The following is a 57,671-nucleotide window of genomic DNA, read 5'->3' as shown; positions in this document are numbered from 1 at the left end:
GCTTCCCTCCTCGATCCGGTGGCGCTGCCCGGCCAGCCCCTCGCCGAAGACCGGCCGGTCGAGCATCGTGCCCTCGCCGTCCGGCACCTGCCGCGCCGGGCCCTGCACCATCGCATCCGCCGTGGCGGCCAGAACCTGGGCCCAGCTTGCCTCGGGGGCGCGGGCCAGGGTCTCGCTCAGCCGCAGGGTGAATTCGCCATGCCAGATCCCGGTGTCGCCCAGGGGATATTCGAACGAGCGTTCCTCGGCCTGCGAGGAATAGAGGAAGACGAAATCGCCCGAGAGCCCGGCCTGCTCCACCGGCACCTCGGGAATGTAGGAGACCGCATCGGCGGGGATGCCCAGTTGACCCTCATCCAGCGCGCGCGCCACGCCCGTCCCTTCGGTCGAGCGAAAGCCCGTGGCGGAATGGCAGGCGTCGATGAAGCCGACCAGCGCCACATCCCTGGCCAGCACCGATTGCGCCCAGACCTGAAGCTCGTCGTCGAGGATGGCGTTTTCCACCGCGCCGACCTCGCCCACCCAGTTGCGCGCATCCATCGGCAGGAAGATCTCGTCATAGCCGCCGCCTTCGTCGCCCGACAGGTCCGGCGCCTGGCTGCCATGGCCGGAAAAGTAGAAGACCACGGTATCGCCGGGCGCGGCCCGTTCGGCCACCTGTTCCAGCGCCGTCATGATGCCCGCGCGGGTGGGCAGCGCGGTCGCGGCGCCCGCGGGCAGGTCGGTGGGATCGGTGGTCAGGATCGTCATCGACATGGGCGAGACGCCCCGGATCTCCAGCGTCTCGGCCATCAGGCGCACGTCATGGGGCGGGCCTTGCAGGTCGGCGTCGAGATACAGGTATTCGCCCACCCCGATCAGCACCGCATGCACCTCGGCCCGCGCCGGAAGCGTCCAGGCCAGCGGCAGGGCCAGAAGAGCATATGCGAGGCTGCGTTTCATGGCCGCCAAGATGCCGGGCGGATCGCCGTCGCACAAGCCTGCCGCGCGGGGGTGACGGCATTTGTCATCGTCGGAACCGGCGGCCGGGGCTAGGGGCGCGGCCCGGCGCTCATTCGGGGACGACGGGCCAGAGGATCTCGACCGTGAGCCCCCTGTCGACCCGGGGCAGCAAAAGTCGCGCGCCATGGCGCAGGGCGATCGCGCGCACCAGCGCCAGCCCCAGCCCGTGGCCCTTGATCCCCCGGCTGCGGTCGCGCTCGGCCCGGGTGAAACGCTCGAACACCTCTTCGCCCAGCCCCTCGGGCAGGCCGGGCCCGCTGTCGGCAATGCGCAGGACATGCCCGCCCCCGCCCTCGGCCCCGCCTTCGGTCAGGTCGAGCGAGAGCAGGTCCCCCGGCCCGCAATATTTGATGGCATTGTCCAGAAGATTGGCCAGCATCTGCGCGATCAGGTTGCGGTCGCCCAGAACGGTCAGATCCGGCGCGATCCCGGCCCGGGGCAACAGGCCCTTGTCCTCGGCCACCGGCTCGTAAAGCTCCCAGACCTCGGCGGCGATGCCCGACAGGTCGACCGGCACCAACCCGCCGCCCGAGCCCTGGTCGGCCTCGGCCCGGCTGATGTCCAGCAGCGAATCGAAGACCCGGATCGCCTGGCGCATCTCGGCGCGCACCCCGGCGGTGACGGCCTCCTGCCCCTCGATCCGGTCCAGCCGCGCCAGCATCCGGTTCAGGGGGGTGCGCATCTCATGCGCGATGGTGTCGGACAGGCGGTGGGTGGCGCGGTTGAGATTGGCGATCCGGTCCAGCATGGCATGGACATGGGTTTCCAGCAGCCCGAATTCGTCCTTCGAACGCGGCCCGGGCAGCCGCGCCTCCAGATCGCCCAGGGCCACCCGGTCGGCCAGATCGTTGAGCCGCCCGATCCGCGCCATGACCTGCCGCGCCGCAAGCCAGCCCACCCCCGCCGCCGCAAGCACGATCCCGGCCAGAAGCGCCGCCATCCCGCCCCGCATCGCCGAAAGCGTCGCCTCCACCGGGGCAAGCGGGCGCCCCGCCAGAAGCCCGAAGCCCCCCGGCAGATCGCGCGCGGCGACCAGCCAGCGCGCGCCGTCGATCCAGACCTCGCGCGCGGGTTCGAGCGTGAAGCCCTCGCCCTCGGCATGCAGTCCCTCGGGCCAGCGGTCCAGCGTGCCGACCATGGCGCGGCCCGCGCGGTCGGTCAGCAGGACGATCTCCTCTCCGCCCAGATCGGCGCGATAGCCGATGGCCTCGCGCAGGGCGATGATGCGGCGCTGGTCGTAAAGCGCGGACAGGCCGTTCAGATCGGCCTCAAGCAGCGCCGCCTGCGCCGCCATGAGACGGTCGGCCACCAGCCGGTATTGCAGCCCCATGGCAATCAGCGACAAAAGCGTGACCGCCGCCGCCATCAGCGCCGCCAGCCGCAGCGTGGCGCGGGCCTGAAAGGGGCGGGGGGGCAGCGTCACGCCGGATCGGGCGCGGGCGCCGACGGCAGCGGCGCGAAGACATAACCCTCGCCGCGCGCGGTCTGGATCGCGCTGGATCCGGCCTCTTCCAGCTTGCGGCGCAACCGGCCGACATGGACATCGACGACATTGGTGCCCGGGTCGAAATGCAGCTTCCAGACATTCTCCAGAAGCTGCATCCGCGTCACCACCTGCCCCGCGTTGCGGGCGAAATAGCTGATCAGCTCGAACTCCCGGGGCGAGAGCGCGACATGGCTGCGCCGGACATGGACGGTCCTGGCCTTCAGGCGGATCTCAAGCTCGCCGAAGGCCAGAAGGTCGTTGTCGAGCACCTGGATGGCGCCCCGCCGCAAGAGCGCGCGCAGCCGGGCGCGCAGTTCCTCGGCCTCGAAGGGCTTGGGCAGGTAGTCGTCGGCCCCCTTCTCCAGCCCCTCGACCCGGTTCGCCGCCCGGCCAAGCGCCGACAGGATCAGGATCAGCCCCCGCGCCCCGCCCGCGCGGATCCGCGCGATGGCATCGACCCCGTCGCCGCCGGGCAACATGCGGTCCAGCACGATCACGCCGTAATCCCCCGCCAGCGCCTCGGCGATGCCGCTGTCCAGCCGGTCGCGCATCACCGCCGCGCAGCCAAGCGCCTCAACCTCCGCCGCGATGGCGGCGGCGATTTCGGGATCGTCCTCGATGATCAGGATGCGGTCGGTCATGGCGCGCGGGATCCGGGATTCTGGCGACAAGGGATGGTCACGAGATCAGAATACCACGACCGCCGGGTCAAGCACATTCGACCCGCCCGCAGGCCGCAACTGCCCGGCCTTGCCCCAGGGATCAAGCAGCACATGCCTTGTCTGCCCGCCCGGAGACTGCACCAGCAGCAGCGCGGCGCCCGCGATCTCGACCATTTCGAGCATTTCCCGATCCATCGCGACGCTGTCCACCGCGACGATCCGCTCGCCCTTGACGAGGCCCGCGATCAGCGCCGGCGAATTCTCGGTCACGGCAAGGATCGCGCCATCCTCGCCCAGGACGACGCCAAGCGCGCCCAGGCGGTAGCTTGCGACCTTCTCGGCCTCGGCCGCCAGGCCCGACAGGTCACGCACCCGGATGCCCTGGCCGGTCTCCCCGGCCTCGGGCGGATCGAAGCGCAGGGTCAGATCAAGGCTTTCGCCAGCCCGCGCCACGGTCAGAGCCAGCTCTCCCGCGGGCAGCGCCGCCTCGATGGCGAAGACGAAGGCGCCCGGCTGCGCTAGCGCCACGCCATCGGCGGCAAGGATGATGTCGCCCGGCGCCAGCCCGGCCCGCGCGGCGAGACTGCCCGGATCGACGGCATCGACCAGCAGCCCTTGAACCGCCACGTCGAGGATGGTGGCAAGCTTGCGGTCCACTGGCCGCGCCTTCAGGCCAAGCGCGGGGAAGGGCTCCACCGTCTCGTCGATCAGCCCCTCGACAAGGCGGGTCACGTCGGCTGCGGCGATCGCATAGGCGATGCCCACGAACATGCGGCTGCCATCCGCGATCTGGCTGTTCATCCCGACGAGACGCCCCTCGGCATCCACCAGCGGCCCGCCGGACGAGCCGGGATTGACCGCCGCGTCATGCTGGACCATCAGGATCGGCACCGAGATGTCGACCTGCCGCTCGGTCGCCGAGACGAGGCCCAGGGTAAGGGTGAATTCGATCCCCAGGGGCGCGCCAAGGGCATAGACCTCAAGCCCCAGCTCCACCGGCTCGGCGCGCGGCACGAGGCCACGGCGGCTCTCGCCCTCGACCGGGGCGGGCAGCGAGATCACCGCGACATCGCGCAATTTGTCCAGCCCGATGACATGGCCCAGCATTTCGCGGCCATTGCGGTCGACCAGGCGGACCGAATCGCGGTCGCCGACCACATGGGCATTGGTGACGACGACCGATGCCTCCTCGCCCCAGTAGAAGCCCGAGCCCAGGAAGTCGTCGGCGGAATCGCCAGAGCGGATCACCAGGACCGAATCCATCGCCGCCTCGATCCCCGGGGCCGCGCGCGCGGGCCGCAGCGCCGCAAACATCAGGCAGGAGGCCATCAGCAGCATGAAGCCCAGGTGAGAGAGCATTTTCAACGCCGTGGCGGAGGTGGCGGAGGCTGACCCGGAAACGGGACAGGGTGCTGCGCGAAGGCCGGGTGCTGCGCGAAGGCGGGGCGACAGGATCCGATTGGAAAACATCTTGGTTCTGACCTTTGGGTTCTTTGCCATGGCCACAGCTATGCGCCCAGCCCGCGCCGGGGTCACATGACAAATCCGGTCATGAATGAATTGTGCATTTACATGCGGATAGCGGAACAGCATCCTTGCCTTCACCGGATCGGGCGGGGGCCTGCCACAGCCGAGCCGCCGCCCGCGCCCATGCCGTCCGCCCCCATCTGGCCGGGCCCTTCCGGCCGCCCGCCCCTCGACCCGCCTTTCGCCCGAAACCCTTTCCCGGACCCTGCCAGATCCATGCGCAAGCCCTTCCTTCTGACCGCCGCCCTCTGCCTTGGCCTTTCCCCGGGCCCGGCCGTCGTGGCGCAAGAAAGCCAGGCGCCCGGCCTTCTGCGGCAGGCCGCGCTCTCGGCCGATCTCTATCGGCTGGGTCTTGCGCAAGAGGATGCGCTGCTGGTCCTCGCGGCGGCGAAGATGCGGCGCGCGCTGGATTTCCTGCCGCCGCCGGAGGCGGCCCCGACCCTGACCGGCTGGGAGGCAATGGCCGAAGCGGCGCGCGAACTCGCGGCCGGGGATCCCCTTCTCCTCGACCTGATCGAGGACAGCCTGGCCGAAAGCCTGAAGGGCGTGGCCACCGGGCCGACCTTCCTGATCCGCTCGCTCGCCGATCCCGAAGGCGCCTCGGTCGAGCTGGAATTCTCGGGCGGCACCCTGGCCGAGGTCTATGTCGAGGGCGCCATCGGCAACCGCGTCAGCCTGGCCGTCAGCGATGCCGCCGGAAACCCGATCTGCCGCGACAGCCCCGAATCCCATATTGCCTATTGCGACTGGACGCCGGCCGAGGACGGCGCTTTCCTGATCACCGTCTCCAGTCTCGACCATTCCGTCACCGATTACATTCTTGTCACCAATTGAGGCCCAAGATGATCCGCAAACTCATGCTCGGCACCATCCTGTCGCTCGTCGCCATGCCCGGTCTCGCGCGCGAGAATTACGCCCTTCTGGTGGGCGCGAACGAATATGTGAACCTTGCCGAAAGATGGTGGCTGAAAGGCCCCGCCAACGATGTCGAACTGGTCGAGGAATATCTGCGCAGCAATGCGCCGGTGCCCTTCGCCGACGACAATATCATCGTGCTGACGGACGGGAGCGAGGGCCGCGACACCGCGACACTTGCCAATATCCGCGCCGCCTTCGCCAGGCTGACCGAGGCGGTGGAGCCCGGGGATTTCGTCTATATCCACCTTTCCGGCCACGGCACCCAGGCCCCCGCGCTGTTCCCCGAACTTGAGCCCGACGGGCTGGACGAGCTGTTCCTGCCAGTTGACATCGGCAAATGGAACAACACCGTCGGCGTGGTCGAGAACGCGCTTGTCGATGACGAGATCGGCGAATTGCTCGACGCGATCCTGCGCAAGGGCGCCGATGTCTGGATCGTCTTCGACAGTTGCTTTTCCGGCACCGCGACCCGGGCGGCGGGCGGCGATGAATATGTCGGCATGCGCCAGTTGGACGACGAGGCCATCGCCTTTCTGGAAATCCCCCAGCTCGAACCCGAGACCAGCCGCGGCCTTGGCGGGGCCGAGCCCGATGCGGGATCGGACTCGCTGGTCGGGCGCGTCGCGACCGACAGTTCCGAAAGCGACGGCGAACATGCGCGCGGCGCGCTCGTCGCATTTGCCGCCGCCCAGTCGAACGAGATGACCCCCGAGAAGAACCTGCCGCGCGGCCAGCCCGACCGCAAGCCGCGCGGGGTCTTCACCTATACCCTGTTCGAGACGCTGGCAGAATATCCCCAGGCCACCTACGGCCAGATCGCGCAAGAGGTCTTGCGGAAATATTCCACCGGCAACCTGGCGAAATCGACGCCCCTGTTCGAAGGGGATCTGGACCGGATCGTCTTCGCGGGCGAAAAGGGCGATCGCGTCGCGCAATGGGAGCTTGCCTCGGTCGAGGGGCAGTTGACCATCCCGGCAGGCACGCTGCACGGCCTGACAGAGGGGGCCGAGCTGGCCGTTCTGGCCAGCGCCGCCGATGCGACCCCGGATGCCATCGGCCATGTCCGCATCGTCTCGCTCGACACTTTCACCGCCGTTGTCGAGCCGATCGCGAAGGATGGCCTGGCGCTGCCGGACGAATTGCCGCGCGGCCTCTATATCCGCAAGGCCGATCCGGCGCTGGATTTCACCCTGTCGGTGGCGCTGCCCGAAGCAGGCAGCCTGCCCGCCGATGCGCTGCTGGAGGCGCTGGAGGATCTTGAGAAGATCGCCGGGCCGCGGCTGAACTTCGTCGCGGCCGGAGAGGATGCCGACCTCATCCTCGCCGTGCTGCCCGAGGATCTCGAAGACCGCAACGGCCAGAGGAACCCCGCCCCGGACGCGCTGTGGATCCTGCCCGCGACCGGGCTGATCGAGGATTTCGGCCAGACCCAGCATGTGACGACGGCGGGACGCACGCCCGGGCTTCTGGTGACCACGCTGGCCGACAAGCTGACCACGATGTCGAAGGCGCTGAACCTGATGAAGGTGGGCGCGGCGGTGGGCGCCGGCGCGCTTGACGTCGATGTCCAGGTCCAGACCCGCAGTGCCGACGACCCGGTCCTGCGCACCCTGTCCTCGGTGCCGGTTCCGACGCTTGCGGTCGCGGACCAGGTCCATGTTCTGGCCTCGAACAACATGGATGTGCCGGTGGATGTGAACGTGCTTTATATCGGCGCGGATTATTCGATCACCCATTGGTATTCGGGCCGCCTGCATCCGGGCGACGAATTGAAGAAGGGCCTGTTCAAGATCGGCGACGAGACCCTGGGGCAGGAGCGGATGATCGTCGTCGTCACCCCGGCGGGCAGGCATACCAAGGTCGAGGATCTGAGCTTTCTGGCGCAAGACGGGCTGACCCGGTCGACCGCGGAGATGATCGGCCTCGAATCGGCGCTGACCGAGGCCGGGTTCGGCCACAACACCCGCGGCGCCGAGCCGCTGGACGAGGCGCTGGACGATGCCGGAAACGGGCCGATGATCCTTCAGATCGAGTTGCGCACCACCGCGCGCGAGGCGCTCTGAAACGCCGCGCGGGAGATGGGGCAGCCGGGGAAGGGGGCGCTGCCCCCGTCTCCTGCCGGAGACTCCCCCGGGATATTTCGGCCAAGATGAAGGGGCGAGGACCGTTCCGGTCGTATCCGGCGTTTTCGGGGTCAGGGGAGGGGTGCTGCGCCCGCGCGTTCGGCCAGCCGCTCGACCTCGGGGCCGAGCGCCTCGACGATCAGCCGCACGCCCTCGGCATTGGGATGAATGCCGTCGCCCTGCATCCAGGCGGTCATCGAGGCCGGATCCGAGGGATCGCCCCCCGCCGCGATCAGCCCCGCGAAGAAATCGGGGACGAGGATGGCGCCATGGGCCTGGGCCAGGTCGGGATAGACCGCGTCGAATGCCGCCTTGTAATCCGGCCCCCAGTTCGAGGGCGACCGCATGCCCACCAGCAGGACCGGCAGGTCGCGGGCCCGGGCGGCATCGAGGATCGCTGCGAGATTCGCGCGCAGATCCTCGGGCGGCAGGCCGCGCAACATGTCGTTGCCGCCCAGCGTCACGATCAGCGCGCCCGCCTCGGGCCCGAGCGCCCAATCCACCCGCGCCCGCCCACCCGCGCTGGTATCGCCCGAGACGCCCGCGTTCTGCAGCGCGATCCGCCCCGGTCCCCGGGCGTCGAGCCAGGTCTGAAGCTGTGCCACCAGCCCGTCTTCGGCCGGAAGCCCGTAGCCCGCCGTCAGGCTGTCGCCAAGCGCGACCACCGTCACCGGCTGCGCCGATGCCGCAGTTGCGGCGCCAAGGCAAAGACCCAACGCAAACGTGAGGTTGCGCAGCGCGCCAGATAGGTCATACCCCTTCTGAACCGCCCGTCTCAGGAATGCACGCATGACAGATCCCGTCCTTTCGCTTTCCGATATCCGGCTGACCCTTGCCGGGAACGCCGGGCCGGTCGAGATCCTGAAAGGCATATCGCTTGAGGTCAACCGGGGCGAGACGCTGGGGCTGATCGGGCCTTCGGGTTCCGGCAAGTCTTCGCTGCTGATGCTGATGGGGGGGCTGGAGCGGGCGAGTTCGGGCACGATCCGCGCCCTTGGCCAGGACCTGACCGCGCTGGACGAGGACGGGCTGGCGCTGTTTCGGCGCGGGCGGATGGGAGTGGTGTTCCAGTCCTTCCACCTGATCCCGACCATGACCGCGCTTGAAAACGTCGCGCTGCCGCTGGAGCTTTCCGGCGCGCCGGAGGCCTTCGGGCGGGCCCGGGCCGAGCTGGATGCGGTGGGGCTTGGCCATCGCCACGACCATTATCCGGCGCAATTGTCCGGTGGCGAGCAGCAAAGGGTGGCGCTCGCGCGCGCCATCGCCCCCCGCCCCGCGATCCTTCTGGCCGACGAGCCGACCGGCAATCTCGACAGCGCCACCGGTGCCGCGATCATGGATCTGCTGTTCGACCTGCGCGACCGCCATGGCGCGACGCTGGTGCTTGTGACCCATGCGCCCGAACTGGCGGCGCGCTGCGACCGCATCACCCGGCTGGCCGATGGCCGCATCCCGGATCTTGCGGCATGAGCGCGGCGCTCGCCCTGCGCATCGCCGGACGCGAGTTGCGCGCCGGGATGCGCGACCGCCTGCGCGGCTTTCGCGTCTTCCTGATCTGCCTCGCGCTCGGCGTGGCGGCGATCGCGGCCGTGGGGGCCTTGCGCGCCGCGATCCAGAACGGGCTTTCGGATCAGGGCAGCACGCTTCTGGGCGGCGATGCCGAGATGGAATTCACCTATCGCTTCGCCTCGGACGAGGAGCGCGCCTTCATGGCGCAGAAGGCGGCGGCGGTGTCGGAAATCGTCGATTTCCGCTCGATGGCGGTGATCGAGGGCGACCAGGCGCTGACCCAGGTCAAGGCGGTGGACAGCCTCTGGCCGCTTTACGGCGCGCCCGGGCTGTCGCCCGATATGCCCCTGGCCGAGGCGCTGGCGGGTGGGGAGGGCCTGCCGGGCGCGATCATGGATCCGGTGCTGATCGACCGGCTGGGGCTGGAGATCGGCGGCACATTCCGGCTGGGCAGCCAGGATTTCCGCCTGACCGCCGCCCTGCTCCACGAGCCCGACAGCGCCGCCAACGGCTTTCTGCTGGGCCCGCGCACATTGGTCGCGACCGAGGCGCTGGCGCATTCGGGGCTGATCGTGCCCGGCTCCTTGTTCGAGACCAAATACCGCCTTCGCCTGCCCCCCGGCGCCGATCTGGCCGCGCTTGAGGCCGAGGCGGAAAGCCTGTTCCGCGACAAGGGCCTGCGCTGGACCGACAGCCGCAACGCCTCGCCCGGGATCGAGAGATTCGTGCGCAATATCGGCGCCTTCCTGGTGCTGGTCGGGCTGGCGGGGCTAGCCGTGGGGGGCGTCGGGATCTCGGCCGCCGTGCGCGCCTGGCTTGAGGGCAAGACCGCGACCATCGCCACGCTGAAGACGCTGGGGGCTTCCTCCGGGCTGATCTTTTCCACCTTCCTGATCCAGATCGCGGCGCTGTCGGTGATCGGGATCCTGGCGGGGCTGGCGGTCGGGACCGGGGTGCCGCTGGCGCTGGCGCCGCTGATCGAGGCCTCGCTGCCCTTTCCGGCGCATGTCGGCATTTCCGGCCGCGCGCTGGCCGAGGCCGCCTTCTACGGCGCGATGACGGTGCTGATCTTCACGCTGATGCCGCTGGCACGGGCGGAACGGATCCGGGCGGCGGGGCTTTATCGCGGCACCGGGGGGGCGCCCTGGCCGCGCGCGCGCTGGATGGCGATCCTGGCGGGGCTGATCGGCGTATTGCTCGCGGTCGTGGTCTGTGCCTCGGGCCTGCCGGGGCTGGCGCTTGGCACCGCCTTCGGCGTGGTCGCCGCCCTTGGCGTGCTGGCGCTGGCCGCGCTCGGCCTGCGCCGTGCCACGCGGGCCATGGCGCGGGCAGGGCTTGCCCGGGGCCGCCCGGCCCTGCGCGCGGGCCTGGCCGCCATCGGCGGGCCGCGGTCCGAGGCGGTGCCGGTGGTGCTGTCGCTGGGCCTGGGCCTGTCGGTTCTGGCCGCGGTGGGGCAGATCGATTCCAACCTGCGCCGCGCCATCGACAGCGACCTGCCGACCCGGGCGCCAGCCTTCTTCTTCGTCGACATCCAGCCCGACCAGATCGGCCCCTTCCTGGAGCGGATCGGCACCGACCCGGCCGTGACCGGGCATGAGACCGCCCCCATGCTGCGCGGCATCCTGACCCGGATCAACGACCGCCCCGCGCGCGAGGTGGCGGGCGACCACTGGGTCGTGCGCGGGGATCGCGGCATCTCCTACGCCCGGGCCATCCCCGAGGGCACGAGGATCACCCAGGGCGAATGGTGGGCCGAGGACCACTCCGGCCCGCCCGAGGTCAGCTTCGGCCAGACCGAGGCCGCCGAGATCGGGCTGAAGCTGGGCGATACGATCACGGTCAACGTGCTTGGCCGCGACATCACCGCCACCCTCACCTCGTTGCGCGAGGTGGATTTCTCGTCCGGCGGGATGGGCTTCGTGATGATCATGAACGAGGCCGCCCTGCGCGGCGCCCCCCACAGCCATATCGCCACCGTCTATGCCCCGCCCGAGGCCGAGGCCGCGCTCTTGCGCGAGGTGACGCGCACCTGGCCCAATATCACCGCGATCCGCATCCGCGAGACCATCGACCGGGTGACCGAGGCGCTTTCGGCCATCGCCACCGCCACCGCCTGGGCGGCGGCGGGCACGCTGATCACCGGCTTTGCGGTGCTGATCGGCGCGGCGGCAGCGGGCGAGCGGGCAAGGTCCTACGAATCGGCGATCCTCAAGACCCTGGGCGCCACCCGGCGGCGGATCCTGACGAGCTTCGCGCTGCGCTCGGCCCTTCTGGGGGCGGCGGCGGGGCTGGTCGCGGTGGCGGCGGGCGCCATCGCCGGATGGGCGGTGATGCGCTTCGTGATGGAGGCGACGTTCCGGTTCGAGCCCCTCTCGGCCATCGCCATCACCCTTGGCGGGATCCTCGCGACGCTGGTCGCCGGGCTGATCTTCGCCGCGCGCCCGCTTTCGGTGCGCCCGGCGCGGATCCTGCGGGCGCAGGACTGAGACCCCTCAGGCCCGCCACAGCAGCAGCGCCACGCCCGCCATCAGCACCGCCATGCCGCAAAGCTGGCGCGGCGTGACCGACTGGCGCAGCCAGTAGCGCGAAATCAGCAGCGCGAAGACCATCTCGGTCAGCGCGACGGTCCGCACATGGGCAGCGGGCGCCAGCGAGAATGCGGTGAACCAGCAGGCCGAGGCCGAGGCCCCCAGAAGCCCCGCCCCGATCGAGGGGCGCCAGGCCCTGAGGCTGCCGATCAGCGCCGGGCGGTCGAAAAGCAGCATCCACAGCATCAGGGTCAGGGTCTGGATCACCAGAGACAGCACCAGGATGGTCAAGGCCCGGATCAGGAAATCGCCGCTTTCCAGCGCATTGATCCCGCCCCGGAAGCCGATGGCCGAAAGGCCGAACAAGGCCCCCGACAAAAGCCCCAGCAGCGCGGGCCCAAGCTCTGCCAGATCGGCGCCCCGCGTCCCGGGCCGCAACGACAGGATCAGCACCCCCGCCACCGCCACCGCGATCGCAAGCATCATCGCGGGCGTCAGCGGATCGCCCAGCAGGGGCCAGGCGATCAGCGCGACGATCACCGGCTCGCCCTTCAGCCAGGCGGTCGAGATCGCGAAACCGTTGCTTTTCATCACCAGCAGCATCACCGCCGTCGCCCCGATCTGCGCCAGCGCGCCGGTCGCGGTGAAGCCGAGGGCGGAAAGCGTCAGCCCGGGCACCGCCTGGCCGGTGATCCGCGCCGCCAGCCAAAGGAACAGGACCGCGAAGGGCAGGCCGAACAGAAACCGCACCTGGGTCGCCCCGATGGTGCCGATCCTGGCGGTCAGCCCGCGTTGGGTCACGTTGCGAAGCGTCTGGAGCAGCGCACCCGCAAGCGCGCTCAGGGCCCATAATGCGGGCATCGGTCGGTGTCCTTCGATCCTTGCCCGCTTGGCCGCGGGTCGCTGGCGTGATGCCCGCCGGGCGGGCCACAGGCCGCAGCGATAGAACAGCCCGGGCGCGGATGCCATGGCGATCTTCCGCCTCGGGCGGCGGCGGGCCCGGTCCGCGCGGCGACAGGTCGACGGAACCGCCCTTTCCGCGCCCTCCCTGCCCGATATCCGGGCAGAGCGCGCGATTCAGGCCCGGGCGGGGACGCTCAGGTCAGGCCGCGCGCAGCGTCTCGATCATCAGGCGCACGTTGTCGGGATCGGCATCGGGGGTGATGCCATGGCCCAGGTTGAAGATATGCGGGCCGTTGCGGAAGGCCTCGACCACATGGCGGGTCTCGCGCACCAGCGCCTCGCCGCCGGTGACAAGGTGATGCGGCGCCAGATTGCCCTGGACGCAGCCATCCTTCTGCACATGCCGCGCCGCCCATTCCGGGCTGACGGAATTATCGACGGCCACGCAATCGGCCCCTGTCGCGCGGGCGAAACCGACATAGCCCTCACCCGCCTCGCGCGGGAAGGCGATGACCGGAAGGCCCGGGTGACGCGCCTTCAGGGCCGAGATGATCCGGGCGGCGGGCTTCACCGCGAAATCGGCGAAATCCTGGCCCTTGAGGCTGCCCGCCCAACTGTCGAACAGCTTGACCACCTCGGCTCCGGCCTCGACCTGGGCGGAAAGGTAAAGGACGGTCGCCTCGGTCAGATGGTCGATCAGCGCCTGGAAGGTCGCGCGGTCCTCGGCCTTCAACCGATGCGCCGCCGCCTGCTCCTCCTTGCCGCGCCCGGCGATCATATAGGTCGCGACCGTCCAGGGCATGCCCGCGAAACCGATCAGCGTGGTCTCGGGCGGCAATTCGCGGCGCAGGATCCGCAGCGTCTCGCAGACCGGGGAAAGCGTCTCATGCACCGCCTCCGCCGGGCGCAGCGCCGCGACCTGCGCCGCAGTGGCGGTGGTTTCCATCCGAGGCCCCTCGCCGGTCTCGAACCACAGTTTCGGGCCAAGCGCCTGGGGCAGAAGCAGGATGTCGGCAAACAGGATCGCCGCGTCGAAGCCATAGCGGCGGATCGGCTGCAAGGTCACCTCGGCCGCGAGTTCGGGATTGTAGCACAAGGACAGGAAATCCCCGGCCTGGGCCCGGGTGGCGCGATATTCCGGCAGATAGCGCCCCGCCTGCCGCATCATCCAGACCGGCGGCGTGGGAAGCACTTCGCCCGCAAGGGCGCGCAGGATGGCTTTTTCGGGCTTGGCGGTCATGGGTCCCTCCGGGCTGATCCCCCCGCGCCCCGTGCCGCGTGGGGGGGCCGAAGTCAAGACAAAGCCCCCTTGCCCCCCCGCGCCCCATCGTCGCCCCCAAAGGCCCGGCGGGGGTTGCGACAGCGCGGCGGTTGCCTCGCCCTTCGGGCTTCGCTAAGGCTCGGCGCATGACCCGCACGTGCGCCACCACCGACCTGCCCTCGCCCGACCGCCCCCTGAAGATCGGCACCCGGGGCTCTCCGCTTGCGCTCTGGCAGGCGCATGAGGTGCGGCGCCTGCTGATGGCCGCCTTCTCGCTGCCCGAGGCGGCGTTCGAAACCGTGGTGATCAAGGTCACCGGCGACCAGATCCAGGACAAGGCCCTGCGCGAGATCGGCGGCAAGGGCCTGTTCACCCGCGAGATCGAAGAGGCGCTGGCCGATGGCGGGATCGACATCGCGGTCCATTCGATGAAGGACATGCCGACGATCCAGCCCGAGGGGCTGGTGCTGGATTGCCATCTGCCCCGGGCCGATGTGCGCGACGGTTTCGTCAGCCCGCGCTATGGCTCGATCCGGGACCTGCCGCAGGGCGCCGTCGTCGGATCGTCCAGCCTGCGGCGGCGGGCGCAACTGGCATTGCGGCGCCCCGACCTGAAGCTGGTCGAGTTCCGGGGCAATGTGCAGACGCGGATGCGCAAGCTGGCCGAAGGCGTGGCCGATGCCACCTTCCTTGCCATGGCGGGGCTGACCCGCCTCGGCATGGCCGAGGTGGCGCGCACCGCCATTGAGCCCGAGGAAATGCTGCCCGCCGTGGCCCAGGGCGCCATCGGGGTGGAGCGGCGCGCGGATGACGCCCGGGTCGCGGCGCTTTTGGAAAGGGTCCATGACCCCGACACCGGGCTGCGGCTCGCAGCCGAGCGCGCCTTCCTCGCGACGCTGGACGGATCGTGCCAGACCCCCATCGCCGGGCTCGCGATCATCGAGGGCGGGACGCTCTGGCTGCGGGGCGAGATCCTGCGCCCGGACGGCAGCGAGGCGATCACGGACGCGCTGCGCGGCCCCGTCGCCGAGGGGCCGGAACTGGGCAGGCGGCTGGCCGAAACGCTGCTGTCGCGCGCGCCCGCGGGCTTTTTCGACGCGAACTGACGCATTCCTGGGGCCTCAGCCCGGGAAACGCGCCCCGAGCATGCCGCGCAGGGCCTCCAGCGCCTCTTCCGCGCCCTCGCAACCCGGGCCGATCCGCACCGCGATCAGGGTCGCCCAGCCGATCCGCGCCGAACGGGCGGGGTCGATGGCGATCTCGATCCCGGTCCGGCCGGATGTCACGGCGGCGACCGCATCCTCGGCGCCCAGGCTTTCGTCCGAGACCTCGAACCACACCGGGCCCCCGCCAACAGGCTGGCGGAACAGGACATAGGGTTCGTCCTCGCCCTCGCCCTCGGCGAAACCGACGAAGAGGACCCCCTCATCCTCGACCACCGAAGCATAGGCCGCCTTCACGCTGATATCCGCCATCCTGTCCCCATCCCTTGCATTTCGCCGCCCGCGGGCCCCCGCGCGCGCCCTTGCCTCAGGGCCATTTCGCCAGCGGCGGCAGGCTCATCAGCACCGCCTCGGCGTCATGCCCGGTCTCAAGCCCGAATTTCGTGCCCCGGTCGTAGACCAGGTTGTATTCGGCATAAAGCCCGCGATGTATCAGTTGCGCCTCGCGCTCGGCCGCGCCCCAGGGGGTGGGCAGGCGGCGCTCGACCAGCGGCAGGAAGGCGGGCAGGAAGGCCTCGCCCACGGCGCGGGTAAAGGCGAAATCACCCTCCCAACTGTCGCGCGCGGCGCCGCCGCTGTTCAGGTCGTCGTAGAAGATCCCGCCGACGCCGCGCGCCCGGCCCCGGTGCGGCACGAAGAAATATTCGTCCGCCCAGGCCTTGAACCGGGGGTAATGGCCCGGATCATGCGCATCGCAGGCCGCGCGCAGGGTGGTGTGGAAGGCCTCGGTGTCCTCGGCATATTCAAGGCAGGGGTTCAGGTCGGCCCCGCCACCGAACCACCAGGCGCCCGGTGTCCAGAACATGCGGGTGTTCATGTGGACGGCCGGGGTATGGGGGTTCTGCATATGGGCGACGAGGCTGATCCCCGAGGCCCAGAACCTTGGATCCCCGGCGATCCCCGGCACGCCGCGCGCCGCCATCGCCTTTTGCGCGGCCGACGACAGCGTGCCATGCACCGCCGACCAGTTGACGCCGACCTTCTCGAACACCCGGCCCCCGCGCATCACGCTCATGATCCCGCCGCCGCCGCCATTCGCGCGGGTGGTGGGGCGGACCTCGAACCGCCCGGGCGGCAGATCCGGGCCCAGACCCTGTTCCGCCGCGCGATCCTCCAGCGCCTCGAAGGCCTCCACGATCCGGTCGCGCAGGCCCCTGAACCAATCGGCCGCGAGGCTCTTGCGCTTTTCGAAGTCTTCCGTCATCCCGTTCCCCATGCGCGATCCTTGCCGATCCGCGACCCGATCCCCGACCCCGCCTTGCGCGCCCGGCAGCCCGCGCTACCCTGAGACACGCATCCGCGACCCTCAAGAGCGAGTCGTTCCATGAAACGCGCCGTCCTGCCTGTCATGCTGTTCCTCGCCGCCTGCGGCACCCCGCAAGAGCAATGCATCTCGCGCAATACCAAAGACCTGCGGGCCGTCGAGAAGCTGATCGCCGAGGCCGAGGGAAATCTCAAGCGCGGATATGCGATCGAGACCGTGACCTATCGCGAAACCGTGATGACCTGGTGCCGCATGCGGGTGCCGGGCCCGCCGGACGCCTCGGGCGCGCCCACGGTCGAGATCAGATCCGTGCCCTGCCGCGATGTCGAGACCCGCACCGTGAAGCGGCCGAAATCCATCGACCTGGAGCTTGAGGCCCGCAAGCTGGCGCAACTGCGCGACAAGCGGGTTCAGCTATCGCGCGCCGCGCAGCCGGTCATCGCGCAATGCAAGGCCGAATATCCCGAGTGATCCCCCAGTGACCACTCAGCGCGGACGGCGGCGGGGCTTGACCGCCCGCACCACCCGAAACGCGCTGTCGGCGAAAACGGTCTCGAATTCCAGGAAATGCTCGGCCAATACCGGGTCGTAGGGCAGGTGCCGGTTCGCCACCATCCAAAGCTGGCCATCCGGCGCCATCATCCGCCGGGCGGCGGCGATGAACGCCGCGCCAAGCGCCGGATCGGCATTGCGCCCGGCATGGAACGGCGGGTTCGTCACCACGGTTTCCACAAGGCTTTCGGGGCGGAACGACAGCGCATCGACCCAGTGGAACCGCGCCCGATCATCCACGACATTCTCGCGCGCGCAATCCAGCGCATCGCGCTCGGCCTCGACCAGATCGAGCCGTTTCACACCGGCCCGCGCCAGCACGGCGCAGGACAGATACCCCCAGCCCGCCCCCAGATCCACAATCTTGGGCCCCAGCTTCTCCGGCAGATATCCCGCCAGCAGAACCGAGCCGCGATCGGGCCCGTCGGCCGAAAAGACGCCCGGGCGGGTGATAAAGCCGCCCTCGACCCGCTGCAGCGCGGCGGCCCATCCGGCAAGCTCGGGCCCGGCGCGGAACACCGCGATCTTGCCATGCGCCTTGGCCAGGGCCTCGGACAAGGCGACATGGCCGCGCAATTCCTTCAGCATCGCATCGACGCCATCGGTCTTCTGGCCATCGACCACCACCGGCGCGCCGGGGGGCAAGAGGCCCGCCGCCTCGGCCAGCAGCGCGCGGGCATGCTCGCGGGCGCGCGGCATGCAGACCACCGCCATCGCATGGGGGCCCGTAACCTCGGTCTCAAAGCCCAGCTTCTGGAAATGCTCCTGCGCGGGCCGCCAGCCGGTCAGGACCGTCACCCGCTCTTTCGGCAAGGCCGAGAGATCCTCGCCCGGCATCGGACGGAAGACCGCTATCCGCCCCTCGGGCGGCAGGTCGAAAAGCCCGGAATCAAGGGCGAGTTCAAGGCGGGAGGCGCGCGGGGTCATGACAGCGGGCGGCACGGGGGGCCGCGCCTATTCCTTTTCCATCGTGCATTGCAGTGGGTGCTGGTGGCGGCGGGCGAAATCCATCACCTGCGCCACCTTGGTCTCGGCCACTTCGAACGAGAACACGCCGACCACCGCCAGCCCCTTCTTGTGGACCGCCAGCATGATGTCGAAGGCCTGGGCGTGGTTCATGCCGAAAAACCGCTCAAGAATATGGACGACAAACTCCATCGGCGTGTAATCGTCGTTCAAGAGCAGCACCTTGTACATCGGCGGGCGCTGCGTCTTCGGCTTGGGCTTGGCCATCAGCGAGGTGTCGTCCCCCGGGCCGCCCCCGGCACCACCGGGTGGATCGGACAGGGTGAAAGGGCTGTGGGACACGTTCAAGGCCTCGTCCTCGGCGGGATGGATGGGTGATCGGCAAAACCGGATGCGCAAGGGATTCGCCCGGGCACTCTCCGGGCGTAATGCTATAGGAATATAACTTCTTTTCCGCTAACGAAAAGAGGCAGGGATTGATCCCCCGCCCGCAAGGCGGCAGGAAGGGGGCAAGAGGGCCGCCATGACCGCATCGCGCATCACCACAATCGGTTTCGACGCCGACGACACGCTCTGGCAGAACGAAGCGTATTTCCGCCTGACGCAAGAGCGTTTCACGGAGCTGCTGCGCGATTACGCCCCCTCGGACCACCTGCAGGACCGCCTTCTGGCGGCCGAACGGCGCAATATCGGCGCCTATGGTTTCGGGGTGAAGGGCTTCACGCTTTCGATGATCGAGACCGCGATCGAGGTGACCGAGGGCCGCGTGCCCGCCCGCGTGATCTCGGAACTGCTGGGATCGGGGCGCGCCATGCTCGACCATCCGGTCGAGATCCTGCCCCATGCCCGCGAGACGGTCGAGGCGCTGTCGCGCGACTTCCGGCTGGTGCTGATCACCAAGGGCGACCTGCTGCATCAGGAAAGGAAGCTGGCGCAATCGGGCCTTGGCGATTTCTTCGACGCGGTCGAGATCGTGTCCGACAAGACCGCCGCCACCTATCGCAGCGTCTTCGCGCGCCACGGCACCGGCGCGGACGAGGCGCTGATGACCGGCAATTCGCTGAGATCGGACGTCATTCCCGCGCTGGAGGCGGGGGGATTCGGCGTCCATGTGCCCTCGCGCATCGAATGGGCGCTGGAAGCCGCCAAGGAACCCGCCGACCACCCGCGCTACAGCAGCCTGCCTGATCTTGGCGCCCTGCCCGACCTGGTCGAGCGGCTTGGCAGCACCCCCACGCCTAGCGCCGTGCAACCCGCCGCACGCTAGATCTTCCCCGTTCCGGGTCGGCGTGACGCATCTACGCCACAAGGTGGGAAATTCCGCCAAAGTGCCTGGAATTTGCGGGTTTTTCTGTCGCCCCGCCTGTGCTAGCCTCGCGTCTGAGGCAGAAACGAGGCTCCGCCAAAGGGGCCCGAAACAGGCAAAAGGAACGGCGACGTGGCTTCGCTTGTCGGGCGGTTTTTCCGCGCTTTCACCCTTTTCGTGACGCTTCCGGCGTTGTTCGCAACCGTTTTCGCGGCGGATCCGGCGCGTTCGGCACCCTTCGCGGCGATCATCATGGATGCCAGGACCGGCGAGACGCTGTGGTCGCAGAATGCCGACACCAAGCTGCACCCCGCCTCGCTGACCAAGATGATGACGCTTTATATCGCGTTTCAAGAGATCGAAGCCGGGCGGATGTCGCTCGATACCGTGGTGACGGTGTCGAAACATGCCGCCGCGCAGCCCCCTTCGCGGCTGGGACTCCGGCAGGGGCAGAAGATCAAGATGCGCTATCTGATCCGCGCCGCCGCGATCAAATCCGCCAATGACGCCGCCGCCGCCATCGGCGATGCCATCGCGGGCTCGGAAGCCGCCTTCGCGCAGCGCATGACGCGCACGGCCCGCGCGCTTGGAATGAAGAACACCACCTTCAGGAACGCCCATGGCCTGACCGCGCAGGGCCATCTTTCCACCGCGCGCGACATGAATATCCTCGGGCGGCATCTGTTCTACGATTTTCCGCAATATTACAATATCTTCTCGCGCCGCAGCGCCGATGCGGGCATCGCCACGGTCAACAACACCAACAGCCGTTTTCTGGATTCATACGAGGGCGCCGACGGGATCAAGACCGGCTATACCATCGCCGCAGGGTTCAATCTGACCGCCTCGGCCAAGCGCGGCGACAAACGGCTGATCACCACCGTCTTCGGCGGCACCTCGACCGCGCAGCGCAACGCCAAGATGGCCGAGTTGATGAACATGGGCTTCGGCCTGGCCAAGAACCGCGTGCGCGAGCGGCCGCCGACCGCCGCGCCGATCCCGGACGCCTCGGTCCCGCTGGTCATGGCGCCTGCCGACGATCCGGGCGTGCCCGGCGGCGCGGCCAAGACCATCCGCGTCTCGGGCGCGATGACGCGCTCGCTGCGCCCGATGCCGCGCCCGGTGGCGGCGCCGCCCGCGGGCCTGTCCGACGATGTCGCCATGGCGATCGCGGCCAGCGTTCAGGATGCGATGGCCGAGCCGCCGCCCCCCGCTACGCTTGAGGCGCAGGCGGTCGAACTGGCCGCCGCGCCCGCGGCCGATCCGGCGGTGGTGGAAACCATCCTGGCCGAGGTCGTGACCTCCGAACCCGCCCCGGGCACGCTTGAGGCCCAGGCCGCGTCCTTGGCCGCTTCCAGCCCGGCTGAGCCCGGCCCCGCGCCCAGGCCCGAGCCCGGCACCTTCGAGGCCCAGGCCCTTGCGCTGGCCGAAGAGCGGGCGCCTGCCGAAACCGCCCCCGTCGAAGCCACCCCTACCGATCCCGCCGCCGTGGCGCTTTCCGAGGCTACCCCCGAAACCGACACCGCGAACGCCATGGCCAGTTCGCTGCGCCCGCAGCCCCGCCCCGGCGCGGACGAGGCCGCAAGCCCGGAAACCGCGCTCGCCCAGGCGGAACCCGCAGCGGAACCCGCCGTGGAGGAAACCGTCCTGCTCGCCTCGGCCGCGCCGCTCGAAGCGGTGGTGCCCTTCCAGGTGATCGACGAATCCGACGCCGCGCTGGCCCTCGCCACCGCTCCGGCCGTCGACGGCCTCCTGGCGGAGGGCGCCCTGACCGGGATCGAGACCGTCTCGGCCCCCGCCAATGCGCCGATCTACGACAGCGTCGAAACCGGATCGACCGAACGCCGCGCGCCCATCTTCGATTCGGTGGCGCTGGCGACCGTTCAGCCCGAATTCGACGAAGAGGTGGTGATCGTGTCGAAATCCACCTCTGGCGGGCGCGCCTGGGGGGTCTTCGTCGGCGCCTACAATTCGCGCTACGAGGCCGAGCGCGCGCTGCTTCGCACCGGACTTGCCGAAAGCGCCACGCTGGACCAGGGCCTGCGCAAGATCACCGAACGGGGCGGCAAATACCGCGCCACCTTCCTTGGCCTGACCGAGGACCAGGCCGACCTGGCCTGCCGCCGCATTCGCGCCCGGGGCGTGAGCTGCGAGACCTCGGGCCCGGCGTGACGCGCCTTTCCGGGCCGCCCGCCTGCGGCCCGGCCTTTACCTCGTGCCCGCGGGGACGGTATACGAAGGCATGCGCCAGACCCTGACCGAAATCTACGAGGCCCGCGTGGCCGAGGGCGTCCTTCGCCCCGACCCCGCGCAGCATGCCGTCCTGCCCCTGCTTGAGGAGATCCGCCTCTGGCTTGAGGCCAATCCGGCACGCCGGGCGGGCGGGCTCAGGGGGCTGTTCGCCAAGGCGCCTCCCCCGCCGCCGAAGGGGCTTTACCTCTGGGGCGGCGTCGGGCGCGGCAAGTCGATGATGATGGACCTGTTCATCGAGGCGACCGGGATCACCGCCAAGCGCCGGGTGCATTTCCACGCCTTCATGCAGGAAATCCACCGCGAATTGCACGAGGCCCGCAAGAAGGGGATCGAGGACACCATCCTTCCCGTCGCCGAACGCATCGCCAGAGAGGTGCGGCTGCTGGCCTTCGACGAGATGCAGATCAAGGACATCACCGATGCCATGCTGGTCGGCCGGCTGTTCCAGAAGCTGTTCGAGGGCGGCGTGGTCATCGTCACCACCTCGAACCGCCCGCCCGAAGATCTTTACAAGAACGGCCTGAACCGCCAGTTGTTCCTGCCCTTCATCGCCATGCTGCGCGAGCGCCTGACCGTGCATGAGATCGTCTCGGCCAACGACTATCGCCAGAACCGGCTGGCGGGGGCGCAGGTCTATTTCCACCCCGCCGCCTCGGCCCAGGGCCAGATCGAGGCGATCTGGACCGACCTGACCGGCGGCGCCCCGGGCGAGGTGCTGCGCATCCCGGTGAACGGGCGCGAAACCGAAATCCCGCGCTTTGCCAACGGCATCGGCCGCGCGACCTTCTGGGACCTGTGCGACCGCCCGCTGGGCCCGGGCGATTATCTCGCCATGGCCGAGGCCTGCCGCGTGCTGATCATCGAGGACGTGCCCCGGCTGTCCTCGTCGAACTTCAACCAGGCCAAGCGCTTCGTCACCCTGATCGACGCGCTTTACGAGGCGAAGGTGCGGGTGATCTGCTCGGCCGCCGAATCGCCCGAAAAGCTGTATGTCGAGGGCGAGGGCGCCTTCGAATTCGAACGCACCGCCAGTCGGCTGCGCGAGATGCAGGGCGCGGATTGGGGCGCGGACCGGGATGCGGACCGGGCAGCCGAGGCATAGGCCCGGCCTCAGCCCGAAACCGCCTGCCAGATCAGCCTTAGCGCCATCGCGGTCGAGGTCACCACCAGAAGCGGGCGGATCAGCCGCGCGCCCACCCGCATCGCCAGCCGCGCCCCAAGCGCCGCGCCGCAGATCGCCGCCAGCGCCATGCCCGCCCCCACCGCCCACCAGACCGCGCCGGTGGGGATGAACACCGCCAGCGCCCCGGCGTTGGAGGCGAAGTTCAAAAGCTTGGTATGGGCGGTCGCCTTCAGCACGCCGTAGCCCGCCAGGGCGACGAAGCCGAGCATGAAGAAACTGCCCGTCCCCGGCCCGAAGAACCCGTCATAGGCGGCGATCAGGGGCACCACTGTCAGCGCGAAGACCACGGGCCTCATCCGCTCGACCCGGTCCTGGTCCGTCAGGCCCTTGCGCAGGGCGAAGAAAGCGGCGATGGCGATCAGCACCCCCGGCATGATCAGCCGCAGCGCCGCATCGGGCACCAGATGCGCGATCATCGCCCCAAGCCCCCCGGCGCAGGCCGAAACCGCCGCCATCGGCAGTTGCGCGGCCAGCCGCACATGGCCAGCCCGCGCATAGCTGAGCGCCGCCGTCCCCGACCCGAAACTGCCCTGCAGCTTGTTCGTCGCGAGCGTCTCGACCGGCGAGGCCCCGGCCAAGAGCAGCGCAGGTACGGTGATCAGCCCGCCGCCGCCCGCCACCGAATCGACGAAACCCGCCAGAAAGGCCGCCAGCATCAGCAAAAGCGCGGTCTCGGTCGCGATCTCGAACATGGTTCAAAGCCGGAAGCTGCGGCTGACCCGTCCGGTGACCCGCCCGTCCTCCAGCGCCCAGCCGGGATCGGTCTCGCGGTCGATGAAGCCGATCCTGGCGTAATAGGCCAGGCCCGGCCGGTTATCGAGCCGGATGGTGGCGTTCAGCATCTCGACGCCCTCGGCCCGGCAGGCGGCGGCCGTCGCCTCGAACAGCCGCGCGCCGATGCCGCGCGCCTGGATGCCGACCTGGACGAAAGTGCCGATATCGCCCCAGGTCACGGGCAGGCCGGGGTTCCGCCCCACGGCCTGAAAGCCGATCACCCGGCCATCTTCCTCGGCCACGAAGCAGCAGATCGTTCCGGGGCCTTCGATATAGGCGCGCCCGACCGCCTCGGGGTCGCGCTCGTGCTGATGGGCGGTGGTGCCGCCGATGCGAATGATCTCGTTGAGGATGCCCGCCATCTGCGGCGCGTCGGGGGCCCGGGCGGGCCGGATGGTCATGGTCATGCCGCGAATTCCTCGCGCCGGTAGCCTTGCAGGTAAAGCAATGCGGTCAGGTCGCCATGATTCACCCGGATCTGGCATTCCGCCTGAACCCGCGGCTTGGCATGGGCCGCCACCCCGATGCCCGCGCGCAAAAGCATCGGCAGATCGTTCGCCCCGTCGCCCACCGCGATCGCATCGGCCTCGGTCAGGCCCAGCCGGGCCGAGATCTGCTCCAGGGCCTCGACCTTGGCCTCGCGGCCCAGGATCGGCTCGGCCACCTGGCCGGTCAGCTTGCCGCCTTCGGCCAGCAGCAGATTGGCGCGGTTCTCGTCGAAGCCGAGCCGCGCGGCGATCCGGGCGGTGAAGGCGGTGAACCCGCCCGAGACCAGCGCGCAATAGGCGCCATGCGCCTTCATCGTGGCGATCAGTTCCGGCCCGCCGGGCATCAGGGTGATGCGGGTCTCGATCACCCGGTCGATCACCGATTCGGGCAGGTCGCGCAAGAGGGCGACGCGCTCGCGCAGGGCAGCCTCGAAATCCAGCTCTCCATTCATCGCCCGCGCGGTGATCCCCGCGACATGGGCGCCGACGCCGGCCTCGTCGGCCAGTTCGTCGATGCATTCCTGCCGGATCATGGTCGAATCCATATCGGCGAGCAGCAGGCGCTTTCTGCGCCCCCCGGCGGGCTGGATCGCCATGTCGAGACCCAGGGATTGCAGGTCCTGCCACACCTGCCAGCGGTTTTCCGGCACCGCCTCCAGGTCGAATTCCGCCGCCACCCCGGGGTCGAGCCAGCGCAATTCCCCCCCGCCCCAGGCATTGCGCAGCGATTCGGCACTGACACGGTCAAGGCCGGGGCGTCGGGGATCGCTCAGCAGGGTAACGGTGAACATCGGGGGCTCCCTCTCGTCAGGTGCGACGGGCGTCAGGCGCGGCGGGCATATCCGGTTTCGCCCCCCTGCGCCAGAGCCGCCCCCACCGGCTTTGGGCGCGGCGCTGTCGGAAACCCATTGCAAAGCGTCGCGGCCGGGCGTAAGTGCGGCAGCGGGACACCCTTCCCCAACGAAGGGCATTTATCTGTAAGGATATCAGATATGGCACTGACCGCCCCGGCAACGCGCCCGGCCAATCCGCGTTTTTCTTCGGGCCCCTGCGCGAAGATCCCCGGCTTCTCCCTCGACATGCTGTCCGACGCGCCCCTCGGCCGCTCGCACCGTGCCAGCGTCGGCAAGGCCAAGCTGAAAGAGGCGATCGACCTTACCCGTGAAATTCTGGGCGTGCCCGCGGATTACCGCATCGGTATCGTGCCCGCCTCGGACACCGGCGCGGTGGAAATGGCGCTGTGGAGCCTTCTGGGCGCGCGCCCGGTCGAAATGCTGGCCTGGGAATCCTTCGGCGAAGGCTGGGTCACCGATGTCGTCAAGCAATTGAAGCTCGACGCCACCGTGAAGAAGGCCCCCTATGGCGAGATCGTCGATTTCGCCACGGTCGACTTTGACAAGGATGTGGTATTCACCTGGAACGGCACCACCTCGGGCGTGCGCTTGCCCAATGCCGATGCGATTCCGGCCGACCGCCAGGGCCTGACCATCTGCGACGCCACCTCGGCCGCTTTCGCGATGGATCTGGACTGGGCCAAGCTCGATGTCGTGACCTTCTCCTGGCAGAAGGTCCTGGGCGGCGAGGGCGGCCATGGCGTCCTGATCCTCAGCCCCCGCGCGGTGGAGCGGCTGGAAAGCTACGCCCCCGCCTGGCCCTTGCCGAAGATCTTCCGCATGACCAAGGGCGGCAAGCTGATCGAGGGCATCTTCGTGGGCGAGACGATCAACACCCCCTCGATGCTCTGCGTCGAGGATTACCTCGTCTCGCTGAAATGGGCCCGGACCATCGGCGGGCTGAAGGGCCTGATCGCGCGCTCCGAAGCCAATGCGGCCGCGGTCAGGGACTTCATCGCCGACAAGGACTGGATCGCCGATCTGGCGGTGGATCCGGCCACGGCCTCCTGCACCTCGGTCTGCCTGAAGTTCACCGATGCGCGGATCAAGGACGGCGCCGCCTTTGCCAAGGCCGTGGCCAAGCGGCTGGAGAAGGAAGGCGTGGCGCTGGACGCGGGCGCCTATCGCGACGCCCCTCCGGGCCTGCGGATCTGGTGCGGGGCCACGGTCGAGACCGCCGATGTCGAGGCGCTGATGCCCTGGATCGCCTATGCGTTCGAGGCCGAGATCGCGGCGCTGACCGAAGCGGCCTGAGCCGCTTCCCGCGAATACCTTTTCGGGGGGCGCGCCGCCCGCGCCCTCCCCTCCCCCACCCGGAAAACCCCATTTCAAGGAGCCCCCAATGGCCCCCCGCGTTCTCGTTTCCGACGAACTGAGTGAAACCGCCGTCCAGATCTTCCGCGACCGTGGCGTCGAGGTCGACTACATGCCGAAGCTTGGCAAGGACAAGGAAAAGCTGGCCGAGGTGATCGGCCAGTATGACGGCCTCGCCATCCGCTCGGCCACCAAGGTCACCGAAAAGCTGCTGGCGAATGCCACCAACCTCAAGGTCGTGGGCCGCGCCGGGATCGGCGTCGACAATGTCGACATTCCGGCCGCGTCGAAAAAGGGCGTGATCGTGATGAACACGCCCTTCGGCAATTCGGTCACCACCGCCGAACATGCCATCGCCATGATGTTCGCCGTGGCCCGCCAACTGCCCGAGGCTTCGACCTCCACCCATGCCGGCAAATGGGAGAAATCGAAGTTCATGGGGGTCGAGCTGTTCAACAAGACCCTTGGCGTCATCGGCGCGGGCAATATCGGCGGCATCGTCTGCGACCGCGCCGTGGGCCTCAAGATGAAGGTCCTGGCCTATGACCCCTTCCTGTCGGAAGAGCGCGCGAAACAGCTTGGCGTGACCAAGGTCGAACTGGACGACCTGCTGGCGCGGGCCGACTTCATCACCCTGCATGTGCCGCTGACCGACAAGACCCGCGGCATCCTGAATGCCGAGACCCTTGCCAAGACCAAGCCCGGCGTGCGGATCATCAACTGCGCCCGTGGCGGCCTTGTCGACGAGGCGGCCCTGGCCGAGGCGCTGACATCCGGCCATGTCGCGGGCGCCGCCTTCGACGTGTTCGAGACCGAACCCGCCACGGAAAGCCCGCTGTTCAACCTGCCCAATGTGGTGGTGACGCCCCACCTCGGCGCCTCGACCACCGAAGCGCAGGAGAATGTCGCCCTGCAGGTGGCCGAGCAGATGTCGGACTACCTTCTGACCGGCGCGGTCTCGAACGCGCTGAACATGCCCAATGTCACCGCCGAAGAGGCCGCCGTGATGGGGCCGTGGATCAAGCTCGCCTCGCATCTGGGGGCCTTCATCGGCCAGATGACCGAAGAGCCGATCACCGCGCTGAACATCCTTTACGACGGTCTGGTGGCCGAGATGAACCTGGCCGCGCTGAACCAGTCGGTGATCGCGGGCGTGCTGAAGGCGGCGAACCCGGATGTGAACCTTGTCTCGGCCCCGATCGTGGCCAAGGAAAAGGGCATCCAGCTTTCGACCACCCGGCAGGACAAGTCCGGCTCGTTCGACGGCTATATCAAGGTGACCGTGGTCACCGACAAGCGCGAGCGTTCGGTCGCGGGCACGGTCTTTTCGGACGGCAAGCCGCGGTTCATCCAGATCAAGGGCATCAATATCGACGCCGAGATCGGCAGCCACATGCTCTATACCACCAATGAGGACGTGCCCGGCATCATCGGCCTGCTGGGCATGACCATGGGCAAGAACAACGTCAATATCGCGAACTTCACGCTGGGCCGGACCTCGGTCGGGCAGGATGCCATCGCGATCCTCTATCTCGACGCGCCGCTCGATCCCAAGGTGGTCGAGACGCTGGAGGGCACCGGCATGTTCCAGCAGGTGAAGCCCCTGGCCTTCGACCTGGCCTGAGAAGACCTGGCCTGATCCGGTCCGCATCGGACGAAGGGCCCGGGGACACCACACCCCCGGGCCCTTTTCCTTTTCCGCTCAGCCCGCGCCCCAGGGGCCATGCGGGATCGGTCGGCCGTCCAGCCGCTCGAACCCATGGGCGCCGAAGAAGTCGCGCAGGCCCTGGATCATGTTGGCCGTGCCGCGCGCGCGGCCCATCAGGTCGAACCAGGCCAGCCCCGCCGAAAGTGCGGGCAGGCCGTGGCCATGCAGCGCGCCTGCCGCGACCACCTTGCGAAGCGCGCCGTGATGCCAGCGCAGCAGATCGGCGAAATCCGGCGCGAGGATCAGGTTGCGCGCCGGATCCTCCTCCAGCGCGGCCGCCATCCGGTCCAGCATGGCCGAGCGGATGATGCAGCCCGCCCGCCAGACCTTGGCGCATTCCGGCAGGGGCACGCCCCAACCATGGGTCTGCGAGGCGGTATCGAGCATCGCGAAGCCTTGCGCATAGCACAGGACCTTGCCCGCGATCAGCGCGCCCTCCAGATCGGCGATGGTCAGTTGCACCTCCTGCGCGCCCCGCCCGAAGTCGCGCCCGAACAGCGCCTCGCCCGCCTGCCGCTCGGCCCGGCGGGCCGAGACGTTGCGCGCCATCACCGCCGCCTCGATCACCGGCACCGGGGCGGCCAGGTGCTGCGCCTCGATGGCGGTCCAGCGCCCGGTGCCCTTCTGCCCGGCGGCATCCAGGATCACGTCGAGCATCGCGCCCCCGGTGACGGGATCCACCGCCCGGGCGACCGCCGCCGAAATCTCGACCAGGTAGCTTTGCAGCGGGCCCCGGTTCCAGGCCTCGAACACGCCGCCGATCTCGCGCGCGCCAAGGCCGAGCCCGTCGCGCATCAGCCCGTAGACCTCGGCGATCATCTGCATATCGGCGTATTCGATGCCGTTGTGGACGGTCTTGACGAAATGGCCCGCGCCGCCCGGCCCCATCCAGGTGGCGCAGGGCGTGTCGCCGTGGCGCGCGGCGATGGCGGTCAGGACCCGCGCCACCCGCGCCCAGGCCTCGGGCGGGCCGCCCCCCATGATCGAGGGGCCGTGGCGCGCGCCCTCCTCGCCGCCCGAGACGCCGATCCCTAGGAAGGGAACGCCCTGGGCCCGCGCCTCTTGCGCGCGACGCTCGGTGTCGTGGAAATTGGCGTTCCCGGCATCGATGATCATGTCGGCAGGGTCCAGCAGCGGGCGCAAGGCCGCGATCTGCTGGTCCACCGGCGCGCCCGCGGGCACCATCAGGATGATCGCGCGCGGCGGCGCGATGGCGGCGACCAGATCCTCAAGGCTTTCGGTGGGAAGGATGTTTCCGGCCAGCGCCCCGGCCCCGGCCACGAAGGTCCCGGTGACCGACGCGGTCCGGTTCCAGACCGCGATGCGAAAGCCCTTCTCGGCGATGTTCAGGGCCAGGGCCGCGCCCATGGTGCCAAGGCCGATCAGCCCGATTTCGGCCCTGCCCGGGTTGGTCGGCTGCATGGATCCCTCCGTATGATAGCGCCAACACGATTTGCCGCCATCGCGGCCCGAAAGGCAAGACCGGCCTTGCCGCCCCGCCCACCGCCGCCTAAGCCTTGGGCAGCGATCCGCAGGCTGGAAGAAGGACAAGGCCATCATGCGCAGCTATGCCATCGGCGACATCCATGGCCATCTGGAGCTTTTGAAGCGCGCCCATGACCGTATCCATGCCGATATGGCGATCCACGGACCGGCGCCGATTATCCATCTGGGCGATCTTGAGGATCGCGGGCCCGACAGTCGCGGCGTGATCGACCATCTGATCGCCGGGATCCGCGCTGGCGAGGACTGGGTGGTGCTGCGGGGCAACCACGACCGGCTGTTCACCCGCTTTCTGGAGGATCCCGAATGGCTGGATCCCAACATGTCCAGCCGGGTGAACTGGCTTCACCCCAAGGTCGGCGGGATCCAGACGCTGCAATCCTACGGCGTGCGCGCGGCGGGGGACCGTCCGCTGGGCCCGGTCCATGCCGAAGCGCTTGAGGCCGTGCCGCCCGAACATCTCGCCTTCCTCGACGCGCGGCCGACATTGCATCAGCGCGGAGAGGTGGTCTTCGTCCATGCCGGGATCCGCCCCGGCATCGCTCTGGCCGATCAGGTCGAAGAGGATCTGATCTGGATCCGCAAGGGCTGGCTCGACGATCCGCGCGACCACGGGCCGCTGGTGGTGCATGGCCATACCGCGCTGGACGCGCCCACCCATTACGGCAACCGGGTGAACATCGACAGCTCCGCCGCCTATGGCGGGCCCCTGACCGCCATCGCGGTCGAGGGGCGCGAGGTCTTCGTGCTGACCGAGACTGGCCGGGTGCCGCTTCTGCCCTGAGCCTTCAGCGTCTCCGCCGCCCGACGACAAGCGCCAGCACAAGGACCGTCCCGGTCAACGCCAGCACCAGCCAGAAGAAGCCGAGCGGCCCGAACCCGCCCATCAGCCGCCCCAGGACCAGGGGCAGGGAAACCGCGCCGACCAGCCCAGCCGTCAGCGCGACCGGCGCCACGCGCGGATCCGCGCCCATGGCTTTCGTAGCGGTCACGAAGAAACTGGGAAAGAACAGCCCGGTGGCAAAGCCCAGAAGCACGAAGAACGGCCCCGGCGCCACCAGCACCACCCCAATCGCGGCCAGCGTGGCCAGCCCCATGCCGCCCTGATAGATCGCGAAAGGGGGCAGGCGGTCGGCGAACAACACCAGCACGCCGCGCGCCGCGACGAAGGCGATGAAGAAGACCGAAAGCAGGCCCGAGGCGGCGGCCTCGCCTGCTCCGGCGGCGATCAGCGCGCTCGGGCCAAGGCCGATCAGCGCGCTTTCCATCCCGACGCCCACCGCGCCGAACCCCAGGATCGGCCAGTCGATCCGCAGTGCCGGTTTCGGTCCCGGTATCGCCGTCGGCGCGGCGGGTTCGGCGGGTCCGCCCCCCAGCCACGCGCCCGCCGCGAAGACGATGGCCAGAAGCAGCGCCGCGCCCCCGAAGGCCAGCCGGATCTCGGCGCCCAGAGCGACGAAGGCGATCGGCGCCAGGATGGCGCCCAGGCCGAAGACGGTGTTGATCAGGCTCAGCATCGAGGGGCCGCGCGGCCCGAACGCCGCCAGGATGCGCGGATTGAACACCGCCGCCGCGACACCGTAGCCCGCGCCGAAGGTCAGCGCCGACAGCAGAACCGGCCCCCAGCCCGCCATGGTCGCGATCCCCGCCGCCCCCAGCCCCATCAGCGCCAGCGACAGACGGGGCGGCACCCGCATGCCATAGAGATAGACGAGGCCGATGCCGACGGCGCTGCCCGCAGCCTGGATCGAGATCACCAGCGCCGCCTCTCCGGGTTCGAGCCCGAAATCGCGCTGTATCCCGGGCAGCGAGGGGCCGAACAGCGCGAGCACCGCGCCCATCAGCGCGAAAGTGGCAAGGCCAAGGACCAGAAGGCCCGCGCGGCCCGGATGGTCCCCCGTGGGCTTCGACATCTGCGCTCTCCTTCCCTCGCGCGCCGCGATTCCGGCCCCCGGGTGTCGCCGCCCCCGCGCGCGCTGTCAACGCCATCGGCGGCGATCAGCAGCAACGCGGCACCGTCCCGGAAAAGGTCCGACCCGGCGGGATCTGACGCAACGTCACTCCGGCCCCCGGGCGCGGAGCGGCTAAGGTTCCGCGCGATCCCGCCGCAGGACGGCAGGCGTTCCGAACCATCCCGCCGCAGCCTGGCGGGCCTTCCACAACCAAGGTAAGCCCATGACCGACATCTACATCCTTTCCGCCGCCCGCACCGCCATCGGCACTTTCGGCGGCGGGCTTTCGGGGCTCGCTCCCTATGAGATCGCCACCACCGCCGCCCGCGCCGCGATCGAGCGCGCCGGGGTCGATCCCGCGCGGATCGGCACCGTGGTCTTCGGCCATGTCATCAACACCGAACCGAAGGACATGTATCTGTCGCGCCTCGCCGCGATCCAGGCGGGCATTCCCGAAAGCGCGCCCGCGATGAACGTGAACCGGCTTTGCGGCTCGGGCGCGCAGGCCATCGTCTCGGCGGCGCAGGCGCTTTTGACGGGCGATGCCGAGATCGCGCTCGCAGGCGGCGCCGAATGCATGAGCCGCTCGCCCTATGCGATGACCACCGCCCGCTGGGGCCAGAAGATGGGCGACACCAAGGTGCTGGACATGATGACCGGCGCGCTGACCTGCCCCTTCGGCACCGGCCATATGGGCATCACCGCCGAGAATGTCGCCGCCGCGAACGGCATCACGCGCGAGGCGCAGGACGCCTTCGCCCTGCAAAGCCAGCAGCGGGCGGCGAAGGCCATCGCCGAAGGGCTGTTCCGCGACCAGATCGTCCCGGTCGAGATCGCGGGCCGCAAGGGCACCGTCGTCTTCGACACCGACGAACATCCCAAACCCACCACGGCCGAGGCTCTGGCAAAGCTGAAACCCGCCTTCCAGAAGGACGGCACGGTGACGGCGGGGAATGCCTCGGGCCTGAACGACGGCGCGGGCGCGCTGGTGCTGGCGCGCGGCGATGCGCTTGGCGAGTGCAGCCCCCGGGCGCGGCTGATGGGCTGGGCGGTGGCGGGCGTCGATCCCAAGGTGATGGGCATCGGCCCGATCCCGGCGGTGAAGGCGCTTTGCGCGAAACTGGGCGTCACGCCGCAAAGCTTCGACATCGTCGAATCGAACGAGGCCTTCGCGGCCCAGGCGCTGGCGGTCTCGGGCGCGCTGGATCTGGATCCGGCGAAGGTGAACCCCAATGGCGGGGCCATCGCGCTTGGCCATCCCATCGGCGGCACCGGCGCGATCATCACCACCAAGGCGCTTTACGAACTGGAGCGGACCGGGGGGAAGACCGCGCTGGTCACCATGTGCATCGGCGGCGGCCAGGGCATCGCCCTGGCGATCGAACGGGTCTGAACCAACCCGCCCGAACGGGCATATCCGGGCGGGCAGGCCTTGGGCGGCGCGCGGCTCCGAAAGGGCGGCGCCTCAGCGCAGCCGCAGCCCGGCCCGGGCCGAACGGCCCTCGGCGTCGATGACGCTGAGGGTCACGAACCCCGCCCCGGCCATCGCCAGCACCGCCTCGCGGTCGCGCGCGCCGGTCACCACCGGCGCGCCGTCGACCAGCCAGGTGAAAGGCGCCTTGCCGCCCGAGACCCGCACCTTCAACCCCGCGCCCGCGATCAGCTCGACCTCGGCCCCGTCGGGCGGGAAGGCCACGCTCGGCGCGCCCTCGGGCGCGAAAGCGGCCTCGCGCGGGCGGAAGCGGCGCAGCGGCGCGGGCAGTTCGGCGTTCGAGACCAGACGCGTCGCCGCGGGCGCGGGCGGCGGCGCATCCAACCCCGGCTTCAGCCGCGCAAAGGCCTGGAACAGCACCGGCGCGGCGGTATCGGCCCCGAAGGCGCCGGGCACCGGCGTCCCGTCCGCCCGCCCCATCCAGACCCCGATCACATGGCGGCCGTCATAGCCGATCGCCCAGGCGTCGCGATGGCCATAGCTGGTCCCGGTCTTGTAGGAAAGCCGGTTCGCGGGGGCCCCCGGCGGCGGCGCGAGCCCCGCCAGAATGTCGCCGATCTGCCAGGCCGCGACCGCCGACAGCACCCGCTGGCCCTGCGCTTCCCTGTCGCCCTCGGCCCGCCAGGTCAGGGGCAGCGCCACGCCCCCGCGCGCGATGGCGGCGTAAAGCTGGACCAGCCCCTCAAGGCTGACCCCCACGCCGCCCAGGCTGACGGCCAGGCCCGGACGCTCTCCCGGCAGGCGAACCACCATCCCCGCCCGCTCCATCGCCAACAGCAGCCGCGCGGGCCCGAACGCCTCGGTCAGCGCCACCACGGGGATGTTCAGCGAAAGCTGCAAAGCCTCGCGCAGGCGGATTTCGCCGCGATAGAGCCGGTCGAAATTCTGCGGCGCATAGCCGCCGAAATCCATCGGCCGGTCGTCGACCAGGGTCTCGGGATGGGCGAGCCCCTGGTCGAAGGCCAGCCCGTAGACCAAAGGCTTCAGCGTCGATCCGGGCGAGCGCATCGCCACAGTCATGTCGACGAAGCCCTGCCGCCCGTCGTCACGGAACCCCGCCGATCCGACCGAGGCCAGGATCTCGCCCGAGGCATGGTCGGCCACCAGGATCGCGACCTGCATCTGGTCGCGGCCCAGAACCGCCAGCGCCGCCAGATCCTCAAGCCGCGCCTGCAAGCCGCGATCCAGCGTCAGCCGGTGCAGGGGCGCCAGCGGATCCCCGGCCCGGGCGCGGTCGGCCAGATGGGGCGCATGGGCGGGAAAGGCCAGCCGCCGACCCGGCACCGGCTCGGACCGCGCGGCCTCGGCCTCTTCGGCCTCGACCAGGCCGAAGCGCACGGCGCGGGCCAGCACCCGATCGCGGGCGTCGCGGGCACGGTCCGCCGCGCGGTCGGGACGGCGGCTTTCGGGGGATTGCGGGATCGCGACCAGCAGCGCCGCCTCGGCCGGGGTCAGGCGCGCGGGCTCCTTGCCGAACCAGGCCAGCGAGGCCGCGCGCACCCCCTCCAGATTGCCGCCATAGGGGGCGAGCAGCAGGTAGAGCGACAGGATCTCGTCCTTGGTCAGCACCCGCTCCAGCTTCAGGGCGACGCGGATCTGGCGCAGCTTTCCCGCGACCTCGCCGGTCGTGCCCTCTTCCAGCAGCCGCGCCACCTGCATGGTCAGCGTCGACCCGCCCGAGACCACGCGCCCGTTCCACGCCGCCTGCGCGAAGGCCCGCGCCATCGCCCGGGGGTCCACCCCGGAATGGCTGCGAAACCGCCGGTCCTCATAGGTCAACAGCATGGCGACGAAACCCGGATCGACCCGCGTCGGATCGACGTCCAGCCGCCAACGCCCGTCCGCCACGGTATAGGCACGCAGAAGCCGCCCGTCGCGATCCTGCACCTCGACCGAGGTGGCGGGCGCCAGCGGCGGCAGGTCGGTGGCCTCGACCCAGGCGTCGAAACGGTCGCGGCCATGGGCGGCGAGCATGAGCCCCGCCGCCAGCGCCAAGATCCAGCCCGCGCCCCTTCCCGCCACCCGCCGCATCCCAGGGCGCCGTATCCCAGCGCGCCGCATCTCAGGGCGCGGTCACGCCGACCCGACCCGCCTCGGTGCGGGCACGGAAGTCGGGGCGATACATATCCTCGACCGAGGCCGCCGGATGGTGGAAATCCCCGGGCGAGACCGCGCGCACGATATAGGCCAGCCGGAAGGCATTCGGCGAAGACCAGTCGATGGCGGTCAGGAAGCGGTCCTGGCGGAATTCCGAATGTTTCACCTCGGATTCAGCGTTCAGCCAGCCCAGTTGCGCGGTGGAGCCGCCCGAGATCAGGTTCGGATTGTCGATCTCGAACCCGGCGGGCAGCGGATCCGCCACCATCAGCCGCCCGTCCGAGCGGCCGAAGGGCGTGACCTCCAGCACCACGACCAGCCGCTCGCCCTGGGTGACGCGCAGATCGTCGACCGGCGTGCCCTCCATGGTGAAATAGCTGCGGGTGATGGCATAGCCATTGCCGCCCGCGGGCTCCGGCTCGGCCGGGACACCATAGGTGGTCACGGTGACGGTGGTGTCGGCGCCGCGGTTGGTGACGCTGATCGGGGCCGCGCCCTCTTCCAGCAGCCGGACCGGCGCGCCCGAGGGATCCGCGCCCGCGAATTCCAGACCGGCGCTGTCGGGCCGCCCGACCAGGGCATGGGCTGCCAGCAGCGCCCAGCTTGCCTCTTGCGTGGAAAGCCGCCCCGCCTGCCGCGCCAGCCGGTCGGTCAGCGCCTCGCGGTCGATGGCGGTGGAGCCCGCCTCGACCGCCAGCGCCAGAAGCGCCGCCGTGTCGCGATAGGCGGTGCCGTAATCGGCGCGCCAGATCTGCTCGGGCGCGTCGTCGGGCATCGCATCGACCATCGCCGCCGCCTTGCGGAACATCGCATCCGCCCGGGTCTGGTCGCCGTAGAAGGCCAGCGCCGCGCCAAGCTGCGCCAAGGCGATCGGCGTCCCCAGATCGTCGGACTTCACATCGGCGTAATAGCGCAGATCGCCGATGGCCGCCGCACCCTCCCGCGCCAGGACCATCAGCGCATAGGCCAGGTTTCCGCCCGCGCTGTCGCCCCGGTCGAAACCGGGCGCGGCATTGACCTGGTTGCGCAGATTGGTCAGCGCATTGCGGAAGGCGAGATCCGGCACCTCGTAACCCTGCGCCCGGGCGCGGCTGAGGAAATCGGTCACATAGGCGTCGAGCCACAGATCGCCCGAGCCGCTGGACCACAGCCCGAAGCCGCCCTCGGACCCCTGGTTGGCAAGGATCGCGCTGACCGCATCGCGCAGCCGCGCGCGCGGATCGGTCGCGCCCGCAAGCCCCATCGCCTGCGCCACGCTCTCGAAGTAAAGCAGCGGCATCGCGGCCGAGGCCACCTGCTCGGTGCAGCCATAGGGATAGCGGTCCAGCATGGCGATCAGCCCCGGCGCGTTCAGCCGCGCCACCGGCCCCGCCGCCAGCACCGACCGCGCCGTGCCCGGCACCATATCGGCGAAGACCGCCTGGTCGAGGGTGAAGCTTTGGCCCGTCGCCAGGTCGAATCGGCTGATCTTGGCGATCTCGGGGTCGTTGAGCTGGACCGGCAGGTTCAGCACCTTGTCGAGCGTGCGGCCGTCCGGCGTGGTCAGCGTGACGGTGACCCGGTGCAGGCCCGGCTCGCGCGCCACCACCGGCAGTTCGATCACCGCCCGGCCACCCTCGGCCAGGACGATCCCGCCGGGCGCCGCGCCGACCGAGACGCCCTCGGACACCGCATCCAGCCCGATCTCGCCCGCCGGGCCGGTGGCATGGACCAGTTCCAAGAGCAGCCGACTTTCGTCCCCCGGCGCCATGAAGCGCGGCAGGCTTGCCGTCACCACCACCGGATCGCGCACCAGCACATCGGCCTCGGCCTGGCCGACGCCGGTCTTCGACCAGGCCACCGCCATCACCTTCACCGAACCGTTGAAGGCCGGAAGATCGAAGGAGGCGCGCGCATAGCCATCCGTCCCGACCTCGACCGGGCCCGAGAACCAGGCCACCAGCTCCTCGGTGGGAGGGGGGGCCTGAAGCCGCGCCTGCGCGCCCGCGTCGCCGCCCGAGCGGACCTCGCCCATGGCGCCGTTCAGCCCGTCGATCAACCGGCCGTAGACGTCGCGGATGCCCACGCCCAGCTTGCGCTGGCCGAAGTAATGGTCCGACGGATCGGGCGCGGTGAAGCCGGTCAGGTTCAAGATCCCCTGATCCACCGCCGCGATGGTGACGAAAGCGGTGTCGCCCGCCGCCACGCCATCGACCTTCACCGCGATGTCAAGGGGGGCGCGCGGCGCGCTTTCCGCCGCCACCTCGACCACCGCCGAAAGCGCGCGGGCGCCGGGGTCGATCCGGGCATGGGCCAGCCCCATGGCACGGGTCGGGTTGCGGCCCGCGCCCGCGTCCATCGGGCGGATCACCGAGGCGGTGACATAGACGCCCGCGCCCCAATCCTCGGTCACCTCAAGTTCGATCAGATTCTCGCCCTCGGTCACCTCGACCGCCTGCATGGCGACAAGGCGATTCGAGAGCACCGTGACCAGCGCCGTGCCCGAAGCGCGCGGCACCACGCGCAGCCGCGCCGTCTCGCCCGGCGCATAGGCGGGCTTGTCGAGCGACAACTCCAGCGTATCGGGCGAGCTGGTCACATCGGCAGGCGCATACCAGCCCGCCCAGAAGGTGGTCGAGCTTTCGGCGGCGGTGCCGTCGGCGCGGGTCACGCGCAGTTCATACTGGCCCCATTCGACCGAAGCGGCGATCTCGACCGGACCCTCGCCAAGCCGCGCCGTGCCCTCGGCGATGCGGCTGCGGGTGGTCACCGGCTCCCAGAACCAGCTTCCCCAGTTCTGATACCATTGGTAATCGGTGCGGATCCGGGTCAGTTCCCAGCGGGTATCGAAAGCCTCGGGCGCCAGATCCGGGCCAAGGCCGATCAGGTGGAACCGTGCCTCGGTCCCCTCGCGGACCACGCCATCGAAGGCCGGGCGGATGCCGATCATAGGCGACAGCGGCGCGACGGCGGTTTCCAGCCGCCGCTCCACCGGGCGGCCCGAGCCCTCGGCGACGCGCAGCGTCACCACCGCCTCAAGCGGGCGGCCGGGATCCTCGATCTCGGGCAGGCGCGCATCCAGCCGCGCGGCGCCGCTGGCATCGGTGGCGCTGGCGAACAGCGGCTCCATCACCGTGCGGAAGGGCTGGTCGTGACGGCCGAAGACATAGCCCGGCCAGTCGGCAAGGCCCGGGGCCGCGCGCAGGATCACCTCACCCTCGACCGCGAGCCCCGCCGCCGGGGCGCCGAACAGGTAGTCGGCCTGAAGCGAGACCGGGAAGGCCGCTGCGCCAAGCGCGACCCCGCCCTCGATCGCGATCTCGAAATCGATGCGCTCGGGCAGGAAATCCTCGACCAGAAGGGTGCGGCGGGCAAGCGGCTCGGCCCCGGCATCGGCCAGGATCGTCAGCGACCAGACCCCGCGCGGCGCCGTCCCCGCCACCGGCAGCGCGAAGACATGCCCGCCCGCGCCGCTGTCGGAGACAAGCTGGCGCGAATATTCGACGCCGTCGGGCCGGGTCAGCACGGCGGTCAACGGCAGCCCCTCGATGGCGCTTGCGGTGGAATCGCGGGCCAGCGCGGTGGCGTGGATGGTCTCGCCCGCGCGATAGGCGCCCCGGTCGGTGGTCAGGAATACATCCACCGGCGGCGCGGCCTCGCGCCCGGCGACGCCACGGTCGGCCAGGTCGAATTCCGGGTCGGTCAGGGACAGGAAGCCGATGTCGGCCTCGCCCTCCTTCACCACGACCATGCCCGGCGCCGAAGAGCCGGTGCCCCGGATCAGCCCGGCCTCGAACCTCGCATGACCCGAGGCATCGGTGACGGCGGTGCCCAGAACGGAATTCGCCCGGCTCAGCAGTTCGACCGTCACGCCCTCCTTGGCGCCCGCGGTGGCGAGGCTGCGCACGAAGACGTTCAGCCCGTCGACGCCGCTGAAAGTGGTCAGCCCAAGGTCCGAGACCACGAACCATTGCCAGCCCGAGGCATTCTCATAGGGATCGACGCCCGGCACGCTGGCCTTCAGCGCATAGATCCCGGCGGGCTGGCCCGCCAGCGCCTCGGCCATCGGCAGGCGGGTGGTGACGTCGCGGTTGACCTCCTGGCTGACCTGCGCCGTGCCCTCCCATATCTTTTCGGCGAATTCCTCCGAGAAATATTCCTCGTCATAGCGATGCAGGGGGGCGGTCAGATAGCTTGACTGGATCGAACGCAACAGGTTGCGGTCCGTCACGCGGAACAACACCAGATCAAGCGTTTCGGTGTTCACCGTCTCGACCGGCAGGGCGGCGTTTTCCGACCGGGGCAGCACATAGCCCCGGCCCGGAAAGCGCACGCCGGGATTGCGGTCGCGCACATAGAGCGTCAACTCCACATCGCGCGCCAGGGTCTGGCCATCCGCCGCGGGCAGGCCCTGGCGCAACGTCAGCGAATAACTTTGGCCATGTTCGACCCCGGTCACGCAAAGCGACCGCGAGCCCCCGGATTCGACCGCCAGCCCCGGCGCGGGCAGGCGCAGGAAATCCTCGAAATCGACGCCCGAGGCCGCCAGATCCTCGGTGAAATCGGCGCAGATACGCGGGCGGGCCAGATCGGCCTCGACCCGGCTTCCGCTCACGCGGAAGCCGTATTTCTCGGAAGCATCGGCCAGAAGGCTGGCGGTATCCCACCGCTCCTCGACCGATTGCGCCAGCCGCAGCGCCTGGACCATGTCGCGCCCCCGCCCGCGATCCTCAAGAACCATCGCGGCGGTGACCAGAACGTTGTGACGCTCGGCCGATGTCCGCGCGCGCAGATAGCCGTTCAGCGCGCCGTAAAGCGCGCGGTCCTGATACCAGTAGCGGTCGCCCGAATACTGGCGCGAGGCGCCAAGGGCGCGGCGGGCGTATTCGTCCCACAGATCGGCGCGGTCCGCGCGGTTCAGCGCCGCCCCGGTGTGCGAGACCGCCCGCGCCAGATCGCCGCGCAATTCGGCCTCATGCGCAGCGTCCAGATGCTCTTCGACCGAGGCGGGCCCGGTGACATGCGCGCGGCCAAGGCCCGCCGCCATCTCGCGGGCCTGCCGCATATCCCAGTCGTCGACGAAACGCATCTCGGCCCGCCGGGTCGCGGCCAGCGCCTCGGCCCCCTCGGGGGCGGACAGGACGAAGGCCGAATAGGCGCCCGCGAAACTTTCCGCCCCGCCCGGCCCGGCCTTCAGGAAGCAACTGCCGTTGCGGGTGTTGAAGGTATAGGCCTCGCAGGAATTGTTGCCTAGGCAGGCGCGCTCGCATGATTCGTGCGAGGTGTCGAAGATCGAGGCGATGTCGCCCCCCGGCAGGTCGGTGTCGGCCCAGACGACGCTGCGCCTTTCGGGGATCAGGTCCTGTCCGGCCACCGATGCCGGAAAGGCGAACGCGAAAGCGACCAGCGCGGCCCCTGCAAAACGACGCATGGGAAATCCTCCTGCAACCCGGGCGAAGACTGACACGTCCCCCCCGGACTGGGCAAGCGGGGCGGAGGGTCATTTTGTCGTTAAGCCTTGGTTCACCCCGAAAGGCGAAACTGTCCAGTAGGGGAAACCGCCCCCCTGCGTGGCGGCCCCCCGGGGACGGCGGCCCTCAGGCCAGCGGGATGAGGCGAGGGAACGAAAGGGTTTGCGCGGCCATCATGGAACTTCGGTCATCATGGAACTGACGGAACGGCTGGCCCGGGAAAGGCGGGCGCGGCTTGCGGCCGAACGGCTGCTGGAACAGCGCACCCGCGAATTGTCCACCGCGAACCAGCGGCTGGCGCTGCATGCCCGCGCGTTGTCCGACCAGATCGTCGAACAGCGCGCCCAGACCCGATTCGCGCTGAGCGAGGCCGAAACGCTCAAGGGCCAGAATTCGCGCTACCAGCAGGATCTTCAGCGCGTGCGGGGGGCCGTCGCCATGGCCGAGACCCGGCTGTGGGAATCGCTCGACGCCATCCGCGACGGTTTCGCGGTCTTCGATTCCGGGCTGAACCTGATCGTGGCGAACCGGGCCTATTGCGCCTCGTTCGGTGGCCTCCGGGTGGAGCCGGGGATGAGCTACCGCTTCCTGCTGGAAACCCTGCTGGCGCGCGAGCTGATCGAGATCGGGGGAGAAGATCCCGCGCGCTGGCTCGACCGGATGATGAACCGGCTGGACCTCGACCCGATCCCGCCCGCGACCCTGCATTTCACCGAAGGCTTCTGGGTGCGCCTTGCCGACCGCCGCGCGCGCGACGGCGATCTGGCCAGCCTTGCCGTCAACACCACCGAACAGATGCGGATCCGGGCCGCGATCGAGGCCATCGCCGACGGATTCGTGCTGTTCGACCGCGAGGACCGGCTGCAATTCTGCAACCAGAGCTACCGCGACATCTATGCCGCGTCGGCGCCCGCCCTTCAGCCCGGCACCACATTCGAGGAAATCCTCCGCTACGGCCTGCGCATCGGCCAGTATCCCGATGCCGTGGGCCGCGAGGAGGAATGGCTGGCCGAACGGATGCGCGAACATCGCGGCCTTTCCGCCCTGGGCGAACACCAGGCCGAGGACGGGCGCTGGATCCGCTCGATCGACAAGGCGACGCCGGACGGCGGGCGGGTCGGGCTGCGGATGGACATCACCCAACTGCGCGCCCAGGCCGAGGCGCTGGAAACCGCCCGCCGCCAGGCCGAGGCCGCGAACCGCGCCAAATCGGCCTTTCTCGCCAATATGAGCCATGAGATCCGTACCCCCATGAACGGCGTCGTCGGCATGGCGGAACTGCTGTGCGACACCGGGCTGAACGACGAGCAGAGGCTTTTCGCCGAGACCATCCGCTCGTCGGGCGAGGCGCTTCTGGTCATCATCAACGACGTGCTGGACTATTCGAAGATCGAGGCCGAGCGGCTGACGCTTCACCCCGAACCCTTCGACCTGGAGCGCACAATCCATGAGGTGGTGATGCTGCTGCAACCCCGGGCCCGCGCCAGGGGGCTGGATCTGATGATCGACTATGACGTGCTGCTGCCCACCCGTTTCGTGGGCGATCCCGGGCGGCTGCGCCAGGTGCTGACCAACCTGATCGGCAATGCGGTGAAATTCACCGAAACCGGCCATGTGCTGACCCGCGTCGTGGGGATCGAGACCGGGCCGGGCAGCCGCCAGCTTCACGTCACCATCGAAGACACCGGGATCGGCATCCCGCCCGAACATCTCGACCGCATCTTCGGCGAATTCAACCAGGTCGAGGACGAGCGGAACCGCAAGTTCGAGGGCACCGGCCTGGGCCTGACCATCACCCGGCGGCTGATCGAACATATGGGCGGCACGGTCTGGGTGGACAGCGCGCCGGGCAAGGGATCCTCCTTCGGCTTCCGGCTCACGCTCGACCTGGCCGAGGCCGCCGATCCGATCCGTCCGCCCGTCACCATCCGCAGCGCGCTTGTGGTCGACGACCGCTTCATCAACCGCACCATCCTTGAGCGCCAGTTGACGCCCTGCGGTATCGAGGTGGTGCTCTGCCGCTCGGGCGCCGAGGCGCTGGCCGCGGTCGAGGCGGGCGGGCGCTTCGACATCGTCCTGACCGATCACGAGATGCCGGGGATGGACGGCGTGACCCTGGCCGAGCGGCTGCGCGCGGCGGGGCTGACCATGCCGATCCTGCTGCTGTCCTCGTCGCCCACCCAGGCGCGGGCGCATGAATCCGCGGGGCTTCTGGATGCGATCATGCAAAAACCCCTTTTGCGGGCGGAGCTTTACGCCCGGTTGCGCGAATTCACCGAGGACCTGCCCGAACCGCAGCCCGAGCCCGAGGCCCCCGCACCGCCCCCCCTGTCCAAGGCGCGGCAGATGCGGGTCCTGGCCGCCGAGGACAACATGACCAACCAGTTGGTCTTTCGCAAAATGCTGCGCGATCTGGATCTGGACCTGGCCTTCGCCTCGAACGGGCGCGAGGCGCTGGCGCTTTGGGAAAGCTTCGCGCCCGACCTGATCTTCATGGACATTTCCATGCCCGAGATGGACGGCAAGGAGGCCGCCCGCCGCATTCGCGCCGCCGAATCCGAAAGGGCCGGGCCGGAGGCGGGCGGGGGGCGGCCCGTCCCGATCATCGCCCTGACCGCCCATGCGATGGAGGGCGATGCCGAGGCGATCCTGGCCGCCGGGATCGATCTTTACATGACGAAGCCCCTGCGCAAGGCCGCGATCCTCAAGGCTTTGGCCGACCATTGTCCCGCCGATGCCAGATTGAGCACGGCTTCGGCGGCGGATGTCGCCCCGGCCGGGGTCGACACGGGGTGAAGCGGCGCCGATCCCGGCTCGGCCGCCGATCCCGGCCGCCGCTCTCAGTTGCCGTGCAGGATCTCAAGAAAGGCCGCGCCGAAGCGTTCGGCCTTTTGCGGGCCCATGCCGGTGATCGCCTCAAGCTCGGCCAGGCCGCGCGGGCGGCGCTCGGCGATCTGGCGCAGGGTCGAGGCGGTGCAGGACAGCGGCTTTTGCGTGCCGTCCTCGCCGCGTTGCAGGCGAAGCTGCGCCTCGGCCAGCCGGTCGAAAAGCGCGCCGTCCGAAGAGCCGGCAAGGGCACGGCGGGCGGGATGGACCTCTTCGACCGCGCCCGCGATCACTTCCAGAAAGGCACGGCCATAGCTTTCCAGCTTTTTCGCCCCGACCCCGGTGATCCCCGCCATCTGGTCCAGCGTGGCGGGGCGGCGCTCGGCCATCTCGATCAGGGTGCGGTCGGCGAAGATCACATAGGCGGGCACCGCCGCCGCCTCGGCCAGCGCGCGCCGCCGCGCCTTCAATGCGGAAAGCAGCGGCGCATCCTCTTCATGGACCATGGATTTGACCACGGTGCGGCGGTCGGGCGCGGCTTCCTTGCGCATCAGCACCGGCACCTCGCCGCGCAGGACCGGGCGGGCGGTCTCGGTCATCCGCAGCCCGCCGTGCCGCTCGGGGTCGGGGCGGATCAGGTCTCGCCCCATCATCTGGCGGAAGATCCCGCCCCAGGCGGTTTTCGACCGCTCGCGCCCGACGCCGAAGGTGGGCAGGCCGTCATGGCCGCGCTCGCGCACGCGGTCGGTCAGCGTGCCGGTCAGGATGTCGATCAGATGGCCGGCGCCGAAGGTCTCGCCGGTGCGCAGCACGGCGGAAAGCGCCTTGCGCACCGCCTCGGTGGCGTCGAAGGTCTCGGCGGGCCGGGCGCAGAGATCGCAATTGCCGCAGGGCGCGGCCTCTTCGCCGAAATAGCCGAGCAGGACCTGGCGGCGGCAAGTCAGCGCCTCGGCCAGCCCCAGCAGCGCGTTCAACCGGCCATGGTCGGCCTGCTTGCGCTCCAGCGGCGCCACGCTTTCGTCGATCTGGCTGCGGCGGTAGCGGATGTCGTCTGCGCCGTAGAGCGTCAGCGTCTCGGCCGGGGCGCCGTCGCGACCGGCGCGGCCGATCTCCTGGTAATAGCCCTCGATCGACTTCGGCAGGTCGGCATGGGCGACCCAGCGGATGTCGGGCTTGTCGATCCCCATGCCGAAGGCCACCGTCGCCACCACGATCAGCCCGTCGTCGCGCTGGAAACGGGTTTCGACATGGCGGCGTTCCTCGGGGTCGAGCCCGCCGTGATAGGCCAGCGCGGCATGGCCCTTGTCGCGCAGGGCCTGCGCCAGCGTCTCGGTCTTGGCGCGGGTGCCGCAATAGACGATGCCGGACTGGGCCTTGCGCGCGCCCGCAAAGCGCAGGATCTGGTCGCGCGGGTTGTCCTTGGCGGCGAAGGCGAGGCGGATGTTCGGCCGGTCGAAGCCGCGCAGGAAGGTCTCGGGCGTCTCGCCGCCGAACAGGCGGGTGACGATCTCGGCCCGGGTCTCCTCGTCGGCGGTGGCGGTGAAGGCGGCCAGCGGCACGCGCAGGCTCTGGCGCAATTCGCCGATGCGCAGATAGTCGGGGCGGAAGTCATGACCCCATTGGCTGACGCAATGCGCTTCGTCCACCGCGATCAGCGAGACGCCGATCCGGCGCAGAAGCGCTGTCGCGCCGCCCGAGGCCAGCCGCTCGGGCGCCATGTAGAGCAGTTTCAGCCGCCCCTCGTCCAGCGCGCGAAACACCTCTTCGGTCTCTTCGCCGGTATTGCCCGAGGTCAGCGCCCCGGCCTCGACCCCGGCCTCGCGCAGCGCGCGGACCTGGTCGCGCATCAGGGCGATCAGGGGCGAGATGACCACGGTCACGCCCGGACGGCACAGGGCGGGCAGTTGGAAGCAAAGGGATTTCCCGCCGCCCGTCGGCATGATGGCCAGGGTGTTGCGCCCCTCGGTCACCGCCGAGACGATCTCTTCCTGCCCGGGGCGAAAACCGGGAAAGCCGAAGACCTCGGCCAGCAGCGTTTCGGGCCGGGGCGCGGTCGGCCTTGCGGCGGTATCGGGCATCAGAGAAAGGCGTAGCGGTTGTTTTCCAGCACCATGCGCAGCGCCAGCACGACCAGAAGCACGATCAGCGGCGCGAAATCTATCCCTGCGGTCGCCGGGACCAGCCGCCGCACCTGGGCGTAAATCGGCTCCAGCAGGCGGTTCAGCCCGTCCCAAAGCTGCGCGACAAGGGGCTGGCGCAGGTTCAGCACCTGGAAATTGATCAGCCAGGACATGATGACATGGGCCAGGACGACGAATTGCACCACGCCCAGAAGCAACATCAGGATATCGTAGATCGACTTCATCCGGTCCCCGTCTTTCGCCCCAGCGATCCCGTCGCAAGCATCCCCAGACAGGTAGCGCGCGGCGCGGCCAAGGGCAATGGCGGATGCGGCGCCGCAATGGACGCCGGGTCAGGCTTGACCTTTGGCCGCGCCCGCGCCAGCACCGGAAGGCGCGCCAGACAGGAGGCCCCGGCATGTATCCATGGTTCCGCATGGTCAAGGAAATCGTGAAGTTCCGCAAGGCCCCGGCGCTTCATCCGTTCGACACCCATGTCAGCCATCACATCTGCTGGCCCTGGGACATCGACCCCTGGATGGAATTGAACAACGGCCGCACCCTGACGCTCTACGATCTCGGCCGCCTGCCGCTTGGCGAAAGGACCGGGCTGCACCGGATCGCCAAGGCGAAGGGCTGGGGCATGGCGGTGGCGGGCGCCTCGGTGCGCTACCGCCGCCGGGTGCGCGCCTTTCACCGTTTCGAGATGAAGACCCGGCTGATCGGCTGGGATGCGCGTTTCGTCTATATGGAGCAAAGCATGTGGCGGCAGGGGGAGTGCAGCTCGCACCTTCTGCTTCGCTCGGCGATCACGCGCGGCGCGCGCGGGATCGTGCCGCCCGCCGAAATGGCCGAGGCGCTTGGCCTTGCGCCGCAAAGCCCGCCCCTTCCCGACTGGGTCGCGGCCTGGATCACCGCGGATGCCGAGCGGCCCTGGCCGCCGATGGAAGGCGCCTGAGCCCGGCCGCGGCATCCGTCACCTGCCTGCTTGCACCCGGCGCGTTTTGCGGATTCACTGGCGCCAAAGCATCAATGCGGGGCCGGACAGATGATCAGCAAGCGCAAGCGCATCTGGGGCTGGTATTTCTTCGACTGGGCCAGCCAGCCCTATTCGACGCTGCTCCTGACCTTCATCTTCGGCCCCTATTTCACCGATATCGCCATCGGCCATTACATGGGCACCGGGCTGGACGCCGATGCGGCGGCGGCCAAGGCGCAAAGCTTCTGGGGCTGGGGCATCGCCGCGACATCGGTCATCATCGCCATCGTGGCGCCGGTCCTGGGGGCGGTGGCGGATTCCACCGGGCGGCGGCTGGTCTGGGTGTGGTTCTTCTCGGCCTTCTACATCCTGGGCGCCTGGGGGCTGTGGTGGGTCGCCCCCGGCGGCGGCATCGGCGTGCTGTTCTGGGCGGTGACCTTCTTCGGCATCGGCTTCATCGGCATGGAATTCGCCACGATCTTCACCAATGCGCTGATGCCGTCGCTGTCGGATCACGACGATCTGGGCGCGATCTCGGGCTCGGGGTTCGCCTTCGGCTATCTGGGCGGGCTGGTGGCGCTGGTCCTGATGCTGGGGCTTTTCATCACCGCGCCCCAGGCCCCGCCCGAGGATTTCGCGACCGAACTGGCGGGAGAGACCGGCGAGGAGGGCGAGCCCCTCGTCCCGCTTGAGGAAGAGCCCCTCGCCCCCGCCGGGGATCCGCGGCCCCGGGCAGGCGAAGGCCCGCGCACCTATCTGGGCCTGCCCCCCCTTCTGGGCGAGGACAGCGAGACCCAGACCGGCACCCGCATCGTCGGGCCGTTCACGGCGGTCTGGTATGTGATCTTCATGATCCCCTTCTTCCTTTGGGTGAAAGAGCCGAAGACCGCCGTCTCGCGCATCGACCTGCGCCGCGCCGTGGGCCAGGTGATCGAACTGCTGAAAGGGCTGCGGTTCCGCGACAGCCTGAAGGCCTATCTGCTGTCCTCGCTGCTTTACCGCGATGCGCTGAACGCGCTTTACGCCTTTGGCGCGGTCTATGCCAAAGGCGTGCTGGGCTGGTCGATCGGGCTGATCGGGATCTTCGGGCTGGTGGGCGCCGCGGCGGCGGTTCTTGCCGCCTGGATCGGCGGGCGGGCCGACCGCGCCTTCGGGCCAAAGCCGGTGATCGTGGTTTCGATCCTGGTCCTGACCCTGGTCTGCCTGGTGCTGGTCGGCATGACGCGCGAACAGATCTGGGGTATCGCGCTGGATCCGTCCTCGACGCAATCCGACAATATCCTGTTCTTCTGCGGCGCACTGATCGGGGCCGCGGGCGGCTCGCTCCAGGCCGCGAGCCGCACCATGATGGTGCGCCACACCACTCCCGAGGAAGCGGCCGAGGCCTTCAGCCTCTACGCCCTGTCGGGCAAGGTCACGAGCTTCATCGCCCCGGCGCTGATCGCGCTGGTGACCGGCATCAGCGGATCGCAGCGTATCGGCTTTTCGCCGCTGATCGGGCTGTTCCTTCTGGGCATGATCCTGCTAATCTGGGTCAATTCCAAAGGCGAGCAGTCCAGATGATCTCTCTTCCGCGTCCGGCTTTCCTGCGCCCGCTTGCGATCTGCGCCGCGCTTCTGGCGATCGGCCTGCCGCAGGTCGGCACGGCCCAGCAACTGGCCAAGGACCTGTTCGGCGGGCAGAAGGCGCCCAGCAACCAGGATGCCATGCCGGTCGGCTCTTATGCGAAGGGCTGCGCGGCGGGGCTGATCGCGCTGCCCGAAACCGGGCCGACCTGGCAGGCGATGCGGCTTTCGCGCAACCGCAACTGGGGCCATCCGGTCACGGTGCAATATCTGATGGACCTGTCGCACAAGGCCGCCGCCATGGGCTGGGGCAAGGGGCTTTACATCGGCGACATCAGCCAGCCCCGCGGCGGGCCGATGCTGACCGGCCATGCCAGCCACCAGATCGGGCTGGATGTCGACATCTGGTGGCTGGCGCCGCAGCGGCTCGACCTCAGCGCGCGCGAACGCGAGAACATCTCGTCGATCCCGATGCGCTCGGCCAACCAGAAGTCGGTCACCAAAAGCTGGAGCCCGGTCGCACGCGAGCTTTTGAAGGCCGCCGCCTCGGACGACCGGGTGGATCGCATCTTCGTCGCCGCCGCGATCAAGCTGGAGATCTGCAAGACCGCGAAGAATTCCGACAAGGCCTGGGTGCAGAAGCTGCGCCCGGTGGCGGGCCATGACACGCATTTCCACGTCCGCCTGAAATGCCCGCGCGGCGCGCGCCATTGCGAGACGCAGACGCCCACGGTGAAAGAGCTGTCGAAGAACGGCAACGGCTGCGACGAGACCCTGACCTGGTGGGTGACGGATTACCTCAACCCGCCGAAACCTTCGGCCACCGATCCCAAGCCCGCCGACGAGGACCAGCCCGCGCGCAAGCATCCGCGCCAGTTCACCATGGCGGATCTTCCCCAGCAATGCAGCGCCGTTCTGGCGGCCAACTAGGCTTGGCGGCGCGCGGGGTCACGATGGCGGGATTGCTGGCCGTCGCGCTTTGCGGCTGCCTTCAGACGGCGGCGCAGACTGTGGCGGCAGGCCTTGCGGATGAGATGGCGGTGCATGTCTCCTCCTATCGCTGGCGGCATTCCGATGCGAATTTCGGCGGCTTTTCCGGGCTTTGGCTCTCGCCCGACGGCGGGCGGTTCATCGCGGTCTCGGACCGGGGCTGGATCACGCGCGGCACGATCACGCGCGACGGCGCGGGCCGGATCACCGGCGCCGCGCCCGAGCCGATGCGCCCGCTGCGCGGCGCCGACGGCCAGCCCCTGCCCGAGAGGCTGCGCGATGCCGAGGGGATCGCGGTCGGCCCGGACGGCGGCATCCATATCTCGTTCGAGGGCCCGGCCCGCATCGCCCGCCATGCCGGTTTCGACGCGCCCGGCATCGACCTGACCCTGACCGAGGCCTTCGCCCGGATGCCGCGCAATTCCGCGCTCGAAGCATTGGCGATCGACGGGCGCGGGCGGCTCTACACCCTGCCCGAGGATACCCGCGAAAGCGGGGCCGATTTCCCGCTCTATCGCCATGACGGCGGCTGGAGCCAGCCCTTCTCGATCCCGCGCCGAGGCGATTTCCTGCCGGTGGCGGCGGATTTCGGCCCCGACGGGCGCTTCTACCTGCTGGAGCGTGCCTTCTTCGGCATCCGGGGCTTTGCCAGCCGGGTCAGGGTGTTCACCTTCTCGGAAACCGCGATCACCTCCGAGGCGGTGCTGTTCGAATCCGCGCCCTGGCAGCATGACAACCTGGAGGGCCTGGCGGTCTGGCGCGACGGCGAAGGCGCGATCCGGCTGACCATGGTCGCGGACGACAATTACCTGTCCTTCCTGCGCAACGAGTTGGTGGAATACCGCATCACACCCGCGCCACCGCCAGAACGGGCACCGGACCAGGCGCAGGATTGACGGGCGCGGCGTTCGGGATTATCCCGCGCCACCCGCCGCAGCCGGAAACGGAAGCGGCCAAGTCTCCGCCACCTTGTCAAAACGGAACATATCCATGACCCGCCTTCTGCCCGGCATCATTGCCATGGCCATCATCGTGCTGGCCTCGAACATCCTCGTCCAGTTTCCCATGGGCGCCTATCTGACCTGGGGCGCACTGACCTATCCCTTCGCCTTTCTGGTCGGCGATCTGGTGAACCGCCTGCAAGGCGCCGCCGCCGCGCGCAAGGTGGTGATGGCCGGTTTCGTCACCGGCATCTTCTGCTCGCTGATCGGCACCCAGATCATCGGCGAATTCGGCCCGCTGGTCACGCTTCGGATCGCCATCGGCTCGGGCCTGGCCTATCTGGTGGCGCAGATGACCGATGTCTCGGTCTTTACCCTGCTGCGCCAAGACAAATGGTGGAAGGCGCCGTTCATCTCGACCCTGGTCGGATCCACGCTGGACACGGTGATCTTCTTCGGCATCGCCTTTTCGGCGGCCTTCACCTTCATCGACCCGGCGAACGACACCGCCTGGGCGGCCGAGATGATGCCGGTCGTCGGCCTGGGCCCGGTCGCGCCCTATTGGGTTTCGCTTGCGGTGGCCGATTGGTGCGTGAAGATTGCACTTGCACTGATCGCACTTGTTCCTTTCCGCATCATTGTTGGAAAACTTACAGCAAGGGTAGCGTGATTTGTTTTGACAAACACAAAATCTGTGCAAACCTACCCTTATCGCAACTTTTGAAAGGAGGTGATCCAGTGTCGAGAGTGATATTGGAGAGAGGTGTCGGGACAGTCGGGGGGAGTGTTTTCTGAAGGCAGCCCTTCAGACGGCAGACCACTTGATTGGGCCTTGATCCTAACTGGCCCATCTCCTTGGAACTCGGAAAGGGTCGCCGTGCGAGGCGGCCCTTTCTCTGTAAGCGGTGTAAAGACCCCTTAAAATCTGGTCATGGGGCGTGCATGATCTGGTTCCGTTTCTGGAGTCGTGGTCAGGTCCGCGTTTCTGGAGGTGTGATTCGGCTGCTGGTAGATGCCAGCGTCAGCATGTCCGAGAGACTGTCCGTTGACACAACGCCACAGCGAACCGGGTGGGCATACGAACAGGTGCCGCGCAGCCAATGGGGTCCGACGCAGATCGTGGACAGGCTGTGACCGGGCCACCCTTCCCGGGCGCGGGCATGATCGGCTCAAACTGCGCCCATACTCAAGGGTCGCCATGATCCGCATAGCTGAATCTGACATCATGGTGGACGGCATATTGCCTCGAGGCCTCTGGCGATGGACGCCACCATACCGCGAATAATCGCGCGATCGCCGAGGCCTTCGGGCCGGACCCCGCAAGGGTTCCGGTTGTGCCAATCATCATACCGGCCTGAAGGCCGGATCAGATGGGATCAGAGTGCGCCGTGCCCGATCGGGCAATGCCAGGGCATCATCGCCTCAGGCTCGATGACGCCCCGCTTGCGCTCGATCTCATTGGCCAGCCAGTGCAGATATTGCCGTGGATCGATCTTGTTGAGCTTGCAGGTCTCGATCAGGGTGAAGAAGATCGCCCAGACCTTGCCCGTCGCCTCGTTCCCGATAGACAGGGAGTTCTTGCGCGACAGGGTAATGCCACGGATGCAGCGCTCGATCGGGTTGTTGTCGATCTCGAACCGCCCATCCTGGGTGAACTGCACCAGCCCTTCGAAGGCGTTCAGGGTATATTGGATCGCACTTTTCAGGCGCCCCTGCGCCTCGGGGGCCTTCTGCTCGAGCTCGGCCTTCAGGACCGAAAGGAGCGGGACGATCTCGGCCTGTCGGATTGCCAAACGCTCGGCAAGAGGCAGCCCGGCAGTTCGCCTCTCGATCTTGTAGATCGCCTTGATCTGCGTGAGCACCCATTTCGCGAACTTGCCGGGCGCAGCGGTGTTCGCACGGTAAAACTCCCGCCGCGCATGCGCCCAGCACCGGACCAGGATGAGGGGGCCGCCTTCACGGTCTTTCGATCCGAAGCGCATGTAAACGCTGTAGCCATCCGAAGTCAGTGCGCGCGCCGAACTGCCCTCCATCATCGCCTCCGCCACCTCGCCATTGCGTGACAGATCAAATCTGAACGCGACCGCAGGCCAGGAGTTCGGGTTCCACTTCCGCTCGTCGCGACTGACGGCCCAGAAGAAACCCTGGCGATATCGCTTCTTCCCCCGTTTGCCAGACGGCTTTTGCCCATCCATTGTCTTTTGCCCGTTCTGAAGCCACATCGGCGTCTCATCGCAATGAATGACATAACCCGACATGACGTAGCGCATGATCGCAGCAGCCACTGGTTCAAAGTGGCCCGCCAAGAGCGCGATATAGCTGCAGATCGCCTGTCGGCTCAGATTGACACCCTGATTGCGGAACCGCTGCTCGATCCGATAGGCGGGGAGATGTTCGTGAAGCATCTGCACGGCAACCTCGGTCGCGAGACAAAGATCTGCGCTCCGATCCGCCATGATATACCTGCCGGCCACTGCGGCGACCGGTTTGCCGCTTTCCTCCTGCTTGCAGCGGCTACGGTTGCAGGCAACCGTGTGGTGGACATCCCTGATGCAGATCAGCCGTTCCGGCACGATTTCGAGGCGATCGCTGTGCCAACTGTTGATCGGCTTCTTCTGGCATCCGCAGGTGCAGCAGGACATGTCATCCGGAAAGTGGTCGTGGATGACGATCTCCATGTTCTTGGGCATCTTGCGCTTGCGTTTCCCTTTCGGCTTCTCCTCCTCGTCGTCATCCAGCAGATCTTCCCGATCATCCGGATCCTCGTCGTCCGGGTCGGGGTCTGGAAACGGCTCGGCCTTCCTGCCCCACTTGTCAGATCGGGCCAAGATCAGCTTTTCATTGAGATCGGCCAACCGGCGTTCGAGGCTGGAGATCTTCCGCCTTGCGCTGGTTTCCCGTTTCTTTCCCTCAACCACCAGGGCGAGAAGCTCCTCGACCTGAGCGGCGATCAGGAATTTTGCTTCAGACGAGATCGCAGGCTGATCGCTGATCGTTGTGAGGATGATGTTGCCGCAGGCGCCGGCAGGGCTAAGCTTCATCGCCATGGTTCGGTCGCCATCGCCAGAAGCGACCCGAGGCATATTCGGCTAGCTGCGATGTTCGGGACTTCGCTATTTGCCACGGGCAAAGCTCTCTCGCTGCCGGAAGCGAGGCTTCCTGCTGGTTTCAACATTTGGCGATCACGGGAGACTTGCCCTGCCTGCTGTTCAGGCTTATGGTGCAATCAGCTAGTGGTGGTCTCTCATGATCGCCGACTTCATAAATCGCTCGCCTCAGGCGGGTGCTCTTTTTTTGTTCCCTTCTGTTCTCCCTATGTTGGCCGGCACACACTACCGTTTACGGTGCTGCCGCTCCTTTCGATGACTCCCTGCAACGAGTCAATACCATTCAAAAACAGTGCATTACGGGAAAAAACCCGAAGCAGCGGGCCGTCAACTGACACGCTTTCCACATTTACCTGTGATGAAAGATGAACCTGTTATCTGAAACTCAAAGGGACGGGCGCGCCCGAACCCGTGGATAACCTGTATAGTTTACTCAATCAGGGCTGCTTCGCGCCCTGTCCGGTGGCAACCGCGGAGGTCGCCGGAGGAACCGATCAATCACCGCTTCCTGTGCCCATGAAAAGTGAGCCATCGTTCCGGGTTCGATGCCTGCGGGAAGTGCAACCTGTTCCGGGCAGATGCAGCGCCCCACGAAGCCTCCGTCAGGCTCCATGAGCGTTTCGCGAAGGTATCGCCGCCGTTTGACGACGGTGGCATGAGACAGCTTGAGTGTCGCGCGAAGCGACGAGCCAGCTCGCCAGCTTTCCGCAGGGCTATAAGCATATGATATAATGATGATTTCTGCGAAATGAAACCAGGTCCTCAGGTGAACGTGGGCCCCTTCCAATGGGGTGCCGATCCGGTGGGAAAATTGATAGCCGCAAGACTTGCAGCGAAACATGTCTCGTGTCTTGAGGTAGCCGATGTCACGGCTTGCGCACCTGATGCAACTTGGCTCGTTTGACCAGTGAACCTCTGCAAGACGCCGCCGGCACGCGTCCTCGTCTGGGAATGATGTCTCGACACCCTCCAGTGGCAAGCGTAGCGCCAGCATCATGAAATGCAGCGTCATCGCGTCCAGTTCAGGAGGCCTGCCTGTCATCGCCGCAGTAAAGCCCTTGCATAAGCATTCTGATCGTTGGGGATGAGGTTGAATTTTGACGGACCGGAAAAACTAGGCTTGGGTCCGGGTCCCCGCCAGCCCGAAAGGATTGTCAGGTCATGAGCGGCATGGCCGTTGCCGCCTCCTCTTTGTTCCACGCCGATGCTGATCGCCTTGAGTTCGTCGTTTGACCGCCGAACTGTCACCTCCGGCATCTCGGCCGTGAGCGCGGCATTGCCTTCGGCAAAATCCCGCTTATCTGGGATCGTGGATCCGACCATCCGGCCGATGCTCGCTCTCCGCACAACCCTTCCAAGAACTGGATGCGCGCCCTGAGCCGGAGCGCGATCTCGCCGTTTTCGGTATCGGTGGCGCGCTTCTCCAGGAGCTTGATCGCCACCTCGCCATCGAACGAACCATCGTGGTCGAGCGTTGCCAGCCGGGCGGTCGGCGCGACGAGAGCGCACAGGCGGACTTCTTCCCGAGGCGCTAGCGCAGAATCGCCAGTTCCGCAGCATATGCCTGCGCCTGACCAGCCTGGAAATCTGCCGTGATCTTGCTCTCGATCAAGGCGCGGGCCTGGAGCGCCCGGTCGTGGCCGAACCAGCCGATCCGCACGTCGGTCTGGCGGCGATCCTTTTCGCGCGGTGGTGATTTTTCGCGGGGCGGTGGTTACTGCAGCAGCACGAGTTGGCTCCGCGCGATGCCTCGGGATATGCTCAACCTGTCGTTGGCGAAGTTTGACAGGATACCTGGGTGATCGATAGCCCAAACGACCGACCCCGCCGGAAGAATGCCTGCATTATCCCGCAGAACGGCCTCCGCGATCACGCCGCCTTCGGTCAATCCGGGCCAGCTCCGGCCTTCGATGCCCGCCGGTGCCGCAGGAGCGATTGAACGGTATAGACGAGGATCGCCAGGCCGATTGCGCCCAGCAGGGCCACCCCGAGCAGGACAATGACATCGACCGGCCCGCCGATATCGCGGAAATGGGAACTCGTCATCGCCTGTACGAACAGCACCGCCGCGATAGCACCGAAAGGCATCGAAACCTGTGCCCAGAGAAACTTGCGCATGGACACGGCGCGGTCGCGGATCAGGACATAAGCGTAGGCAAGGGTGATCACTGCGGCGATCACGACCAGGGCCCAGAACAGGCCCCGCCCGAACATTTCCTCCAAGACGGCGATCATGGTGCCGAATGTGAGTTCCTTCATCGTAGCCTCCCTATGCCCTGCCGCGCAGCATCGCGTTGTAAGTGGCCTTCAGCGCCACCTCCTTCATCAGCCAGCTGATCCAGAGCTCCTCGAGCGGTGCGATGACACCCGGGAACGAGGGGACCAGGTTGTCGTGATAGTCGAACTCCACCAGCATGGCCCGGCCCACCCGGGTGATCAGCGGGCAGGAGGTGTAGCCGTCATAAGTCTCGGTCCCCTCGCGCCCCTGGATGGCGGCGATCAGATGATCCTCGACCACCGGCACCTGCCACTTGACCGAGGCCGCGGTCTTGCCCTTCGGCACCCCCGCGATGTCGCCGAGCGCAAAGACCTCGGGATAGCGCGGATGGCGCAGGGTCTGGCGGTCGCATTCGACCCAGCCCTGATCGGTCCAGCGGTCGGCCCAGCTCAGCCCCGACTGGCGGATGACCTCGGGCGCGCGCTGCGGCGGGATGACATGGAGGTAGTCGTATTCCATCTCGACGGTCGAACTGCCGGTGGCGCCGGTGGCCGCATCGGTCGTCGGCGTGGTGAAAAAGGCGACCTTGCGGCCCGGGTCGATCGCGGTGAGCGTATGGCGGTAATGGGTTGCGATGCCGCGCTCTCCGAACAGCATCCGCACCTTTTCCGCGACGATGGGCACCGAGAACAGCACCGGCTGCGGGCAGGTGTACTGCACTTCGTATCTGCCCCGGGCACCGCCGCGGCTGGCGATGTCCTCGACCAGGAAGGCGTGTTTCAGCGGCGCTCCGGCACATTTCATCTCGGTCGCGGGGCGGGTCATGACGGCGGTGCCGCCCTCTTCGGTGAAGCGCGAAACGGCCGCCCAGGTGCGCGCGGCATGGTCCGGCCCGGCATAGAGCGCGCCGATCCCGTTCTGGCCCACCATGTCCAGCGAGAAGCCCTCGATCGCGTCGTAGTCCTGCACCATCCCCGGCGCCACGACGAGGAAGTCGTAATCGAACCGCTGCCCGCCGGCGGTGGCGACGGTCCTGGCCTCGGGGTCGATCTCGCTCGCCTGCTCTGCGACCAGCGTCACGCCCGAGGGCAGCCAGTCGGCGGTTCTGGAGACCACGTAGCCGGCGGGCTTCAGACCGGCCGCGACCAGCGTGAGGCCGGGCTGGTAAAGATGCTCGGCACGGCCGTCGATGATGGTGATCCGCGCGCCCTCCAGCCGTTGCACCAGCCGGTTGGCCAGCGTGGTTCCGGCCGCACCGGCACCGATGATGACGATATGCGCATTTGTCGAGACACGTTGCGCATGGGCCGGTTCGGTGGCCAGACTGGTGAAGGCGGCACCGGCGAGTGCCATGCCCAAAACCCCGCGACGCGAGATCTTCGGTTCAAAAGTATCAGCCATCCGTGCTCCTCCCGATTGTTCCAAATGCCCGGCCTCTCCCCATCCCGATTGTTCCAAATGCCCGGCCTCTCCCCATCCGGCGGTCAGACATGCGCGTCGCCCCGATCCATCCTGATCTCGGCGGGACCAACCCTATGTCCCGATGGCACGCCGCGGCCGGCTGGACAGTACATGAACTGGCGAGGAACACATCCGGGCTTGCAGGCGTTATCATCGCCAGCATGTAGATTCGATACTATGAAGATGTCAATATGAGGATAGGCAGTGTTCATCGGCGAACGGTGATCGGCCCCCCCGTTGACCGGCATCCCGCGATCACTTGCGCCGTGCTTCGGGGAATCGGCGCGCCAGCATCTGCTGCGTCGGGCGCGGATCACATCCGCGCCTCCGATCATCGGTCGGGGCAGAGTCCGGGGCCTCCTGTCAGGCCGGAGCCGCGCGGATCAGACCGGCACCAGCAACAGACCGGCGGCAATCGCCATGACCAGCCATGTGCCGACTGTTCCGAGACCGCGAAACGGACGCTGGAAAGGGCTGGTGCCCGGCATTGCCATGCCGACGGGATGCGCCAGTCTGGCGATCAGCAGAACGGCGCCCAGGGCATGCGCGATCCAGCCGCCGTATCCCTTCATCTCGACCAAGGCGATCAGGATCAGGGCCAGCGGCACATATTCCGAAAAGTTCGCATGGCTGCGAATCCTCAGGCCGAGATCCTTCTGTCCCCCGTCGCCGATCGAAACCCTGAAGCGCGCACGCCCGATGACCACCCGGACCGAAAGCCCCAGGAAGACCAGGCCGAGGGTGGCACTGTAGAATGCTGTAATTCCCGGAAATTCCATCGGCATCTTCCTTCGGAAAGTGTTTGTCGCAAATGCGAACCGGATGTGAACGCTGCTGACCCGCGGCACCCGACTGCATGTGCTTCACATACGATGCGCCCCCGGTCAGCCGCGCAGCCTCGCCATGACCCGGCCCGATCTGAACCTTGACCGTATATTCGCAACAATGTAGATAAACAACCATGAACGTCGATATGACCATAGACCCGGAGACCATGCGCGCCGCCGCCGAGGAGGCGAGCGAGTTGCTCAAGTCTCTCGGCAACCGTCACAGGCTCCTGATCCTGTGCCAGCTGGTACAGGGCGAGAAATCGGTCGGCCAGCTTGCCGAATTCCTCGGCATCCGGG

45 protein-coding genes (1 of these 45 running past the window's edge) are annotated in these 57,671 nt (G+C 68.4%); 19 read left to right on the top strand and 26 right to left on the bottom strand.

The window, feature by feature from the left end; translation table 11 throughout:
- The 4 genes from ABNX41_RS13500 to ABNX41_RS13485 all read right to left on the bottom strand — a co-directional run.
- Positions 1-942: the 5' portion of a caspase family protein gene (locus ABNX41_RS13500; RefSeq protein WP_438670250.1), read on the bottom strand. 1,041 nt of this gene lie to the left of the window's left edge; 942 of the gene's 1,983 nt are visible here — the first part of the coding sequence; the start codon lies at positions 940-942; its stop codon lies off the left edge, out of view.
- Positions 943-1,051: 109 nt separating this feature from the next.
- Positions 1,052-2,425, bottom strand: coding sequence for a HAMP domain-containing sensor histidine kinase (locus ABNX41_RS13495; RefSeq protein WP_438670249.1), 1,374 nt, complete (start codon positions 2,423-2,425; stop codon positions 1,052-1,054).
- A complete protein-coding gene (locus ABNX41_RS13490; protein WP_438670248.1) occupies positions 2,422-3,129 on the bottom strand; it encodes a response regulator transcription factor in 708 nt (235 codons plus the stop codon). The genes ABNX41_RS13495 and ABNX41_RS13490 overlap by 4 nt, the downstream gene beginning before the upstream one ends.
- A gap of 45 nt (positions 3,130-3,174) precedes the next feature.
- Entirely contained in the window at positions 3,175-4,509 is a 1,335-nt protein-coding gene (locus tag ABNX41_RS13485; protein ID WP_438670247.1) for a S1C family serine protease, read from the bottom strand.
- 384 nt (positions 4,510-4,893) lie between these two features.
- On the opposite strand from ABNX41_RS13485, the gene ABNX41_RS13480 reads away from it, so the two are divergent.
- Positions 4,894-5,511 carry a hypothetical protein gene (locus ABNX41_RS13480; RefSeq protein WP_438670246.1) on the top strand — a complete coding sequence of 206 codons (618 nt, stop codon included), beginning with the start codon at positions 4,894-4,896 and terminating at the stop codon, positions 5,509-5,511.
- 8 nt (positions 5,512-5,519) lie between these two features.
- Positions 5,520-7,658 (top strand): caspase family protein, encoded by a 2,139-nt coding sequence (locus ABNX41_RS13475; RefSeq protein ID WP_438670245.1) that lies wholly within the window; start codon positions 5,520-5,522, stop codon positions 7,656-7,658.
- A gap of 131 nt (positions 7,659-7,789) precedes the next feature.
- On the opposite strand, the gene ABNX41_RS13470 is transcribed toward ABNX41_RS13475, so the two are convergent.
- On the bottom strand, positions 7,790-8,509 hold the full coding sequence (locus ABNX41_RS13470) for an arylesterase (protein ID WP_438670244.1): 720 nt from the start codon (positions 8,507-8,509) through the stop codon (positions 7,790-7,792).
- Between ABNX41_RS13470 and ABNX41_RS13465 the strand changes: the two genes are divergently transcribed.
- Together ABNX41_RS13465 and ABNX41_RS13460 are read left to right on the top strand one after the other, a co-directional pair.
- The gene (locus ABNX41_RS13465) at positions 8,508-9,188 is read left to right on the top strand and encodes an ABC transporter ATP-binding protein (protein ID WP_438670243.1); all 681 of its coding nucleotides are present in this window, start codon (positions 8,508-8,510) and stop codon (positions 9,186-9,188) included. The genes ABNX41_RS13470 and ABNX41_RS13465 overlap by 2 nt on opposite strands.
- A complete protein-coding gene (locus tag ABNX41_RS13460) occupies positions 9,185-11,713 on the top strand; it encodes an ABC transporter permease (protein ID WP_438670242.1) in 2,529 nt (842 codons plus the stop codon). The genes ABNX41_RS13465 and ABNX41_RS13460 overlap by 4 nt, the downstream gene beginning before the upstream one ends.
- Positions 11,714-11,719: 6 nt before the next feature.
- On the opposite strand, the gene ABNX41_RS13455 is transcribed toward ABNX41_RS13460, so the two are convergent.
- Positions 11,720-12,616, bottom strand: coding sequence for an EamA family transporter (locus ABNX41_RS13455; protein ID WP_438670241.1), 897 nt, complete (start codon positions 12,614-12,616; stop codon positions 11,720-11,722).
- A 241-nt stretch (positions 12,617-12,857) separates the two neighbouring features.
- Positions 12,858-13,898: a uroporphyrinogen decarboxylase gene (hemE, locus tag ABNX41_RS13450; RefSeq protein ID WP_438670240.1), complete on the bottom strand. Its 1,041-nt coding sequence runs from the start codon at positions 13,896-13,898 to the stop codon at positions 12,858-12,860.
- Positions 13,899-14,065: 167 nt separating this feature from the next.
- On the opposite strand from hemE, the gene hemC reads away from it, so the two are divergent.
- Positions 14,066-15,025: a hydroxymethylbilane synthase gene (gene hemC / locus ABNX41_RS13445; protein WP_438670239.1), complete on the top strand. Its 960-nt coding sequence runs from the start codon at positions 14,066-14,068 to the stop codon at positions 15,023-15,025.
- A 15-nt stretch (positions 15,026-15,040) separates the two neighbouring features.
- On the opposite strand, the gene ABNX41_RS13440 is transcribed toward hemC, so the two are convergent.
- Both ABNX41_RS13440 and hemF read right to left on the bottom strand, forming a co-directional pair.
- The gene (locus ABNX41_RS13440; protein WP_438670238.1) at positions 15,041-15,394 is read right to left on the bottom strand and encodes a hypothetical protein; all 354 of its coding nucleotides are present in this window, start codon (positions 15,392-15,394) and stop codon (positions 15,041-15,043) included.
- Positions 15,395-15,449: 55 nt separating this feature from the next.
- Positions 15,450-16,346, bottom strand: a complete 897-nt coding sequence (gene hemF, locus ABNX41_RS13435; RefSeq protein ID WP_438670237.1) for an oxygen-dependent coproporphyrinogen oxidase — start codon at positions 16,344-16,346, stop codon at positions 15,450-15,452.
- A 120-nt stretch (positions 16,347-16,466) separates the two neighbouring features.
- Here hemF and ABNX41_RS13430 point away from each other — a divergent pair, with 120 nt between their 5' ends.
- A complete protein-coding gene (locus ABNX41_RS13430; protein ID WP_438670236.1) occupies positions 16,467-16,877 on the top strand; it encodes a hypothetical protein in 411 nt (136 codons plus the stop codon).
- A gap of 15 nt (positions 16,878-16,892) precedes the next feature.
- Here ABNX41_RS13430 and ABNX41_RS13425 read toward each other — a convergent pair whose 3' ends face one another.
- Entirely contained in the window at positions 16,893-17,885 is a 993-nt protein-coding gene (locus ABNX41_RS13425; protein WP_438670235.1) for a class I SAM-dependent methyltransferase, read from the bottom strand.
- Positions 17,886-17,912: 27 nt separating this feature from the next.
- Positions 17,913-18,194 (bottom strand): ATP-dependent Clp protease adapter ClpS, encoded by a 282-nt coding sequence (gene clpS / locus ABNX41_RS13420; RefSeq protein ID WP_438670275.1) that lies wholly within the window; start codon positions 18,192-18,194, stop codon positions 17,913-17,915.
- A gap of 253 nt (positions 18,195-18,447) precedes the next feature.
- Here clpS and ABNX41_RS13415 point away from each other — a divergent pair, with 253 nt between their 5' ends.
- The 3 genes from ABNX41_RS13415 (at position 18,448) to zapE (ending at position 22,585) form a co-directional block, all read left to right on the top strand.
- Complete coding sequence (locus tag ABNX41_RS13415) at positions 18,448-19,191, top strand: HAD family hydrolase (RefSeq protein ID WP_438670234.1); 744 nt, start codon at positions 18,448-18,450, stop codon at positions 19,189-19,191.
- Between the two features lie 291 nt (positions 19,192-19,482).
- Complete coding sequence (locus tag ABNX41_RS13410; protein WP_438670274.1) at positions 19,483-21,402, top strand: D-alanyl-D-alanine carboxypeptidase family protein; 1,920 nt, start codon at positions 19,483-19,485, stop codon at positions 21,400-21,402.
- Between the two features lie 70 nt (positions 21,403-21,472).
- Entirely contained in the window at positions 21,473-22,585 is a 1,113-nt protein-coding gene (gene zapE, locus ABNX41_RS13405; RefSeq protein WP_438670233.1) for a cell division protein ZapE, read from the top strand.
- An 8-nt stretch (positions 22,586-22,593) separates the two neighbouring features.
- On the opposite strand, the gene ABNX41_RS13400 is transcribed toward zapE, so the two are convergent.
- The 3 genes from ABNX41_RS13400 to serB are packed head-to-tail and all read right to left on the bottom strand — an operon-like array spanning position 22,594 to position 24,719.
- Positions 22,594-23,358: a TSUP family transporter gene (locus ABNX41_RS13400; RefSeq protein ID WP_438670232.1), complete on the bottom strand. Its 765-nt coding sequence runs from the start codon at positions 23,356-23,358 to the stop codon at positions 22,594-22,596.
- Between the two features lie 3 nt (positions 23,359-23,361).
- The gene (locus ABNX41_RS13395; protein WP_438670231.1) at positions 23,362-23,847 is read right to left on the bottom strand and encodes a GNAT family N-acetyltransferase; all 486 of its coding nucleotides are present in this window, start codon (positions 23,845-23,847) and stop codon (positions 23,362-23,364) included.
- Positions 23,844-24,719, bottom strand: a complete 876-nt coding sequence (gene serB, locus ABNX41_RS13390) for a phosphoserine phosphatase SerB (protein WP_438670230.1) — start codon at positions 24,717-24,719, stop codon at positions 23,844-23,846. The genes ABNX41_RS13395 and serB overlap by 4 nt, the downstream gene beginning before the upstream one ends.
- Positions 24,720-24,920: 201 nt before the next feature.
- Between serB and ABNX41_RS13385 the strand changes: the two genes are divergently transcribed.
- Complete coding sequence (locus tag ABNX41_RS13385) at positions 24,921-26,075, top strand: phosphoserine transaminase (protein WP_438670229.1); 1,155 nt, start codon at positions 24,921-24,923, stop codon at positions 26,073-26,075.
- Positions 26,076-26,163: 88 nt separating this feature from the next.
- Positions 26,164-27,759: a phosphoglycerate dehydrogenase gene (serA, locus tag ABNX41_RS13380; protein ID WP_438670228.1), complete on the top strand. Its 1,596-nt coding sequence runs from the start codon at positions 26,164-26,166 to the stop codon at positions 27,757-27,759.
- Between the two features lie 78 nt (positions 27,760-27,837).
- Here the strand turns inward: serA and gnd are convergent, their stop codons facing one another.
- Positions 27,838-29,265, bottom strand: a complete 1,428-nt coding sequence (gene gnd / locus ABNX41_RS13375) for an NADP-dependent phosphogluconate dehydrogenase (RefSeq protein ID WP_438670227.1) — start codon at positions 29,263-29,265, stop codon at positions 27,838-27,840.
- 136 nt (positions 29,266-29,401) lie between these two features.
- On the opposite strand from gnd, the gene ABNX41_RS13370 reads away from it, so the two are divergent.
- Positions 29,402-30,130 carry a metallophosphoesterase gene (locus ABNX41_RS13370; protein ID WP_438670226.1) on the top strand — a complete coding sequence of 243 codons (729 nt, stop codon included), beginning with the start codon at positions 29,402-29,404 and terminating at the stop codon, positions 30,128-30,130.
- Positions 30,131-30,134: 4 nt separating this feature from the next.
- Here ABNX41_RS13370 and ABNX41_RS13365 read toward each other — a convergent pair whose 3' ends face one another.
- Complete coding sequence (locus ABNX41_RS13365; protein WP_438670225.1) at positions 30,135-31,259, bottom strand: MFS transporter; 1,125 nt, start codon at positions 31,257-31,259, stop codon at positions 30,135-30,137.
- A gap of 262 nt (positions 31,260-31,521) precedes the next feature.
- Between ABNX41_RS13365 and bktB the strand changes: the two genes are divergently transcribed.
- Positions 31,522-32,691, top strand: coding sequence for a beta-ketothiolase BktB (gene bktB, locus ABNX41_RS13360; RefSeq protein WP_438670224.1), 1,170 nt, complete (start codon positions 31,522-31,524; stop codon positions 32,689-32,691).
- Between the two features lie 72 nt (positions 32,692-32,763).
- On the opposite strand, the gene pbpC is transcribed toward bktB, so the two are convergent.
- Complete coding sequence (pbpC, locus tag ABNX41_RS13355) at positions 32,764-34,821, bottom strand: penicillin-binding protein 1C (protein ID WP_438670223.1); 2,058 nt, start codon at positions 34,819-34,821, stop codon at positions 32,764-32,766.
- 31 nt (positions 34,822-34,852) lie between these two features.
- Positions 34,853-40,297, bottom strand: a complete 5,445-nt coding sequence (locus ABNX41_RS13350; RefSeq protein ID WP_438670222.1) for an alpha-2-macroglobulin family protein — start codon at positions 40,295-40,297, stop codon at positions 34,853-34,855.
- Between the two features lie 232 nt (positions 40,298-40,529).
- On the opposite strand from ABNX41_RS13350, the gene ABNX41_RS13345 reads away from it, so the two are divergent.
- Positions 40,530-43,133 carry a response regulator gene (locus ABNX41_RS13345; RefSeq protein ID WP_438670221.1) on the top strand — a complete coding sequence of 868 codons (2,604 nt, stop codon included), beginning with the start codon at positions 40,530-40,532 and terminating at the stop codon, positions 43,131-43,133.
- 44 nt (positions 43,134-43,177) lie between these two features.
- On the opposite strand, the gene recQ is transcribed toward ABNX41_RS13345, so the two are convergent.
- Positions 43,178-45,241 carry a DNA helicase RecQ gene (gene recQ, locus ABNX41_RS13340; RefSeq protein ID WP_438670220.1) on the bottom strand — a complete coding sequence of 688 codons (2,064 nt, stop codon included), beginning with the start codon at positions 45,239-45,241 and terminating at the stop codon, positions 43,178-43,180.
- Positions 45,241-45,528, bottom strand: a complete 288-nt coding sequence (locus ABNX41_RS13335; RefSeq protein ID WP_438670219.1) for a YggT family protein — start codon at positions 45,526-45,528, stop codon at positions 45,241-45,243. Before ABNX41_RS13335 ends, recQ begins: the two co-directional genes overlap by 1 nt.
- 173 nt (positions 45,529-45,701) lie before the next feature.
- Between ABNX41_RS13335 and ABNX41_RS13330 the strand changes: the two genes are divergently transcribed.
- The 5 genes from ABNX41_RS13330 to ABNX41_RS13310 all read left to right on the top strand — a co-directional run bounded on the left by ABNX41_RS13330 (position 45,702) and on the right by ABNX41_RS13310 (position 50,428).
- Positions 45,702-46,241: an acyl-CoA thioesterase gene (locus ABNX41_RS13330; RefSeq protein ID WP_438670218.1), complete on the top strand. Its 540-nt coding sequence runs from the start codon at positions 45,702-45,704 to the stop codon at positions 46,239-46,241.
- A gap of 90 nt (positions 46,242-46,331) precedes the next feature.
- Entirely contained in the window at positions 46,332-47,825 is a 1,494-nt protein-coding gene (locus tag ABNX41_RS13325) for an MFS transporter (protein ID WP_438670217.1), read from the top strand.
- Positions 47,822-48,757 (top strand): penicillin-insensitive murein endopeptidase, encoded by a 936-nt coding sequence (mepA, locus tag ABNX41_RS13320; protein WP_438670216.1) that lies wholly within the window; start codon positions 47,822-47,824, stop codon positions 48,755-48,757. The genes ABNX41_RS13325 and mepA overlap by 4 nt, the downstream gene beginning before the upstream one ends.
- 23 nt (positions 48,758-48,780) lie before the next feature.
- Positions 48,781-49,713, top strand: coding sequence for an esterase-like activity of phytase family protein (locus tag ABNX41_RS13315; protein ID WP_438670215.1), 933 nt, complete (start codon positions 48,781-48,783; stop codon positions 49,711-49,713).
- A gap of 94 nt (positions 49,714-49,807) precedes the next feature.
- Complete coding sequence (locus ABNX41_RS13310; RefSeq protein ID WP_438670214.1) at positions 49,808-50,428, top strand: queuosine precursor transporter; 621 nt, start codon at positions 49,808-49,810, stop codon at positions 50,426-50,428.
- Between the two features lie 706 nt (positions 50,429-51,134).
- On the opposite strand, the gene tnpC is transcribed toward ABNX41_RS13310, so the two are convergent.
- From tnpC to ABNX41_RS13280, 6 genes are all read right to left on the bottom strand, one after another.
- Positions 51,135-52,805 carry an IS66 family transposase gene (gene tnpC / locus ABNX41_RS13305; RefSeq protein WP_438670213.1) on the bottom strand — a complete coding sequence of 557 codons (1,671 nt, stop codon included), beginning with the start codon at positions 52,803-52,805 and terminating at the stop codon, positions 51,135-51,137.
- A gap of 493 nt (positions 52,806-53,298) precedes the next feature.
- Entirely contained in the window at positions 53,299-53,859 is a 561-nt protein-coding gene (locus tag ABNX41_RS13300; RefSeq protein WP_438670273.1) for a transposase, read from the bottom strand.
- Between the two features lie 44 nt (positions 53,860-53,903).
- Positions 53,904-54,188 carry a hypothetical protein gene (locus tag ABNX41_RS13295; protein ID WP_438670212.1) on the bottom strand — a complete coding sequence of 95 codons (285 nt, stop codon included), beginning with the start codon at positions 54,186-54,188 and terminating at the stop codon, positions 53,904-53,906.
- 561 nt (positions 54,189-54,749) lie between these two features.
- Positions 54,750-55,124, bottom strand: coding sequence for a DUF5368 domain-containing protein (locus ABNX41_RS13290; protein ID WP_438670211.1), 375 nt, complete (start codon positions 55,122-55,124; stop codon positions 54,750-54,752).
- Positions 55,125-55,134: 10 nt separating this feature from the next.
- Positions 55,135-56,484 (bottom strand): NAD(P)/FAD-dependent oxidoreductase, encoded by a 1,350-nt coding sequence (locus tag ABNX41_RS13285; RefSeq protein ID WP_438670210.1) that lies wholly within the window; start codon positions 56,482-56,484, stop codon positions 55,135-55,137.
- A gap of 443 nt (positions 56,485-56,927) precedes the next feature.
- The gene (locus tag ABNX41_RS13280) at positions 56,928-57,323 is read right to left on the bottom strand and encodes an MAPEG family protein (RefSeq protein WP_438670209.1); all 396 of its coding nucleotides are present in this window, start codon (positions 57,321-57,323) and stop codon (positions 56,928-56,930) included.
- Positions 57,324-57,671 lie beyond the last annotated feature (348 nt).

The organism is Pseudogemmobacter sonorensis (assembly GCF_042762395.1).
GTDB classification, from domain to species: Bacteria; Pseudomonadota; Alphaproteobacteria; order Rhodobacterales; family Rhodobacteraceae; genus Pseudogemmobacter; species Pseudogemmobacter sonorensis.
Note: the sequence above shows the minus strand (reverse complement) of the source record. Positions and strands in the feature narration are given on the sequence as shown.

Bases quoted from the DNA above. Each gene is read 5' to 3' on its own strand.
- ABNX41_RS13490 (WP_438670248.1), bottom strand. From the start codon at position 3,129: ATGACCGACCGCATCCTGATCATCGAGGACGATCCCGAAATCGCCGCC.
- ABNX41_RS13485 (WP_438670247.1), bottom strand. From the start codon at position 4,509: ATGCTCTCTCACCTGGGCTTCATGCTGCTGATGGCCTCCTGCCTGATG.
- ABNX41_RS13480 (WP_438670246.1), top strand. From the start codon at position 4,894: ATGCGCAAGCCCTTCCTTCTGACCGCCGCCCTCTGCCTTGGCCTTTCC.
- ABNX41_RS13475 (WP_438670245.1), top strand. From the start codon at position 5,520: ATGATCCGCAAACTCATGCTCGGCACCATCCTGTCGCTCGTCGCCATG.
- ABNX41_RS13465 (WP_438670243.1), top strand. From the start codon at position 8,508: ATGACAGATCCCGTCCTTTCGCTTTCCGATATCCGGCTGACCCTTGCC.
- ABNX41_RS13470 (WP_438670244.1), bottom strand. From the start codon at position 8,509: ATGCGTGCATTCCTGAGACGGGCGGTTCAGAAGGGGTATGACCTATCT.
- ABNX41_RS13460 (WP_438670242.1), top strand. From the start codon at position 9,185: ATGAGCGCGGCGCTCGCCCTGCGCATCGCCGGACGCGAGTTGCGCGCC.
- ABNX41_RS13455 (WP_438670241.1), bottom strand. From the start codon at position 12,616: ATGCCCGCATTATGGGCCCTGAGCGCGCTTGCGGGTGCGCTGCTCCAG.
- hemE (WP_438670240.1), bottom strand. From the start codon at position 13,898: ATGACCGCCAAGCCCGAAAAAGCCATCCTGCGCGCCCTTGCGGGCGAA.
- hemC (WP_438670239.1), top strand. From the start codon at position 14,066: ATGACCCGCACGTGCGCCACCACCGACCTGCCCTCGCCCGACCGCCCC.
- ABNX41_RS13440 (WP_438670238.1), bottom strand. From the start codon at position 15,394: ATGGCGGATATCAGCGTGAAGGCGGCCTATGCTTCGGTGGTCGAGGAT.
- hemF (WP_438670237.1), bottom strand. From the start codon at position 16,346: ATGACGGAAGACTTCGAAAAGCGCAAGAGCCTCGCGGCCGATTGGTTC.
- ABNX41_RS13430 (WP_438670236.1), top strand. From the start codon at position 16,467: ATGAAACGCGCCGTCCTGCCTGTCATGCTGTTCCTCGCCGCCTGCGGC.
- ABNX41_RS13425 (WP_438670235.1), bottom strand. From the start codon at position 17,885: ATGACCCCGCGCGCCTCCCGCCTTGAACTCGCCCTTGATTCCGGGCTT.
- ABNX41_RS13415 (WP_438670234.1), top strand. From the start codon at position 18,448: ATGACCGCATCGCGCATCACCACAATCGGTTTCGACGCCGACGACACG.
- ABNX41_RS13410 (WP_438670274.1), top strand. From the start codon at position 19,483: ATGGATGCCAGGACCGGCGAGACGCTGTGGTCGCAGAATGCCGACACC.
- zapE (WP_438670233.1), top strand. From the start codon at position 21,473: ATGCGCCAGACCCTGACCGAAATCTACGAGGCCCGCGTGGCCGAGGGC.
- ABNX41_RS13400 (WP_438670232.1), bottom strand. From the start codon at position 23,358: ATGTTCGAGATCGCGACCGAGACCGCGCTTTTGCTGATGCTGGCGGCC.
- ABNX41_RS13395 (WP_438670231.1), bottom strand. From the start codon at position 23,847: ATGACCATGACCATCCGGCCCGCCCGGGCCCCCGACGCGCCGCAGATG.
- serB (WP_438670230.1), bottom strand. From the start codon at position 24,719: ATGTTCACCGTTACCCTGCTGAGCGATCCCCGACGCCCCGGCCTTGAC.
- ABNX41_RS13385 (WP_438670229.1), top strand. From the start codon at position 24,921: ATGGCACTGACCGCCCCGGCAACGCGCCCGGCCAATCCGCGTTTTTCT.
- serA (WP_438670228.1), top strand. From the start codon at position 26,164: ATGGCCCCCCGCGTTCTCGTTTCCGACGAACTGAGTGAAACCGCCGTC.
- gnd (WP_438670227.1), bottom strand. From the start codon at position 29,265: ATGCAGCCGACCAACCCGGGCAGGGCCGAAATCGGGCTGATCGGCCTT.
- ABNX41_RS13370 (WP_438670226.1), top strand. From the start codon at position 29,402: ATGCGCAGCTATGCCATCGGCGACATCCATGGCCATCTGGAGCTTTTG.
- ABNX41_RS13365 (WP_438670225.1), bottom strand. From the start codon at position 31,259: ATGTCGAAGCCCACGGGGGACCATCCGGGCCGCGCGGGCCTTCTGGTC.
- bktB (WP_438670224.1), top strand. From the start codon at position 31,522: ATGACCGACATCTACATCCTTTCCGCCGCCCGCACCGCCATCGGCACT.
- pbpC (WP_438670223.1), bottom strand. From the start codon at position 34,821: ATGCGGCGGGTGGCGGGAAGGGGCGCGGGCTGGATCTTGGCGCTGGCG.
- ABNX41_RS13350 (WP_438670222.1), bottom strand. From the start codon at position 40,297: ATGCGTCGTTTTGCAGGGGCCGCGCTGGTCGCTTTCGCGTTCGCCTTT.
- ABNX41_RS13345 (WP_438670221.1), top strand. From the start codon at position 40,530: ATGGAACTGACGGAACGGCTGGCCCGGGAAAGGCGGGCGCGGCTTGCG.
- recQ (WP_438670220.1), bottom strand. From the start codon at position 45,241: ATGCCCGATACCGCCGCAAGGCCGACCGCGCCCCGGCCCGAAACGCTG.
- ABNX41_RS13335 (WP_438670219.1), bottom strand. From the start codon at position 45,528: ATGAAGTCGATCTACGATATCCTGATGTTGCTTCTGGGCGTGGTGCAA.
- ABNX41_RS13330 (WP_438670218.1), top strand. From the start codon at position 45,702: ATGTATCCATGGTTCCGCATGGTCAAGGAAATCGTGAAGTTCCGCAAG.
- ABNX41_RS13325 (WP_438670217.1), top strand. From the start codon at position 46,332: ATGATCAGCAAGCGCAAGCGCATCTGGGGCTGGTATTTCTTCGACTGG.
- mepA (WP_438670216.1), top strand. From the start codon at position 47,822: ATGATCTCTCTTCCGCGTCCGGCTTTCCTGCGCCCGCTTGCGATCTGC.
- ABNX41_RS13315 (WP_438670215.1), top strand. From the start codon at position 48,781: ATGGCGGGATTGCTGGCCGTCGCGCTTTGCGGCTGCCTTCAGACGGCG.
- ABNX41_RS13310 (WP_438670214.1), top strand. From the start codon at position 49,808: ATGACCCGCCTTCTGCCCGGCATCATTGCCATGGCCATCATCGTGCTG.
- tnpC (WP_438670213.1), bottom strand. From the start codon at position 52,805: ATGGCGATGAAGCTTAGCCCTGCCGGCGCCTGCGGCAACATCATCCTC.
- ABNX41_RS13300 (WP_438670273.1), bottom strand. From the start codon at position 53,859: ATGCTGGCGCTACGCTTGCCACTGGAGGGTGTCGAGACATCATTCCCA.
- ABNX41_RS13295 (WP_438670212.1), bottom strand. From the start codon at position 54,188: ATGGTCGGATCCACGATCCCAGATAAGCGGGATTTTGCCGAAGGCAAT.
- ABNX41_RS13290 (WP_438670211.1), bottom strand. From the start codon at position 55,124: ATGAAGGAACTCACATTCGGCACCATGATCGCCGTCTTGGAGGAAATG.
- ABNX41_RS13285 (WP_438670210.1), bottom strand. From the start codon at position 56,484: ATGGCTGATACTTTTGAACCGAAGATCTCGCGTCGCGGGGTTTTGGGC.
- ABNX41_RS13280 (WP_438670209.1), bottom strand. From the start codon at position 57,323: ATGGAATTTCCGGGAATTACAGCATTCTACAGTGCCACCCTCGGCCTG.